This window comes from Streptomyces sp. NPDC051104 (assembly GCF_040682835.1).
Lineage (GTDB): Bacteria > Actinomycetota > Actinomycetes > Streptomycetales > Streptomycetaceae > Streptomyces > Streptomyces cynarae.
The window spans coordinates 1-57,671 of sequence record NZ_JBFBBS010000040.1 but is presented as its reverse complement, the minus strand read 5'-3'; the positions used below and the strand labels follow the sequence as shown (position 1 = coordinate 57,671).

Here is a 57,671-nt window from a genome sequence, read left to right as displayed (position 1 = left end):
CCGCGTGATCAAGAAGGTGGTGGACGCCTACACAACCTTGAGGGCGAACGTCAGGGCCGGAAACCTGGGCCCGGAGGGCTCCAGACGCCGCACGCGGGCCGTGTCCAAGTCGATCTCCTTTCGCGAGGATGCGGCGCAGCCGTACGACGACCGCATCCTGACGTGGAACCTCGACGCCCGGACCGTGTCCATCTGGACTGTGGCGGGGCGGTTGAAGGGCGTCCCGTTCGTGTGCTCCCCGGCGGCGTTGAAGCTGCTGGCGTCCCGCAAGGGTGAGTCGGACCTGGTGATGCGGGATGGGATGTTCTTCCTGATCGCCACCATCGACGTCCCCGAACCCGAGGTGTTCGAGCCGGACGGGTTCCTCGGCGTGGATCTGGGCATCGTCAACATCGCCACGACATCCGACGGGCAGGTCATGTCCGGCCGTCGGGTCAATAGGTACCGCACGCGGATGCTGAAACTGCGGCGCAAGCTCCAGGCCAAGCGGACCAAGTCCGCGAAGCGGGCCCTGAAGCGCAACCGGCGCCGGGAGTCCCGCTACACCACCCAGCGCAACCACATCATCGCGAAGAAGATCGTCCATACCGCTGAACGCACCTTGCGGGGTGTCGGACTGGAAGACCTGTCCGGCATCCGGCAGAGGGCCACGGCCAGGAAACACCAGCGGTCCCGGCTGCACTCGTGGGCCTTCGCCCAGCTCGGCGCCTTCGTCGAGTACAAAGCCCGGCGGGCGGGTGTGCCCGTGGTCTACGTCGACCCGCGCAACACCTCCCGCCAGTGCTCCGAGTGCCGGCACACCTACCGAACCAACCGGGTGTCCCAGGCACGGTTCGCCTGCCGATCCTGCGGGATCGTCCTGCACGCGGACCACAACGGCTCCCGCAACATCGCCCACCGGGCCGATGCCGCGTGGCAGCGGGGCGCAGTCAAACGCCCCAGTACGGCATAGCCGTACCGGACGCAGGGGACCACGCGGCAGCCAGCCGCGCTCCACTTGCAATCACGGCCCTTCGCGGATCGGGTGACAAGCTCGGTCCCTTCAGGGCCGAGAATTTGACGCGTGGGTCAGGGCAGGCGGACCGACTGGGCGTGGCGGAAGAAGTTCGTCGGGTCGTACTTCTTCTTCACCTGCTGCAGCCGCGGGTAGTTGCCCTTGTAGTAGAGGGCGTGCCAGGGCGTCGACGACGTGTTGTACTTCGGGTCGTTCAGGTCGTTGTCCGGGTAGTTGACGTAGCAGCCGTCGGTGACGTCGTTGGGCACGGGAACACCGCCGGTGTCGGCGTAGACCTCCGCGTAGCACTGCCGGTTCCAGTCGATGTAGGCGGCGTCCTCGGCGGGGTCGTTCCACAGGGACATCCACATCATCTTGAAGAATGACTCGCGGTGCGGATAGCCGGTGGCCGACGGGGCGAGCCGGTTGACCTCACCGCCGTAGGAGCTGAGGGTGATGGAGGCGCCGGGCAGGGTGACGTCCGTGCGCGTCAGGTGCTTGTACAGCACCGCGAGCTGCCGGTCGGGGAACGCCGCGCGCATGTACGCGGACTTGTACTCCTGCCGGTAGGTCGGGTTGGTGAGGTTGGTGTTGGTGGTGCCGAGGTAGCGGGTGGCCTCCAGCCAGGGCAGCTTGCGAGGCTCGGCGTAGCTCGCCATCGGGCCGAATTCGGCGAACTGGCGGGTGACGGCGACGGTCGGCACGTCGACGCCGTCGCCGATCGCGGCGAGGTAACCGTCGAGGAGCTGACGGGCGTTGGGAACGGTCGCGTCGACCTGGGTGACCATGGCGATCTGGCCGGCGGACTTGTGGGTCAGCACGAGGAAGCTGGCCAGGGCCAGTTCGGGGGCGCCCGGGGCGCTGTGCGCGGTGAACCAGCGCGCGTAGTTCTGCGCCAGCCGGGAGAACTTCGCCTCCGTCATGGTCTCCCACGGCCAGGCCTGCGCCACCAGATACACCTCGCGGGGCGGCTTGGGCAGCAGCTTCTTCGGGTCGGTGCCGGTGGCGCCGGGCGTGCGGAACCAGTAGCGCGTGACGACACCGAAGTTACCGCCGCCGCCGCCCGCGTGGGCCCACCACAGTTCGAAGTTGGGATCGCCGGGATCGTTGGTCGCCACGACGGTGCGCACCTTGCCGTCGGCGCCGACCACGACCACCTCGACGGCGCACAGGTAGTCGATGATCAGACCGAGCTGGCGGCACAGCAGGCCCCAGCCGCCGCCGCTGACGTGGCCGCCGGCCGCCACGGAGTAGCAGATGCCGCCGGGCACGGTGACGCCGTACACCTGGTAGAGCAGGGTGTAGACGTCGAGGAGCTGGGCGCCCGTCTCGACGGCGAACGCGCGCCGCCCGGCGTCGTAGTACACCTTGTTGAGCTGGGACAGATCCAGCACCACCTGAACCTCAGGGTTGAAGACGAAGTCCTCCAAGCAGTGGCCGCCGGAGCGCACGGTCAGTCGTTTGCCGGCGGTGACGGCGGCCTGCACCACGCCCGCCACCTGGGAGACGTCGTCCACGATCTGGACGGACTCGGGGCTGCCGACGTAACGGTTGTTCATGCCGTGCACAAGCTCGCCGTACTGGGCGTCCGCCGACGTCACCGTCACGGGGGCGAAGGTGACGGTCGCGGCCTCCTGCTCCGCTGCCGCCGCCCGCCCGGCGAGCGCTCCGCCCACGGCGGCCGTGCCGCCCAGCGCCGCGGCGGTAGTGAAGAACCGCCTGCGGCCTATCCCGCTGTTGTCGCGCACTCTACGTCTCCCGTTCTCGCCATTTTCGGCGCACTGCTTCACGCGTTGACCTGCGCCGCGACAGTACGAATCAGCCATCGTGGAAAACACCCCGGATCTTGCGGTCGAATCCCTGAACGGCGGATTCCGGGATACGACCGCAAGATCGGGGGTGTCGGACGGCCCACCGGTCGCCACCATCGGAGTCCAGGCTGAATTCGCCACGGTGGAAGGAGGCGGGGCCGGTGACGGTCAGCGTCGGTGAGGTGTACGAGAACCCGCGGTGCAGGGAGCGGGTCGTGATCAGAACGCCGTCCTCGCACACGGGCGGGGCGCGCACCGTGATGGACGTGTACTCCGAGCCCGGCGGCGCCGTGTCGGGGGAGCACCTGCACCCGGTGAGCGAGGAACGCTTCACGCTGGTACGGGGCAAGGTCGCCTTCCTGATCGGCGGGCGCCAGGTGACCCTCGACAAGCCCGGGCAGAGCGTGCTCATCCAGCCCGGCATCAAGCACCGCTGGTGGAACTGCAGCGGTGAGCAGGCCTTCCACATCTGCGAGATCCGCACGAACAGCGACCGCTTCGAGCAGTTGGTGCTGCGCCAGCTCTTCGGGCTCGCGCAGGACGGCAAGACCACGCCCGAGGGCATGCCCCGGCTGCTGCAGCAGGCGGTGACCACGCTGGAGTTCGGTGACGTGGTGCGGTTCACCTCGCCCCCCTGGGCGCTGCAGCGCGCCCTGTTCACCGTGCTGGCCCCGATCGCCCGGCTGCTGGGGCACCAGGGGTGCGACCCGCGGTACATGGACCGCAAGCCGTCCGAGACCGCGGAGCTGGAGGAGCTTCCGGAGGAGGTCATGCGCTGGCACCGCTGATCCCGCGGGCCCGGTGGACATCGCCTGCAACACCTTCGGGCACGGCGGTGTTTCCCATGACGAGAGCACACCGCACCGCGCTCCTCCCCCACCTCAGGGCGGGGCCGACCATCGAGAAGGAACCTTATGGATCTGCAGCTTTCCGGCCGGGTCGCCGTCGTCACCGGCGCCTCCAAGGGCATCGGCCTGGCCATCGTCCGCACGCTCCTCGAAGAGGGCGCCAAGGTCGTGGCCACGTCCCGCAAGAGCACCCCGGAGCTGGATGCGCTGGCCGGCCCGAACCTCGTGCACGTCCCGGCCGACTTCATGGACGAGGACGCGCCGGCGCAGGTCGTGGACCGCGCCGTGGAGCGGTTCGGCGGGCTCGACATCCTGGTGAACAACGCGGGCGGCCCGCCGCCCGGCGTGACCCTGCCCCGCGGCTCGTTCCTGCACGCCTCCGACGAGGAGTGGCGTGCCATGTTCGAGTTCAACCTGTTCTCGGCCGTGCGTGCCATCCGTGCCGCCATCCCGCACCTGCAGCAGCGCGGCGGCGGCGCGATCGTGAACATCTCCTCCGGCAACGCCCGGCAGCCCTCGCCGATCAACGTCGACTACGGTGCCGCGAAGGCCGCCCTGAGCAACATCACCAAGGTGCTCTCGGGCGAGTTCGCCCCCCAGGGCATCCGCGTGAACACGGTGTCCCCCGGTGTGGTGCGCACGCCGTGGTGGACCGACGAGGGCGGCGTCGCCGACATGATCGCCTCCCAGGCCGGCACCGACAAGGACAACGTCATCAACAGCGTCGTCCCGGAGATGCTGAACCTGGCCACGGGCCGCTTCGTCGAGCCGCAGGAGGTGGCCGACGCCGTCGTGCTGCTGGCGTCGCCGCGCTCCGGCAGCACCACGGGTGCCGAGTTCGTCGTGGACGGCGGGCTCCTCAAGGAGCTCTGAGCACCACCGAGCGGGAGGGCCGGCGAAGCCCAGCCCCTCCGCCCGTGCCCGGCCGCCGCACTGCGGCCGGGCGTACGACGCACGACGGCCGTCGGCGGCGTGCGGTGACCTGATCCGCGCGGGCCGCCGACGGTACTGTGCGCGGCGGTCGCCCCCTGGGGCCACCTGCCGCCGGCCCGCCGGTGCCCCCGGAGGACCGCAGGAGTTGCGTCCACTCCCGGACCCGGCTCCGCGACGGCACCGCCGGAAGGCGACCGTGCCTTCGCCGCGTCCCGCTCGCTCCCGCGTGCCGCCGCAGCACCCGGCCTCCGCGAGCGCCCTGTCGCGGGTGCCTGCTCCGCGCCCCACCCGCCTCGCCCTTTTCCCTGTCCTGCCCGCCGTGACGTCTCGCGGCCCCAGGGCCGCCACTCGTTCGATCGCCGGGCTCGCACGCCCCTGCCGTGTCACCGCCGGCCGCCACCACGTCGTGTGGCCCTTCGCCGGGCCCGCCCGCACCAGCCCCCGCCGCCTGATCCGCGCCGATCCGAACGGCAGGCCACGGGCTGCTTCTTCCCGTCCGCCCCGCTCCGGGGCCGGCGCGGCGGCATCGATGCCAACTCCCTGGAGCCGTCATGGCCTTGGCCGCCCCTGCACGCCCACGCGACCGTGCAGCGCCCCCGCTGGACCGCCGGCTGCTCGCGCTGACCGTCCTCGCTCCACTGCTCGCCAACGCCGACTCCGGCATCGTGACGCTCGCCCTCAACGACATCCGGCGCGACCTGTCGATGTCGCTGGCCGCCGTGCAATGGGTGACCAACGTCTACGTGCTGCTGGTGGGCGGGCTCCAGCTGCTGGGCGGCCGGCTGGCGGACCTGGCAGGGTCCCGGCGTCTCTTCCTGCACGGCATGGGAGCCTTCGCCGTGGCCTCGGCCCTGTGCGGTGCCGCCCCCAGCGGACCGCTGCTCGTCACTGCCCGCGCCGGGCAGGCGCTGGCGGCGGCCGTGCTCGTGCCCGGCGCGATGTCGCTCCTGGTGACGGCGGCGGCACCGCAGCAGCGTGCCCGGGTGCTGGCGCTGTGGGCGGGCGCGGGCGGTGTCGGCTCGGTGGCCGGCGTGGTGTGCGGCGGTCTCGTTATCAGCGGCCTCGACTGGCGCTGGGCCTTCTGGCTCAACGTCCCTGTGATCGCCGTCGCCCTCATGGTGTCCCGCCGCACCCCGCTGCCCGATCCGCCCCGCACCCGCGGTGTCCGCCTCGATCTGGCCGGGGCCGCCGCGCTCACCGGCGCTCTGCTCGCGGCCGTGTACGCCCTGGTCCGGTCGGCCGCTCATGGCGTGGACCGGTACACGGCGTACGCCGTGCTCGCCGCGTCGGCGCTGGCAGTTCTCTTCGCGCACCGGCAACGCCGATGTCCCCACCCGCTGCTGCCCCCGTCCCTGCTCCGCGACCGGAACCTGGTGTGCGGTGCGGCCGGTGTCCTGCTCGTGTCGACGGCCGCCGCGCCCGTCGCCTTCCTCGGCGGCATGCGGCTGCGCGACACGTACGGGTTCGGTGCGCTAGCCGCCGGAGTCGCCCTGCTCCCGATGGTCGGGGGCATCTTCGTCGTGGGCCGGGGCTGCAGCGCGCTGCTCACCCGCTACGGTGCCCGCCTGCCGTGCGCGCTCGGCTGTCTGCTCCTGGGGGCGGCCCTGTGGACGCTGGCCGCACGCTCGCACGCCCCGGGGTACGTCTCGGGCATGCTGCCGGGGCTGGTCCTGGCCGGCGCGGGGCTTCCGTTGATCTGGATGTCGTGCGAGGTCGTGGCGCTGGCCCGGTTCAGGGGCAGCGGCGCGGGGCTGGCGTCGGGCCTGGTGCAGTGCGCGGGACAGTTCGGGACCGCGCTGGGCACGGTGCTCGCGGTGGCGGTGTGCGGCCGTGGCACCGGGGTGGCCGCTGGGGCGGGGCAGGCGTTCGGGGCGGCGGCCCTGCTGATGGGGCCAGCGCTGGTGGGCGCCCTGATCTGCCTGCCCGGCCGCCGCCCGCCCGGCCGGGTCCGCACGGCCCGCACCGCGCCGTCCGCCTGGGCACAGAACCGGGACCACCGCCCGGACCGACGGCAGCACGGGCCCGTCGGCCGCTCACAGGCCCCGGCCGACCTCGGGCCGTCCCCGTGGATGACGCGAGCGGCGCGCGAACCTGTCCGGGCTCAGCCGTGGCGTGTGCGCACCGGCGGCTGAACGATTCCGCGGCAGCCGTCAGCCGACCGCCTCGGCCGGTCCGACGACGATGCCATCGGGGGAGCGCGGAAGTGACGGAGCCGCATACGTCCTCGAAGCGCACCGCGCCGAGACGAGGTGCGCTTCGCGCCGCTCACGGTCACCTCTGTGGAGTGCTTCAGCACCGGCTCGGCGACCTGCCGGCGGCCGGGCCGAGGCCGAGAACCGTGCGCGCGGAGGGTGTGCCGAAGGGAGCACGGCGGCCCGGACCGAGCCGTCCGCGCCCGCCGTCGGCTCCCCCGCCGGGCCGTCAGACCTTCAGACCCGGACCAGCCCGTCGTCCCCCACCGGGTCACGGGGGGCGGAGACAGTGCGCTCGGCCAGCAGGTTGAGCGACTGCCTGGAGCACGAGCTCGAGGGGGGCTCCAGGCGTTGGTCCCCGGAGAGCATGCGCGTGTGCAGGCGTTGCAGCCGCGCCGACGGGTTGGTGCCGAGTTCCTCACGCAGCCGGGCCCGCAGCCGGTGGTAGGCCAGCAACGCGTCGGCCTGCCGGCCCGACCGGTACAGGGCGAGCATGAGGTGCCCGACGAGGTCCTCGTGGGTGCCGTACTGATGGACCAGCGCGGTCAGTTCGCCGAGGCTCTCATGATGCCTCCCGAGCCGCAGTTCGGCGCCCAGCCGCTGCGGAACAGCGTCGAGCCGGTCACGCTCGACGACCTCGATGGCGGCCTTGAGCAGCGGACCCGTGGGGACGTCGACGAGCATCGGCCCCGTCCACATCATCTCGGCGGCGCGCAACTGCTCGGCGGCCTCGGCGTATTCGCCGGCGTCCAGGGTGGCGCGGGCGGCCCGCACCTGCTGCTCGTAGCGATCGAGATCCAGTTCACCGGCGTTCAGCTTCAGCAGGTACCCCTGGTCGCGGGTCTGCAGCCGGCCGGGTGTGCGTCCCGGGCCGCGCCGGGCCCCGTCCAGGAAGCGGCGCAGCTGCATGACGTAGGTGTGCACCGCCGCGACCGCGCTCGACGGCGGACGGTACTCCCATATCTCCTCGACTATCTGCGCCACGGACACGACGTGGTTCGCATTGAGCGCGAGGAGCGACAGCAGTTGCCGTTGTTTCGGCGCGGTCGGGGTTCTGTGGCGGCCTTCGTCATCGCACACGTGCAGAGGGCCGAGAACGCGAAACTCCATGTGACTCCCCCATCGACGCCGGGCGGGCCCGCGGAAGATCGTCCCGCTGGAATACCCGGTCAAATGTCGCGATCAGTGCGGATTCTACCGTCGCTCAAGCCGTGCCGGCCCCGTTATGGGGACCTGTTCAGCGCTCGTTCACCACCGCCCGCGGGCCGGGACCGGTGAGCTCGCCGCCGTCTCACGCAGCCAGCCGGTGACCTGTGCCAGGAGCGCCCCGGGGTCACCGGGCTCCCGGTCGGCCCGCCAGGCGACGTGCTGGTCGGGACGGATCAGCGCCAGGTCACGTTCGTACAGTTCCCGCGCGAGCGGATCGTCGAGCGTCAGGGTCCGCAGCGGCACGCCCCGGGCACGCGCCGCCGCCTCGGTCCGTTCCGTCCGCGGCGGACGCGGGCCGAGCCGCAGCAACGTGAAGCCGGGGCCGAACCGGTCGAACAGCGAACTGCCGTCCGTGCGACGGTCGTCGAGCCACAGGTGAGGTGCACGGCCGCCCGGCACGGCACAGGGCGTGTACGCGGCGAAGGAGTCGGGCACCGGCTCGGAACCGTCCCCGGCGATGATCGGGGAACCGTCGTAGCGGGCGCCCAGCTGCACCCCGAGGGTGTCCAGGGTGCGCATTCCGTACTCGGCCAGTTCCGCTCCGGTCTTGACGCGGGCGGCCTCGCCGGATGCGGAGTCCGCTTCCAGCCAGGCGGGCCGGTCGACGGCGCCGAGTCCCTGGCCGAGGGCGCGGGCCGCCGAGGTGTTGCGCAGGGCGACGGGCCGGCGCTCGACGCCGTAGGTGTCGAGGAGATCCGGGCCCGCCCAGCCCTGCACGGCCGCCGCGAGTTTCCAGGCGAGGTTGGCAGCGTCGTCCACACCGGTGTTCATGCCGAAGCCGCCGTTGGGTGTGAAGAGGTGCGCGGCGTCACCGGCGAGGCGGATGCGACCCGTGCCGAACGACTCGGCGACGAGCGCCGCGCCCGCGGTCCAGGGCCGGTGGCTGAGCACCTCGACCGGCAGGGGCTCGCCCGCCGCCCGCTGTACGAGGCGCACCAGTTCGGCGTCGGTCGCCGTGTCCGGGTCGACGGAGCTGGTGAGCAGGAAGAACTCGTCCACGCCGTTGAGCGCGATCAGGTTCAGCGCGAGGTCGGCGTTGACGACCCAGTTGCTCCATGCGCCGCGATCGCGCAGGAAGTCCCGGTACAGCGTGGGCACGCGCAGGTGGGCGGCGGTGGAGCGGCGTCCGAGGATGTCCTGGTCAAGGGTGCCCTCTCCCTCGTAGCGGATGCCGAGGTGGCGTCGGACCAGGCTGTGGCCGCCGTCGCAGCCCGCGACGAACGCGGCCCGGAACAGGCGCCGGGCGCCGTCGCGTTCGGCCACGACGTCGACGTGCTCCGCGCTCTCGTGCAGGGCGGTGGCCGTCCAGCCGTAGCGCAGGGTGATGCGGGGCCGGGTGCGGGCGTGGTCGAGCAGGAGGCGCTCGACGTACATCTGGTTGGCCCGGTGCATCGGTTCCGGGGACGGGTCCGTGCGGTCGGCGGCCATCCGCCGGCGCAGCACCTCGCCGCTGCCCGGCCAGGGCAGCAGGGCCAGTTCGTGCGCGTTGTAGCGGGTGAAGAAGGAGATGCCGGCCGAGTGCCCGACGGGAAGACCCAGTCCGCGGATCCGCTCGGCCAGTCCCAGGGTGCGGTAGTGCTCCATCGTTCGCGCGTTGTGGGTGCTGCCGCGCGGCTGATCAGGCACGCCCGGCTGGGAGTTGACGACCACGCAGGGAACTCCCTGCCGGTCCAGCAACAGCGCGAGCATCAATCCGACCGGACCGCCGCCGATCACGGCGACCGGGGTTGTCAGCGGGTCGTCCATCCTGACGCGGCCTCCAGCCTTCGCTCGATCGAACCGGTGCGATCGTTGCAACCCGCTCTGAAGAACGAAGCGAGATCGGCGACCGGGACGGCTTTTCCATCAGCTCTTTAGCAGCCGGTTGGAGACTCCGCCACGAACCTTTATCGAACCGCTGGGGTATCACGGGCCGCGATGTCTCACCGGTGACCGAAGAATTCGGCGCATCACTGCGGAGTGTGAGGTATTCCTATGTTCCTGTTCGGCACCCACAGGTCCGTCGCGCAACGCCTGCGCCTTCATGCCGACCGGGATCTGGGGGCGGGAAATTTCTTCTGGCACGCGTGGCGCATCGCCCGCGACCGGGACCGTCCGCTGCTGTTCCACCCCGACGTGTCCTCCCCCCGCTGGGCGACGGGCGCGCCGGAGGCGATGTCCCTGGACGACGTGCGCGTCGCCGTGATCCGTTACGCCCACTGGTACCGGGGGCGGGGGGTGCGGCCCGGAGCGCACGTGGGCCTGCACACCCGTGACGGGCTGCTCGGTCTGATCCACCACATCGCCATCACGTCGCTCGGTGCCGCCGCCGTGCACTGCAACCCCAGGATGGCGCCGGCGACGGCGGCCGAGTACTTCCTGCGCACCCGGACCACGGTGCTGGTGGGTGACGGCGACCTGCTCAAGGGCCTCGCCGACGCCTGGGAGGCGGACGCGCCGGGGAAGGCCACGCCCGAGGTCGCGGACATCGCCTCGCTCGCCGTCACCGCTCCGCTGCCGCCCCGGCCGATGCCTGGTTTCCCGTACCGGCACGCCGCCGAGGACCTGATCATGATCTCACACTCGTCGGGCACCACCGGCCGGCCCAAGGCCCCCGTGTTCCACCACGGTTCGTTCTTCGCGGGCAAGCGGGAGCGGCTGTGGTCCTTTCCCTCGCTGCGCTCCGACCGGCTGCTGACGGCGCTGCCGCACAGCCACTCGGCGGGCATCAGCTACCTCAGCCTGGCGATCCTGCTCGGCATCCCGACACTGATCCTGGACGAGCCGAGCGGCGAGGCCGTGGCGCGGGCGGTCGACCTGTTCCACCCCACCACCGTGCTGGCCTTCCCGCTCACCCTGGCCGAGATACCCACCGAGAAGATCAGCCCGGAGGCCGCACGGCACCTCCACACCTGGCACGGCATGGGTGACGCGTCTCACGAGCGGCACATCCGACCGCTGATCGCGCTGGGCCGGCGCACCGAGGACGGCAAGGTGCTGAACGGCTCCCGCTACCTCGACGGACTCGGGTCGTCGGAGATGGGCATGGTGCTGTTCAAGCAGGCGTACACGCCCGAGACGACCCGGTACGCGCGCCACATCGGTTCGCCCGCCAAGGTGGTGCGCAAGGCGGCCGTGCTCGACGAGCAGGGCCGTGAACTGCCCGACGGCCAGGCCGGCCGGCTCGGTGTGCAGACGCCCAGCATCACCGCCGGCTACCTGGACGAGCCCGACCTGACCGCGGAGGCGACGGTCAACGGGTACTTCCTCACCGGTGACATCATGCGCCGCGACAGCGATGGCACCTGGTACCACCTGGACCGCACCCCCGATGTGATCCACACCGTCGGCGGCCCCGTGTACAGCCTTCCCGTCGAGGAGGTCGTCCTGCTCGCGACGCAGGCGCTGGACACGGCGGTCGTGGCGGTCGACGATCCCCACTCCCCCGGGCACTCCCGTCCCCTGGCGGTCGTCCTGTTCGCCGACGGCGAGGAGCACGACGCGGCCCGGCTGCTCGCCTCGTGCAACGCGGCCCTGGCCCACGAGGGCCTGGCACCGCTCGGCGGGCTGCTGCTGGCCGCCGACCGCTCCGAACTCCCCGTGGGGGTGACGGGCAAGGTCCTCAAGCGCCTGCTGCGCGAACGTCTGCGCACCGTCCTGTCCCGCACCGGCGACCCCGCGCTCGCCGTGTCCTCCTCCGTACGGAAGGTCTGATCATGCCCGGTACCGAGACGACGGCGGCACGTCAGGTGGTCGATCTGATCACCGGCACCTGGCGGGCCCAGGCCCTGCACGCGGCGGCCGCGCTGTCCCTGCCCGACCACATCGCCGCCGGACACCGCACCGTACAGGCGCTGGCCGAACACACCGGCGCCAGCGAGGACGGCCTCGCGCGGCTGCTGCGGCTGCTCGCCGCGCTCGGCGTGTTCAGCGGCGACGAGGAGGGCGGCTACGGGCTCACCGACGTCGGCGCGCTCCTCGTCGCCGACAACGAGCAGTCCATGCGCGACATGGTGCTGCTGTACGGGGAGGAGTTCCACCGCGCCTGGGGTGCGGTGGTCCCCGCGATCCGCACGGGGACCTCGGGCTTCCAGCACGCCTTCGGCACCTCGCTGCACGCCTATCTGCGCGACGTGCCCGACGCCGGGCCGCGGTTCCTGCGCGCCATGAACGCCGGCAACGTGTTCTTCCCCGAGGCCGCCGCGGCCTTCGACTTCACGCGGGCGCACACCGTGGTCGACGTGGCGGGCGGCAGCGGCCTGCTGCTGTCGGCCGTGCTCCAGGCCCACCCACACCTGACGGGGGCCGTCTTCGACCTGCCGCACATGCTGCCGGTGGCCGAGCGGCACCTGAGCGCCACCGTCGACGCCCACCGCTACGAGACCGTCGCGGGCGACGTCTTCGACAAGGTCCCCGCGGGCCATGACGTGTACCTGTTGTCCCGGGTGCTCCAGGACTGGGACGACGAACGATGCGTGACGCTCCTCGCCAACATCCGCGAGGCCATGGCGGACACGGGACGGCTGCTGGTGCTGGAGAGGGTCGTCGCCACCGACGGCTCGGCGCCCGTGCTACCGCTGCTGTGGGACCTGCACCTGCTGATGGCCGCGGGCGGCCGCGAGCGCTCCCTCGACGGGTACCGCTCCGTCCTGGGCGCCGCGGGCCTGCGCCTGGAGAGCGTGCACTCCCTCGCCCTCGAGACGAGTCTGCTGATCGCCGCACCGGTATGAGGCAGTCCCCGTCTCCCGGCTCTCCCTCGACACCCATGGAGTACCCCTATGCCCAGCGGTGACCTCGACCTGTGCCTCGTCGGTGCGGGACCGCGCGGTCTGTCGGTCCTGGAGCGGCTGTGTGCCAACGAACGCTCGGCGCCCGCTCACCGGGCGGTCACCGTGCACGTCGTCGACCCCTACCGTCCTGGAGCCGGACGAGTGTGGCGTACCGGACAGCCTCGTGTGCTGCTGATGAACACCGTGGCCTCACAGGTGACCGTGTTCACCGATGCCAGCGTGGAGATGGACGGCCCGGTCGAGCCGGGCCCCAGCCTGTACGAGTGGGCGCGCACGCTCGGCGACGGGCCCCGCGAGGCGCCGCTGTACGACGAGGCCGTGCTCGCCGAGGCGCGCCGTCTCGGCCCGGACGACTACCCGACCCGCGCCTTCTACGGCCGCTATCTGGAGGACGTCTTCGCCCGGGTGGTGTCCCACGCCCTTCCGCACGTGCGGGTGCGGGTGCACCAGGCCCGGGCCGTGGCCCTGCGGGAACGGCCCGAGGACGGTGCGCAGCAGGTCGTCCTGTCCGACGGGGAGGTCCTCGACGGCCTCGATGCGGTCGTGCTCTCCCAGGGACACGTGCCGACCTCCGTCTCCCCGTCCCAGCGCCTGTTCTCGCAACGCGCGCGGGCCCACGGGCTGCTGCACGTGCTGCCGGCCAACCCGGCGGACCTGGACCTGTCGGACGTGCGGTCCGGTGAGACCGTGCTGCTGCGCGGGCTGGGCCTGAACTTCTTCGACCACATGGCCCTGCTCACCGTGGGGCGCGGCGGCCGCTTCGACCGCGTCGGCGGACATCTCGTCTACCGCCCTTCCGGCCGCGAGCCGCGGATCGTCGCGGGCTCGCGGCGCGGCATCCCGTACCACGCCCGCGGCGCCAATGAGAAGGGCGCGCACGGCCGTCACGAGCCGCGCGTGCTGACCGAGGAGGTGGTGGCGGCGCTGCGGGAGCGCGCGGTGGACGGTGAGCGTGTGTACTTCGGCACCGACCTGTGGCCGCTGATCGCCCGGGAGGTGGAGAGCGTCTTCTACGGGGCGCTGCTGAGCGCCCGGGGCCGGGAGGCCGAACGGGAGGAGTTCGTGGAGCGGTTCGTCTCGCTGCCCGAGGGCGCCGTCCACACCGAGAGGCTGCTCGACACGTACCGCATCCCGCACGGTGAGCGGTGGGACTGGGAGCGGATCTTCCGTCCGCACGGTGACGGGGAGTTCGCCGACCGGGCGGAGTTCCGCCGCTGGATGCTGGAGCATCTGCGCTCCGACGTGCGCGAGGCCCGGGCGGGCAACGTGAGCGGGCCTCTCAAGGCGGCGCTGGACGTGCTGCGCGACCTGCGCAACGAGGTGCGGCTCGCCCTCGACCACGGCGGGCTGGACGGCACCTCCTACCGGGACGAGGTGGAGAGCTGGTACACCCCGCTGAACGCCTTCCTGTCGATCGGGCCGCCCTCGTCACGCGTCGAGGAGCTGATCGCGTTGCTCGAGGCGGGCGTCCTGGACCTGATCGGTCCGGGCATGCGGGTGCGCATCGACGGCACGGCGGGAGTGTTCCTCGCCGAGTCGGACGGCGTGGGGGGTGCCCCGGTGCACGCCCGGGTGCTGGTGGAGGCGCGCCTGCCGGAGCCCGACCTGCGCCGGACCGCCGATCCGCTGCTGCGCGGGCTGCTGTCCAGCGGGCAGTGCCGTCCGTTCCGCATTCCCAGTGCGTGCGGCACGAGTTACGAGACGGGCGGGCTCGAGGTCACCGAGCGCCCGTACCACCTGGTCGACGCCTACGGCCGCAGCCATCCGCGGCGCTTCGCGTACGGGGTGCCGACGGAGGCGGTGCACTGGGTGACCGCGGCCGGCATCAGGCCCGGCGTGAACTCGGTGACGCTGGGCGACTCCGACGCCATCGCGCGGGCGGTCCTAGCCCTCGACCCCGCCGCCGCGGACGCCTCCGCGGGCCGGACGCTGACGGAGGCACCCGCATGACGGGCAATCCAGCGGGACTGGACTCCGGGCTGCTCTCCCCGGTGCGGGCGGGCACCCCGGTGGAGCGGGCGGTCGGTGACGAGGCCTGGCTCCAGGCGATGCTGGACGCGGAAGCGGCGCTGGCACGCGCCCAGGCCGCGCTCGGCACCCTGCCGGCGTGGGCCGCCGCGGCGATCACCCGGGCCGCCCGCGCCGAGCGGATCGACCTGCGCCGGCTCGCCGTCGCCTCCCGGGAGAGCGCCAACCCGGTGGTGGGCCTGGTCCGCGCCTTCACTGCGGTCGTCGCCGAGGAGAACCCGGAGGCGGCGGACTACGTGCACCGTGGTTCGACCAGTCAGGACATCTTCGACACCGGCGCCATGCTGGTCTGCGACCGGGCGCTGCGCCTGGTTCACGCCGACCTGCTGCGCACCGCGGCGGCACTGGACGGGCTGGCGCAGCGGCATCGGGACACCCTGATGGCGGGGCGGACGCTGACCCTGCACGCCGTTCCGATCACCTTCGGGCTGAAGGCGGCTGGCTGGGGGCTGCTGGTGCGCGAGGCGGCCGACCGCGTGGGCCGGCTGCTCGACGGCCGGCTGCCCGTCTCGCTCGGCGGTGCGGCGGGCACCCTGGCCGGCTATCTGGAGTACTCGGCGGTGGACGGCGCCCCGGCCGCGGACGCGGCGGCGCTGTCGAAGGCGTTCGCGGCGGAGACCGGGCTGGCCGAGGCCCCGTTGCCCTGGCACGCGTTGCGCTCCCCCGTCGCGGACGCGGCCGCGGCCCTGGCCTTCGTGACCGGGGCGCTGGGAAAGATCGCCGTGGACGTGCAGTCGATGGGGCGGACCGAGGTCGGTGAGGTGGCCGAGCCGCCCGTGGCCGGGCGCGGCGCCTCCTCGGCCATGCCGCACAAACGCAATCCGGTGCTGACCACCCTGATCCGCTCGGCCGCGCTCCAGGTGCCGGCGCTGGCGGGCGCGCTGATGCAGTGCCTGGTCACCGAGGATGAACGCTCGGGCGGTGTCTGGCACGCCGAATGGCTCTTGCTGCGGGAGTGTCTGCGGCTGGCGGGCGGCGCTTCGCACACCGCCGTCGAGCTGTGCGAGGGGCTGGTCGTCCACGAGGAGCGGATGCGTGCCAACGCGGCCGCGACCGGCGCCCTGATGTCGTCCGAGCGGATCGTCGCGGCGCTGGCGCCCGCGTTCGGCAAGGCCACGGCGAAGCGGCTGCTGTCCGAGTCGGCCGACACCGCCGCGCGCACCGGACGGCCACTGGCCGACGTCCTGTCCGAACACCCGCTTGTCGGGCCCTCCCTGGGCTCCGTGGAACTGGCGGGTCTGCTCGATCCCGCCACGTACACGGGCGCGGCCGCCTCCCTGGTGGACCACGCCCTGGAACGTCACCGCACGCCCTGATCCACGCCCCGTCGTCCCGACCTTCAGGAGTTCTCATGTCTGCTCGGCTCTTCACCTCGGAATCGGTCACCGAAGGCCATCCCGACAAGATCGCCGACCGTATCAGCGACACGATCCTCGACGCCCTCCTCGCCCAGGACCCCGCGGCCCGCGTCGCGGTGGAGACCCTGATCACCACCGGTCAGGTCCATGTCGCGGGTGAGGTCACCACCAGCGCGTACGCCGACATCCCCGCCCTCGTGCGGGAAGCCGTCCTGGAGATCGGCTACGACTCCTCCGCCAAGGGTTTCGACGGCGCCTCCTGCGGGGTGTCCGTCTCCATCGGGGCGCAGTCCCCGGACATCGCGCAGGGCGTCGACACCGCCTACGAGCAGCGGGTGGACGGCTCTGCGCCGGCGGAGGAGGACCGGCTGGCCCTGCAGGGCGCCGGCGACCAGGGTCTGATGTTCGGGTACGCCTGCGACGAGACGCCCAGCCTGATGCCGCTGCCCATCCACCTGGCCCACCGGTTGTCGCGGCGGCTGTCGGAGGTGCGGCGCGACGGGACGGTGCCCTACCTGCGCCCGGACGGCAAGACCCAGGTCACCGTCGAGTACCTGGGCAACAAGCCCAAGCGCCTGGACACCGTCGTCGTCTCCTCGCAGCACGCCAATGACATCGACCTGGACGCCCTGCTCACCCCCGACGTGCGCGAACACGTCGTCGAGCACGTCCTGGACGAACTGGCCCAGGAAGGCCTCAAGTTGGAGACGGAGGACTACCGGCTGCTGGTCAACCCGACCGGCCGCTTCGAGATCGGCGGCCCGATGGGCGACGCCGGCCTGACCGGCCGCAAGATCATCATCGACACCTACGGCGGCATGGCCCGCCACGGCGGCGGCGCGTTCTCCGGCAAGGACCCGTCCAAGGTGGACCGTTCGGCGGCGTACGCGATGCGCTGGGTCGCCAAGAACGTCGTCGCCGCGGGACTGGCCTCCCGCTGCGAGGTGCAGGTCGCCTACGCCATCGGCAAGGCCGAACCCGTCGGTCTCTTCGTCGAGACCTTCGGTACCGCCACCGTCCCGCAGGCCGCCATCGAGAAGGCCGTGAAGGAGGTCTTCGACCTGCGCCCGGCCGCGATCATCCGCGACCTGGACCTGCTGCGCCCCATCTACGCCCGGACCGCCGCTTACGGGCACTTCGGCCGTGAACTGCCCGACTTCACGTGGGAGCGGACCGACCGCGTCGACGCGCTGCGCCGGGCCGCCCGGCGGTAACCGTCCGGCCGAACGCGGCCCCGGACCCCCGTGGTCCGGGGCCGCGTCGTCGCCTCCTGACGGGCCTGGCTGCCTAGGGGTTGATCACATGCGTATAGCCGTGAGCGGTGCCATCTCGACCGACCAGGTGCTGACCGTCACGGGCCGGCTCGCCGACGGGGCGGCGATGGGCCGCGGCGTGGCCGCGGTGCGGGCCGAGACCCTGCGGGTGCGCCGCGGCGGAGCGGGCGCCAACATCGCCGTGGGACTGGGCCGTCTCGCCCTGCGCCCGCTCCTGGCCGGGGCGGTCGGCAAGGACTTCGCCGACTACGGCCGCTCCCTGCTGTCGTACGGCGTCGATCTCGAACTCGTGCGCGTCAGCGAGGTCCTGGACACGGCGCGGGCGGTGGAGATCAGGGACGCGGAGGACGGCCGGCTCAGGCTGTCGTACGACGGCGCGCAGACGGAGTCCCGGCACATCACCCTGCTGCCGGCCGCACGCCGCATCGGCGGGCTGGGTCTGGTGGTGGTGGCGGCGGGGGACGTCGAGGCGATGGTGCGGCACACCGAGGAGTGCAGACGACTCAACATCCCTTTCGCCGCCGACCCCGGCGACCGGCTGTTCCGCCTCACCGGCCGGCAGGCACGCCGACTCGTCGACGGGGCCCGTTACGCGTTCACGGACGAGTTCGACGTGCCGCTGCTGTGCGAACTCACCGGGTGGAGCGAGACGGAACTGCTCGGCCGGGTGGGCACCTGGGTCGTCACATGCGGGCTGCGCGGGGTGGCGATCGCGCGGCGCGGGCGGCCCGCGGCCAGTGTGGAGGGGGTGCGCGCGGCGCAGGAAGGCGATCCGTCGGGGACCGCCGAGGCGTTCCGCGCCGGCTTTCTGGCGGGTGCCGTCTGGGGCTGGGGCGCCGAGCGCGCGGCGCAGCTCGGGTGCGCCCTGGCGGCGGCCGCTCTCGAGTCGCCCGACGCCCAGGGTTACCCGCTGGCCCGGGACCGGCTGGCGGCCCGCCTGCGGTGCGCCTACGGCCCGGACGCGGCGGATCAGATATCCGCCAGATTACCGTCCTGAGCGGCGACGGAAAAAAGAACCGGCCGACTGACCGAATTAATTATCAGTCATCATTCCGTTTGACGTCCAAAACGTTACCTGCCTATCCTCGAGGCGAAAAAATAGGATGCCTGTTTGAAGCATTACGACACCACGGGGATAGGGATTCCTTATGAAGTCGGGCGTTCTCGGCCCCCTCTTACTGTCCGATTCCGACGTGAATCTGGTGCCGAGCGCACCGAAGCCGCGCCAGCTCCTCGCATTCCTGATCCTGAACGCACCGCGAATGGTGCGGGCCAGCGACTGCATCACCGAGCTGTGGGGATCGACTCCCCCGAAGAGCGCGATGTCCACGCTCCAGACCTACGTGCTCCACATACGGCAGGCGCTGCGCGGCCCCCGCGACGACCACAGCCGCCTGCTGCTGACCAGGAACCAGGGCTACCAGCTGGACCTGGAGACGACCGACTTCGACCGGAGCCGGTTCACGGACCTGACGCGGCGCGGGCGCCTGTCCGCCGCCGCCGGGGACCACCACACCGCGTCGGAGATGTTCGCCCTGGCCCTCGCCCAGTGGCGCGGGACCGCCCTGGCGGACGTCCGCACCGGCCCCCTCAGCTCACCGCACCTGGCGGAGCTGGCGGAGACCCGGCAGGGGGTCCTGGAACAGCGCATCGAGGCCGATCTGGCCCTCGGCAAGCACCGGGAGCTGGTCGACGAGCTGAGCGACCTGACCGCGCGCCACCCCACCCACGAGAATGTGCACGCTCAGCTGATGGTGGCGCTGTACCGCTCCGGCGACCGCAAACGCGCCGGGGACGTCTTCCACGGCCTGCGCCAGGCGCTGGGTGACACCCTGGGGATCGAGCCCGTCCCCCGGATGCGGCGCCTGTACCAGGCGGTCCTGGCCGGCAGCTCGGCACTGGACGCCCCGGTCGTCCGCCCATGACCTGTTCCCGTCCCTCCCGGACGACCGCTTCCCGACGCCGGCGGACGACGACGTCCCGACGTCTGCAACCCCCTGGCCCTGGACGGTGTTTCTCTCAGTGATGGACGACAAGGCCGAGCAGCTGACCGATCTCCTGGCGGCGCACCTCGAATCCGGCTTCACGGAGCTGGTCCGGGTGCACGCCGGGGCGGTGCACGCGTTCCTGTACCGGGTCTCCGGCTCGTTCGCCGAGGCGGACGACCTGGGCCAGGACACGTTTCTGCGCGCCTACACGGCCCTGCAGGAATACAGCCCCGCACGGCGCCGTGAGCTGCGTCCCCGGGCTTGGCTGATGACCATCGCAGCGAACGTGTGGCGCAATCACGTCCGCACCCGCACACGGCGTCCGGCCACGGCCGGACTGCCCGTGGAGGAGACCACGGACGTCTGGCCCGACCACAGCCCGGGCCCGGAGGAACGCGCGGCGGCCGCGGAGGACCGCTCCCGCCTGGTCACAGCGCTGTCGGCCTTACCCGAGCACCATCGCATACCGGTCGTGCTTCACCATGTGATCGGGATGAGCTACACAGAGGTGGCCGAGGTACAGGGCTGCGCGGTGGGCACCGCGAAGGCGCAGGTCTCGCGTGGGCTGGCCGGCCTGCGACGACTGCTCGAACCGGAGCCGACGGCCCTGAAGGAGGTGACGATGTGAACAAAAGCAACGGCGACGCGGCCATGCGGCGTCTGCCGGATCTCGCAACCGGGGCACCGGAGGACTTCGTGCTGCGCGTGCTGCGCCGTGCGGGCATCTCCGAGGAGCGCTACGACACGTACGTGCGCCTCGACACGGCCGCGGGCGGTCTGTTCGTGGCCTCCGGCCCACGCGCCGTAACCGGCGCCTGCCTGGACTCGGCGGGCCTGACCCCGTCCGGCTTCGAGGAACTGCACCGCGCGCGCACCGGCCGCTCGGCGATCCCCGGGGGCCGTCCGCTCCCCGGGCTCATCCCCGCACTGCGCACCGGCCGGGCCCGCCGGCTGGCGATCGACCTGTCCGGGCTGCCCGCACAGCAGCGCGCGGTCCTGGAGGCCGTGCGGAACATCCCCGCGGGGCAGCTCCGGCCGCTGAGCTGGATCGCCCGCGAGGCCGGCCCGGAGGCCCCGCCCTCCGTCTCCGGGATCCTGCGCGCGCTGGCGGCCAACCCCGTCGCCGTGCTCATACCGTGCCACCGGGTCACGCACGACAACGGATCGCCGTGCGACGCCGCGTACCTGCCGAAGGCGGGTGAGGCCCTGCGCCGGGCCGAACACATCGACATGCGCCGGGTGGCGGAGCTGTCCCGGGCCGGCGCGGTGTTCCTCGGCAGCGACACCACCTTCATCTACTGCCACCCCACCTGCGCTCATGCCCGCCGCATCACCCCCGGGCACCGGGTGCACTTCCGCACCGCGCAGGACGCCCGCGAGGCGGGTTACCGGGCCTGCAAGAGCTGCCGGCCCCTCACCGTCTGACCCGGCGCACCACAGAGAGGTCCCCATGCCCACCCCACCCACCGCCGCACTCGCCTCGCACCGCACCCCGCTGGGTCCGCTGACCCTCGCGGCCACCGACGACGCGCTGGTGCTGTGCGCCTTCGACGACCGGGAGCAGGCGGTGAACCGGATCACCCGCGGTGGCCTCACCGCCGTGGAGGCCGACGCCGCCACCCCGGACCAGCTCCGCATTCTGCGGGAGGCGGCCCGCGAGCTCGACGCCTACCTCGAAGGCCGCAGCCGCGCGTTCACCGTACGGCTGGACCTGCGCCTGGCCACGCCGTTCAGCCGCACCACCGTGGAGCGGCTGGACGGGATACTGCCGTACGGGATGACGGGCACCTACGCCGAGCTGGCCGCCGCGCTCGGACGGCCGCGGGCCGCGCGGGCCGTGGGCACCGCGCTCGGCGCGAACCCGCTGTGCGTGGTGCTGCCCTGCCACCGGGTGGTCGGCTCGGGCGGCCGGCTGACCGGCTACGCGGGCGGTGTCGCGGCCAAGCAGTTCCTGCTCGACCTGGAGTCCGACCGCACGGCCGCGCCCTCCCTCTGAACGGGCGGGCGCCGGAGCACATCCCCCGCCTCCGGCGCCCGTCTTCGACCACGACCGCGGAGCACATCCTGACCAGCTACGACACCCCTCACCTGCCGGGCATGGAACACGGTCGCATCCCCACCGCGCCCGACGCCGGCACCGGCGACACCCTCGACCTGCCCGCCGTGGACGCGCTGGACTGGACGTCGCTGGGCGCGGAGCTGGACGCCGAGGGCGTCGCCGTCACCCCGCCCCTGCTGTCGCCGGAGGCCTGCGGCGAGATCCGCGCGCTCTTCGACCGGGACGATGTGTTCCGGAGCACCGTCGACATGAACCGCCACCGCTTCGGAAGCGGCCGCTACCGCTACTTCGCCGCGCCGTTGCCGCCGGTGGTGTCCGCGCTGCGCACGCGGCTGTACCCGCCGCTGGCCCGGATCGCCAACCAGTGGGTGGAACGCCTGGACCGGCCCCGTTTCCCGCAGAACCACGCCGAGCTGACGGCGGCGTGCGCCGCGGCCGGACAGCTCCGGCCCACGCCCCTGCTGCTGCGCTACGGCCCGGGCGACTACAACTGCCTGCACCAGGACGTCTACGGCGAGCTGACGTTCCCGCTGCAGGTGGCGGTGATGCTGGACCGTCCCGATGTCGACTTCACCGGTGGGGAGAGCGTCTTCATCGAGCAGCGTCCGCGCGCCCAGTCCCGTCCGGTGGTGAAGCGGCCCGGCCAGGGGCAGGGGCTGATCTTCACGGTGCACGACCGGCCGGTGCGGTCGGCGCGGGGCTGGAGCCGCTACATGCTGCGCCACGGGGTGAGCGCGGTGCACGACGGCCGGCGGCACGTCCTCGGTGTGATCTTCCACGACGCGCCGTGACGTCGGCGCCGTGGCCGGTGCCCGGAGGGGGGACCGGCCACGGTGTCATGCGGGCTGCCGCGCGTACCAGTCCCGGCACGCGGCGAACTGCTCTTCGAACACGGGCCCGGGCCGCTGCCCGGACCGCTCCCACAGCTTGCGCGCGTCGTACCAGTGGTCCTGGGTGACCAGGGCGTACTGATGGTCGGTGAGCGCGGGCATCACCCGGGCGATGCGGGCGCGGTGTTCGGCCGGGGAGATGTCGCCGGGCGGCAGCGGCAGCCCGAGGACCCGGTGCAGGGCGAGCAGCAGCCTGCCGAACGGCAGCGGACGCGGATCGGCCGCGTGGTAGACCGCGGGCCCCCGCGCCGCCTCGTGGTCACGGACGAGCGCCGCGACGCAGCGCGCCAGGTCTCGGAGCGAGATCAGCGAGGTGAGCGGCCTGCTGCGGGCCGGCCAGTCCGGTACGGCCGTCAGCATCCGAACCAGGCTCGGGACCACCCAGCGGTCGCCCTCGCCGTAGATCAGGTGCGGCCGCAGCACGATGCCGCCGGCGTCCAGGACGGCGGCCTCCCCGCGCAGCCTGGACGCGCTCGCCGGGGACTGGGGGCGGGGCGTGATCTCCTCTTCGCGGGCTCCGCGGTGCGGGCCGGTCCCGTACACGGAGGCGGTGCTCAGGCAGATGATGCGCGCGACCCCGGCGCGCCGGGCCTCGTCGAGCAGGGCGTGCACGCCGAAGTGGTTGACCGCCCCGCAACGGTCGGGATCGCGCCCCACGTAGGAGGCGGCGTGCACCAGCGTCGTCACTCCTTCGCACACCCCGCGCAGCGTCTGCGGACGCGTGAGATCGGCGCCGATGTGCCGCACCCCGTCGGCGTGGGACCCGACGGCTGCGCCGCGGGACGACAGGACCCTCAGGTCCGGGGCGCCGGAATCGGCGTCCGACACAAGCGCCCGCACCAGGGCGCCCCCGATGAAACCGGTGCCACCGGCCACCAGGACGGTGCCTGTCCCGTGCTCGGCGTGTGTCGTGGGTCCGGCCACGTGCCGCTCACTCCCCGACCGCGACGAGGATCGCCACCCGGCAGGTGCCGGCCTCGAAGCCGTCCTGAAGGAAGCGGACGGTGAGGGTGTGGCGTCCTCTGCCGTCGTGCTCCGGCTCGTCGGCGGACACCAGACACGGCAGGTCGAACTCCACGTAGCGCCGGAACCGCGCCTCGCACGCGACCAAGAGACCGCGGGGCGCTTGCAGGGCCAGCAGGCCCGCCTGCCGGGCCGCCTCCATGAGGACCATGCCGGGCACGTGGTCCAGCGGGTGGTCGAAGAGCACCGGGTGCTCGCCGACGATCCGCAACGGGTGGGCGCCGGCGCCGGCGCAGGCGCCGAGCACGACGTCGGACTCGCAGTCGCGGCCCACGAGCCGCGGGTCGACCGGGTCTGTCGTGGTGTGCGGCGGGCGGGCGTCGATCCGGTCGCCCCGCAGCCGCCGGTAGACGGTCTGCGAGGTGCACTTGCCCTTCAGCCATCCGCTGCCGAGCCGCTCACCGTCGCGGTGGGCGACGACGTCGTAGCCGTAGCGGCTGACCATCCCGGCGCGCCGCTGTATGTGGTTCAGGCGCATCTCGAGCACGACATGAGCGGGGCGAGCCGGACGGGACAGGCGTACCCGCTCCTCGTCGACCTCGAAGGCGGTGGACTCGGTGAGGAAGCCAGAGCCCATGGGCACGTCGAGCGCTTCGTGGGCTAACAGCAGGCAGGCCTGTCGGATCGTTTCCGCAAAGAGCATCGGGTCGTGCCAGCGGCCGTCGACCGCTCCGTAGTAGCTGTGGGCGCGGGACCACTGCGCACCGAGGCGGTGATCGTCGTGAACGCTCTCCCACCCGGTCAGCAGCACCTCGGACACTGCGGTGCGGTGGACGAGACTGCGCGGGACGGTCTGCTCGAACAGCCCGGGGTCGCGCCTCTCCCCGAAATGCGGACGGTCGGCTTGCACAAGGGAATTCATTGAGCCCCCCGAGCTCTGGAAACTGATGTGGATACACCGTCTGGCCAGTACCGATACAGCCTTGAAGACTCTGTGAGCATCCGAGACTCCGCGCCGAGAATACTAGCCGAATGGTATTCTTCAGCTAAATCGAAGAGGAAGTTTGGGCGCGCGCGGGATCACGGTGATCGACGGAGAGGTGGAATGCCGTCCTCCGCACCGCAAGGGGAGGAGAACCGACTGTGGCGACGGGAACGAGGACACGGCAGGAGCGTGCGGAGGCCACGCGGCAGGCGATCCTGGACGGCGCCGCGGCCGCGTTCGACGCGGCCGGGTTCGGCAGCACCAGCCTCAGTGACATCGCCATGCACTCAGGTGTCACCAAGGGGGCGATGTACTTCCACTTCCATTCCAAGGAGGCCCTGGCCAGGGAACTGGTGGCGGAGCAGTTCGAACTCCTCCCCGGGGCCGCCGATCCCGACGTCCGCGCCCTGCAGCGAGCCATTGACCTGACGCACAGCATGGCCCACGGCCTGCGCTCCAACACCCGGTTGCGGGCGGGCATCCGGCTCGTCATAGAGCTCGGCTCGTTCGCAGAACCCGATCCGACGCCCTACAACCAGTGGATCGACTCCGTCCGCGACCTGCTGGCGAACGCCCAGGGCGCCGGCGACCTCAAGCCCGAGGTGAACACCGGCGACCTGTCGACCTACATCGTGGGGGCGTTCGCCGGAGTGCAGATCACCTCACAGGTGCGTACCGCCCGGCAGGACCTGCACGACCGGGTCACGGACATGTGGACGTGGCTGCTGCCCGGAGTCGTCCCGGCCCGCCGCCTCGGCCGCTTCGCGCCGGCGGGGTCCGGCGGACTGCGGGCCGCGATCGGCGAGGGCACGAAGGCCGACTGAGGCACCGGCCGAGCTGCCTGCACGGGCCGGCCCGGTGACGGCACCGCACGTCACGCCGCGGGAGCCGTCACAGCCGGGAGCCGCCCGAGGCGTCGATGTACTGACCCGTGATCCACCTCGACGACTCGGAGGCCAGAAAGGCGACGACATCGGCCACGTCGGCCGGCTGCCCCAGCCGCTGGAACACCGACCACGCGGCCAGTTCCGCCGCGGCTCGACCGGTACGGCGTTTCTGCGCGTTCATGTCCGTCTCGATGAACCCGGGCCGGACGGAGTTCACCGTGATGTGGCGCGCCCCCACCTCCTTGGCCAGCGCCAGGGTGAAGGTGTCGACGGCCCCCTTGCTCATGGAGTAGACGAGGGACTCCGGGTAGGCGATGCGGGCGGCCGCCGAGGAGATGTTGACGATGCGGCCCCCGTCCGGCATCCGCAGGAGCGCCTGCTGGGCCGTGAACACCAGGGATTTGGCGTTCACCGCGAAGATGCGGTCGAACAGCTCGGGCGTCACCTCGTGGATGCGGGCGGAACCGCTGACCCCGGCGTTGTTGACGAGGACGTCCAGTCCGGGGCCCGTGCCGTGGCGTGCGGCTTCGGCATCGAACTGGGCGAACAGGCTCTCCACTCCGCCCGGCGCACCCAGGTCGGCCCGTACCGCGAACGCCCGCCCGCCGCCGCCCCGGATCGCCCCGACGGTCGCGGCGGCGGCGCTCTCGTCGTCGCGGAAGTGCACCGCCACCACGGCGCCGTCCTGCGCCAGCCGCTGCGCGATGCCCCGCCCTATCCCCCTGCTCGCACCGGTCACCAGTGCCGTCTTGCCCGCCAACGCGCGCATGCCTCTCCCCCTTCGAGACCTGCCCCGGATCGCAGCCGTGGCAAGTTGTAGCACCGGTCAGTGACGTACGGCGCGCTCTCGGGCCACGGATGCGCCGGTGGGCGCCGTGGTCCTCACGCGCGGGAGGGCGTCCGGGGAGGCGACGACGGGAAGCACCAGTTCCCACAGGCACCCGAGCCACTGCCTGCTCTCGTCCTCGGACACGCCCATCCACGCCAGCGTCTCGACTCCGCAGACCACCGCGGTGACGAGGGTGCGCGCGGACAGGTCGGGAACGTCGGCGGCCAACTCGCCTTCCTTGCGCGCGGTTTCGAGCAACTTCCCCAGTCGGCCCAGCCACAGCGGGTAGAAGTCCGTGGGGGCCGGGCTCCCGGCCGTCCGCTCCCGCGCGATCCGCACGCCGGCCTTGATGAAGGGGTCCGAGCGCAGCATGGCGCCCAGTGTGTGGACGGCGTCCACAAGGACCTGGAGACAGGGCTTCTCCGCGGAGGCCAAGTCCGTGAGCATTGCCTCAAGGACGTCCTGGCCGCGTTTCTGCACGGCGTCCGCGAGGTCGTCCTTGGTCGGGAAGTGGAAGAACAGCGCCCCCTTGGTGACACCGGCGGCCCGGCTCACACCGCCGAGCGTCGCCTTGACGAAGCCGTGGAGTGCGAACTGCTCGGCCGCCGCGACGATCAGCTTCTCCAGCGTACGTTCCGATCGCTCTTGCTTCGCCATCGGTTGGTCCCCCCTACGTCGGAGCGGCAGGACACATCCCCCAGAGTCCACCGCCTGCACCGCCGGGCCCGTCCCCGCCCTCGCGGTACTCGACAGACGGGCACGGCTCTCCCGCCTGCGGCACCAGATTAGAAACCGGCCGAACAACTTGTCAACGAAAGCCGGTCGACTGGCTTGTGAAACGAAAGAGCGACCGCAACGGCAGCCGGGTGCGCTTGAGCGCCGCATCGGGGTTGCATGTCCCTCGGGCCGAAGTGCCTTCATGGCCGGGTAGTTGTAGACGTACTGCCGGTCGGTTCCCCGCTTTCGGTGGCGCTGGATGCGCCACCGAGGAAGTCGAGGCCCTCGTCGATGTGCGTGATCAGTGTTTTCTCCTCCGACAGCCGCATGCCGACGGTGGAGAGGACCTCCGACACTTCGGGAAGCAGTGCTTCCGTGTGAGCGCGGGTGCCCGAGACCAGGATGACGAGGTGAGTCGGCGGCGGGAATCGCACCCGCCGCCGCTCGCAGAGTGAAGTAGGCCGCCGACGAGGTGCCCGTGGTTCGGGTCCTTTTTCCGACGGCCCCTTCCCGAACGGTACGGGCCAGTTTCCCGGCATACCGCTCTCCAGTGATCATTTCCGAGTAGTGGCTGTTCCCCGTCCCGCGTGGATTTCCTGATGGCAGTGTTCGCAGACCACGAGGGTCTTGCGTTTACGCATGGCCATCAGGCGTACCCATTGTGGCCGTTCCGGCCGTCCCGGTTTGTTGAGATCGGCGAGTTTGCGGACGTGGTGGACTTGCAGTCCGTCCCGTCCCTCGCACATCTCACATTGCCCTGCCAGGAGCCGGTGAATCAGCTCGTTGCGCTTGGCAGTGGCCATGACGGGCTGGCGGTCGGTGAGGACGGCTTTGCGCTGTCGCTTGAGCGGGATCCCGCCGAAGCGGGCGACCAGTGGTTTCTTCCCCTTCTCACGTTGCACCGTGACCTGGAAGCACGTCCGCCGGCCGTCAGGAGTATCGACGGTCGCTTTGTACTTGCGGGCCATCTTCGTGACGGTCGACTTGTGCTTGCTGGCCAGGGTCTTGAGCATCGAGGTCTCCATGACCCAGCGCAACGGTCCCAGGCGTGAAACGTCCTGGGCGAGAAGGTAGTACTGGACGAACCCGCGATACTCGGAGCCGTACTTCGCGACGATCGTGAAGTCCTCGTCGTGAAGCAGCGGGCCGCGCAACGCGGGCTTTCCTCCACTCATGTAGCGGGCGCATCTGTCCCGGATGACGTCCCTGGGCACGAACAGGCCGATGGCGCCGTTGACCGCCCGGCGATTCCGGGTGATCTTCGTGTCGGCATGCTGTGCCCTGATCTCGTAGCCGAGGAAGCGCGCCGCCTGGCTGGTGGCGTGCGTGATCAGGGTTTTGGGCTCGGACAGTTCCAGCTTGAGCTCGTCACGCAGGAACGTTCTGATCCTTGTCTTGATCTCGACGGCCTCGCTTTTGGGACCGGCGAACCCGAGCAGGAAGTCGTCGCAATACCGAACGTATCGGAGACGCCGATACCCGGGATCGTGGGGGTCTTGACTCGGCAGGGAACGGCGCTCGCGTCGCAGCGCCCGCACCGCTTCCCGGTCACCGTGTCGCCTGGCCCTCGCGATCCGGTTTTCGACGATCTCATACGCACGGTGGGTGCGTCGTCGTCTGCCTCGGTTGTAATCCGGAAAGAGTTGCTGTTCAACGAACTGATCGAACTGGTCCAGATAGATATTGGACAAGATCGGTGAAGCAACACCGCCTTGCGGTGCTCCGCTGAGCGTGTCGTTCCACTGCCAGTCCTCCAAATACCCGGCCTTGAGCATCCGGTCGATCAGTTGCAGGAACCGGCCGTCGTGGATCCTCTCCGCCAACGTTGAAAGCATGACACTGTGGTCAAGGCTCCCGAAGCAGTCGGAGATGTCCCCCTCGATCATCCAGTGTGTTCCCTTCCATACCGACACCACCTCATCAAGCGCGGTGTGGCAGCCCCGTTTGGGGCGGAAACCGTGTGAGCGGTCGGAGAACTGGACGTCGTAGTACGCCTCAAGGAGCATGCGCACTACTTCCGCGACCAATTTATCCGACCACGGGGGCATCCCCAAAGGGCGCTTCCCGTTCTTCTTCGGGATATACACCCTTCTGGCCGGGGACCATCGATAGGACTCCGCACGCAGAGCCGTGATGATCCTGTCAATCTTGGCCAGGGACATACCGTCCACGGTCTCCTGGGTGACCCCGGGCGTCATCGCGCCCTTGTTGGCGTAGATGCGACCGTAGGCCAGCAGGAATAACTCCCTGTTGAACAGCTGCCGATACAGCCTTTCCAGCGGCAGGCCACGCCTGCCGCGCTCCCGGATGACGCCCAGGACGGTTTCAGCACTCTGCATTTTCGCATCCCTCCCCGTCTGAACATCCTGACTACCTGTGCCCCTTCGCCCTCATTCCGGCTTTCCCGGACTTCGCGGCCGGTCGTTACTCCGGCGACTACTATGGGCACTCCGTCGCCATAGGGCTCGCGCCCCGTAGGCGATCCCGTGGTACGTCTTCGATGTACGTATCGAGCACGACGTAGGCCGCCCACTCATCCCCTTGACCGCCCTCGTTGGGCGGCGCCCTGCGCCATGGAGGTTGCCCGGTCTCACGGTTCACGCCCGGACATGGCGCAAGCGTCGATTACAGGCGTTGTTTCGACGGTGCGTCACTTTCACTCTGGGAATTGGGCTTCAAGCAATCCAGCTTTGACCGTATCGTGCGAGTCTTGCGGCACGACGTCCTGAACGCCTCCGGCACGTCCATCGCTTTCCCGGCATGCTATGGTCCCCTCTCGCTTTCGCGTTCAGGTAAGCCGGGTGACCCAAGAACCTCCCTCCAAGTTCGTCCCGACTGCGTCGGGGATACATCGAAGCGCCTCACGGCGCACACCGTGCGGGAGCCTCTCGGCTCACACGGCTCCCATCGCCCAGCCGTCAGGCTTGAGACCGAACCGCCAGTGGGCGAAGAGGTTCGGGTACCGGCGGGCGGTGCCCGCCAGCAGTTCCTTCGCTTTTCGCTCCCGGCGGTGGAGCCGTTTGTACTTCCGGCAAGCCCAGCGCACCAGATACTCGTTGAGGCGCCGGAGGAGGGGATACAACATGGACTTGTAGAAGCGCCCGTAATAGTTGACCCACCCTTGCACGACGCTGTTGAACATCCGTGCAAGGTCGTTGAGGGACTTGTCACTGCGGGCGGCAATGTGCCAGGAGCGGATCTCCTTGCCCATCGCCTTGATCGCGTCCTTGCTGACCGCGGGCAGGAAGTTCACGAAGTGCTTCCCGTACCGGTTCTTGGCCAGCCTCGGCCGGAAGGTGTACCCGAGGAACGTGAACGACGTGTGCTCATACGAGCCGCGCCGGTCCGCGTCTTTGCAGTACACCACACGCGTCTTGTCCGGATGCAATTCCAGGCCGACCTGCGCCAATCTCGCAGCAAGCGCGTCCCGTACTCTGCGGGCCTGATACTCGCTGCGGCAGTGAATCACCGCATCATCGCAGTACCGCTCGAACGTGACCTGCGGGAATTCCCGCACCAGCCACATGTCGAACGCATAGTGGAGATACAGATTCGCCAGCACAGGCGAGATCGCCGACCCCTGGGGAGTCCCGCGTTCCCGTTGCTGCACCGTGCCGTCCGGCTTCGCCAGCGGGGCCACCAGCCACCGCCTGACGTAGAGCAGGACCCACTTCCCATCGGCGTCGACGTGCCGTTCGACGGCCCTGAGCATCAGCTCGTGGTCCACGCTGTCGAAGAACGCCCGGATGTCGAGATCGACCACCCAGTTGCTCCTCCAGCAGCGCCGCCGGCATGTCTCCACCGCATCCAGCGCGGACCGCCTGGGCCGGTAGCCGTAGGAGTCCGGATGGAACACAGGCTCCACCCGTCGCTCCAGATACATCGCGGCCACCGTCTGGGCGATCCGGTCAGCCACCGTGGGCACCCCGAGAACGCGGACACCTTTCCCGCCCGCTTTCGGGATCTCCACGGCCTTCACCGCCGGAGGGAAGTACGAGCCAGACGAGAGCCGATTCCACAGCTTGTACAGATTCCCCTTGAGATTCTGTTCGAACTGCTCGATCGAAACACCGTCCACCCCGGGTGCACCCTGATTGGCTTTGACCCTCAGATACGCCTCCCACACCATCGACTTTGGAATGTAGAACGACTTGGTCTCGGCCTGCGGCCTTGATCCGTTCACCTGGCTCCTCCCGGACACACCGGTTGACCACCAAACAAGATCAGGACGACCCGCCCCCTTCGCTCCGTCCCCATTACAGGGACTTCATCACTACTACGAGACGGTCCGTCCCCCTGCCACGCATCGGTACTCAGCCCCTTGCAGTTTCAGCTGCTTGGAGTTCTCCCTTGACACCAACTAGACTCCAGCAAAGCCCAGTCAGCAGCATCGCGGCGAGGGGTTCCCACGTTCCGCACTGGCGCCTGTCGCCGAGCTCGCGCCACCTTCATGCCGGGCCGCCACCTGGCCAGGAATACAGGAACCCGCCAGACTCATCCCGGGGCAACAACTGGACCCCGATTTCGGCAACCACTCATACGCTTACGACACTTCAGCAGTGGTTCACTCGCGTTCGCCTTCTCGGCACCCACCTGACGCATCTCGTGCGCCTTTTCCGCAGTGCTCATCACCCCGGCTCATTCACCGGAGCAACCTGCGGTGGTTTGGGACCTCCCCCTGCGTGGGCGATCCCGGAGGGCCTACCTCCATCACCAGTGCAGCACCACGTCAAGAGCTTCCGTCTACATCAGAACCTCCTGTTGTGTTCGTGGCGCACAGTCGTCCGCGTACCGGATCAGCCGGTAGTTGGCCAACCCCTTCTGGCGCCGGGTGAACCGTCGCTTCGGGCTGGTCTGCGGTCCGCCCTCGATCTTGGTGAAGTGCTCGTCCAGGACCGAGAGGGCCACGTTGGCCAGCATTGGCGAGGCCACGCCCCCAACGCAATGGGCAACTTCTGCTTCGAGGTGACGCTCGGTTATCGGCGGTTGGAACTGCTTCCTCGCGCTGAGAGTAGGGATCGTCACGGTGGGTAGTATTTTTGTGACATGGTGCGTCGTGATCGCGTTGATGGCGTCGAGTACGCACGGCGGGTCAATGCCGCCGCTGACCTGGTCGAGGCAGGTGTGCCCATCGCCGCTGCCGCTCACACGATGGCCAGCAGGTATGGCGTGTCGGTACGCCAGGCACGCCGGTATGTGGAGCAGGCCATGGCCACTGGGCGGATTCAAGTTCCCGAAACGAGCGTGGTGTTCACCGTCAAGCTGCCGGGATCACTGGCAGGGCAGGTACGCGCCCATGCGCGCGAGATGGACGCCACGATCTCGGCGGTGGTGGCCCGAGCACTGGTCGAGTTCCTCGACCGGGGCGCCCCTGAGGGGCGCGCGGGCCGATGAAGGCCCGGCTGCTGGAGTCGGAGTACGTCTTCGACCGGCACGTGGATGCGGATTTGTCCGCGGCCTACGCGGTGCTGGTGCCCCAGCGCCGGGCCCGGGTGCGCGGCGGCAGGGACGAGGGAGGGCCGAGTGGTGACCAGTGCAGCGATCTACGCCCGGGTGTCGTCGGCCCGGCAGAAGAAGGACCAGACGATCGGCTCGCAGACCGCCGCGCTGCGCGCGCACGCCGCCGGGCTGCATCTTGAACTGCCCGAGGAGTGGGTCTTCGAGGACGAGGGACACTCCGGCGCCACCCTGGTGCGCCCTGCCCTGGAACGGCTGCGGGACCTGATCGCCACCGGATGCGTGGATGTGGTGCTGTGCTACAGCCCGGACCGGCTGGCCCGCAAGTTCGCCTACCAGGCCCTGCTGATCGAGGAGTTCGCCCGTTCCGGCTGCCGGGTGGAGTTCGTCAAGGGCCCGCGCGGCGACAGCCCCGAGGACCAGCTACTGATCCAGTTTCAGGGCATGTTCGCCGAGTACGAGAAGGCCCAGCTGATGGAACGCTACCGACGCGGCAAGACCTACCGGGCCCGCACCGGCTCGGTCAACGTGCTCGGTGGCGCCCCGTTCGGCTACCGCTATCTGCGCAAAACCCCTGACCACGGCGCGACTTACGAGATCGTCGAGCACGAGGCGGCGCTGGTGGCCGAGCTGTTTCGCCGGTACGTCGACGAGGGCGCCTCGATCGCCGAGTTGACCCGCTGGCTCACCAGTACCGGCACCCCGACCCGCACCGGCAAGGCCCGGTGGGACCGCAGCGTCGTGTGGGGCATGCTCCGCAACCCTGCCTACATGGGGTCGGCCGTCTTCGGCAAGACGATGATCGTCCACGAGTCACCCGGTCTGAACCGCGTCGCCCGTCTCGGGGGCCGCTCGACCCCACGCGCCGTCAAGGCCGTCGACCGTCCCCGCGAGGAGTGGATCGAAATCCCAGTCCCCGCGATCATCAGCCGTGCCACGTTCGAACGCGCAGCTCAGCGCCTGGCCGACAACAAGAAGTACGCCTCCCGCAACAGCAAGGTCCCCTCCCTGCTCCAGGGCCTGGCCGCCTGCGCCGGCTGCGGATACGGCTACTACCGCACCTCGACCCGCACCAAGCACCGGAAGATCTACTACTACCGGTGCCTGGGCTCCGACGACTACCGCTACGAAGGCGGCCGCATCTGCCCCAACAAGCCCGTCCGCGCCGACTACCTCGACGCTGTCGTCTGGGAGCACATCACCACTCTCCTCTCCGACCCGCACCTGATCCGCACCGAGATCGACAAGCGCCTGGAGCGGGCCCGCACCTCCGACCCCGCCCTACGCCAACGCGCCCGCCTCGAGCTGGCCCTGGCCAAGGCCACCACCGCCATCACCCGCATGATCGAGGCCTTCCAGGAACAGCTGATCACCATCGACGAACTGCGCACCCGGATGCCCGACCTGCGCTCCCGCGAGTCCAACCTCCGCGGCCAACTCGATGCTCTTGAAGGCCAGCTCGCCGACCGCGACGCCTACCTCAAACTCGCCGACGACCTGGAAGGCTTCCTCGCCCAGCTCCGCACCAGCGCCGCCACAGCCGAGGTCCCCGAGCGCCAGCGCGTCCTGCGGCTTCTGGTCAAAGACGTCCTCATCGGCCCGGAAAAGATCACGATCCGACACCGCATCCCCGTCCGCGAACGGGCCACAGAGGGTGATCGACACCACGACTCCACCGATACAGAGGGTGACACGCGCCTGAGTTATCCATTGCGTTGGGGGCGTGAGGATGCCGCCTTGGGGTGTGCCGGTGTTCGTGTCCCTGGTCTCGCCATCGGTGGACATGATGCCCGCCTTCAGAAACGCCTTGATCAGGGCGAGAACCCGCTTGTCTCCGACTCGTCGGCATAGGGTGTAGATCGGCTTGAGGGCGGCGTGACCAGGCGCGCTCGGGTGGCCGAGCGATCGAGATCAGGGTCCGGGGTGCCGGCGCATGTCCAGGAAGCGGCGCAGCCGCACGCCGGAGTCGACGGCCTGGGCGACGAAGACGCGCTCGGAGCAGGCCCGGGTCATCGCTGTCGCGACCGTGGTGTCTCAGATGTCGCCCATGACGAGACCCTCGATGGTGTGCTTCTGCGTCACGGGCACCAGTTCGTTCACTATGGGGCAGTCGAGGTGCTCCCGCACGCGCTCCGGCAGCGAGTCCCAGAAGGCCCGGGTGACGGCGGTGTCGTGCCGGTCACCGTTGTTCGCCTCCGGGCCGTCGACGCCCAGGACCAGGACGGGCCGGGGCTTCGAGGATTCGTTCTTGGTGCCACGGTGGATGGTCAGCGCGGTGCGGCAGGAGATGTCCCCGCGCTTGGGGTACTTGCGCACCGCGAGCTCCCCGTAGCGGCCGTGGTGCGACTTGGGCGGGAACATGCCGTGCTCGAACTCAGGGCTGTCGTCCCACTGAGTGCCCGGTGCGATCTCGAAGGGGCCCATGTCCTCGGCGGTGTCCACACCGGTCACGTTGAAGGCGAGCGAGGTGAGGCGACGCTCGCGCCGGGTCTCCTCGGGCATGGGGAAGTCACGGTGCCACGGCTGGTTGACCGCGCCCTCCAGTGGAACGTCGAAGCCGAGTTCCACGATGCGGTAGTCCGGTCCGAGCACTGCGGTGCACAGCGACCGCACCCAGGGATGGTCGACCAGTTCCACGAAGCCCCGAAGCTGCTCGGGGTGGATCTCGACGTAGTAGCGGTTCGGTCCGCGCCCCACGGCGCCGTCCGGCCGGCTCAGCGCCTCGGCGAAGGCCCTGTCGATGTCCTCGCGAAGCCGGTCCGCCCACTCCGGAGTGAACGCGCCCCTCCGTGCGGTGATGCCGTCGGTGTGGAGAGCCGCCACGTCGGCCGACACGTCGATGTCCAACTCGGCCGGGGAAACACCGGGATATGACTGCATGGCTATGTATTCCTCCATGGGCTGCGAAAGCTCTGCCACGGCTTTGCGGCGGTTTCTTCGCGTTCAGCGGCGAACTCGCGCTCGGCGCGTTCCACATGACACACCAATACCGGCTGCACGTCCCCGAGGACCTGGGGCCTCTCGTTCGGACCATGCCGGGCTCGCGGGGCCCGGTGCCGCACCTCGCGGTGTTGTCGTCGGTTGCCATGGCGCCCTCCTCCGCCTTGCGATGCACGGCACCGGGCCCCGCTCCCTGATCCGGCCTGATCCAAACGAAAGACCCTAGCCGTCGTCGGTTCCGACGGCATCGAGGACGCCCGGTACGCGCATTCGCTGCTGACCACCGTGGCGCCCGACAGGAAGCAGATCGCCGAGCGCGCCCTGCACTGCCTGGCGCTGCCGGGTCGCCGCGATGATGCTGAGCGCCTGAGAGCTTTGCCGTCCGCCGTGGCGCCACGCAGGTGCCGGGGGTGGAAGGACCCCCACCGGCACCGTACGAGGTGACCTGTCAGGAGCCCAGGCTCAGCAGGGCGAAGACGCCACCGACCACCGGGCGGGCCTGGAAGCCGTTCTGGGTTTTCGTCATGGTGTCGTACCAGTCGGTGAACGGCGCGCGGGAAGGCGAGGTGTGCGCGAACTGGTAAAGGGAGGAGACCAACAGGTCGCTGACCGGGTGGTCGTGCAGCCACGCGGCCGTCCACATCTCCCAGTCGCCCTTGGTGTAGCTGTGCCGCACGTCCATGGGGATGCCGAACTGGTTGGCCTGCGACAGGTACCAGTCGCCCTCCTTCTGGGCCACCTCGCGTGGCACAAGGTTCAGACCGAGCAGCACGTCGGGGTAGCCGTTGTACTTCAGGCTCCAGGTGCCGGGCTGGTCGTAGGCGAGCTTGAGATGGTCCTTGCCGGTGTCCTGAGCCTTGTCCACCCACTGGCCGATGTAGTCGCGGGCGATGCCGGCGTAGTGGTCGGCGTCGGAGGAGTTGCCTGCCGCGGTCGCGATCTTCCCCATGGCGCCGATGGCCAGGATGCCCTTCAGGGCGAGGTTCGCGCTGTGGGCGATGAAGCCGGTGAAGTCGTCGGTCTGGTTCTGGTAGCCCGGGTCGAGTGCGTTGTCGACCAGGTAGTCGGCCCACTGCTTGAGGATCGTGTAGTGGGCGGTGGCGAAAGCACGGGCCGTGGCGGAGCTGCTGCGCGCCAGGTAGGCGGCGGTCATCAGTAGCATGTTGGCCGACTCCTCGACCGGCATGTCCTCCTCGTTGCCGTCGTTGTGCCCGGTCGCGTTGGGGTAGCTGGAGCCGAGGTCGTGCTCGGCGAACTTCTTGGGCCAGCCGCCGTTCTCCGGGTAGTCGAAGAGCGGTTCCAGGATCAGGCCGAGGTACTGCGGGTCCAGGTAGAGGAACACCGGCATCGCGGGGTAGGTCACGTCGATGGTCGAGACGTTGCCGTCGGAGGAGATCTCCTTCAGGAACGCCCAGGGCTTGCCCTTCCGGCTGACCAGTTCGGTACCCGCGTACGCCTGCCGCAGCGAAAGCGCGCACAGCGCGGCGTACTTGGCGCCGCCCGCGGCCGTCGCCTCCTTGCGCACCTTGTGGTCCAGGGCCGCGGTGCGCTTCTGCGCCGCGGTCGCGTCGGAGTGGAAGAACGCGGCCATGTCCTGCCAGCTCGACCAGTACGACTTCCACAGCGGCGGCAGCTGCTCGCCGAGGTAGCTGACGGCGGGCTCGCGGACGTGGCCTACCGACAGGAGTGCGCTGGCGGAGTCGTGGACGCTGCCGAGGTCGAAGCGGAAGGCGAAGACCGGCCAGCCGTCGTTGATGGGGCGCGGCTGGCGGGTGTCGGCGGAGTTGGCCAGCGCCTTACCCTCCAGGGCGGTGGCGCGCACGGCGGAGTCCGAGCCGATCTGCCAGCTCAGCCCGGAGCGGTTGGTGGCGCTCCACACGAGGGTGCCCCAGGCTGCCATGTCGCCGTTCTCCTTGAGCACTCCGGGGCTGTCGGGAGTGAAGGAAAGGGAGGTCGCCGTCGTGCCGCCTGAGCCGGACAGCTGCTCCTGGGACCAGCGGATCTTCGTCCCGGAGTCGCCGGAGGCCCATTCGCCGGAGATGTCGAAGTACAGCGCGACGTCGTGTGCCTTGTCGTCCAGGCTGCGCACGTCCGCGGCGATGTACGACAGCGGCATCGACTGGCGGCGCAGGTCGCCGGGCTCGACCGGGGAGAGGAAGGTCAGGGTCAGCTCCGCGCCGCCGGCCTCGAAGACGAACTGCGAGCGGGTCGCGGTGAGCGTCAGCGAGCGCTGCACCGCGCCGCGGTTGAGCGGGTGGTCGGGCACGCTCGGCGCGCCCAGGAACAGGTAGTTGGTGCCGTCGACCCGGATGACGCCGGTCATGGCGGTGGTGTGGCCCGTCCAGAACGACGCCCAGTGGCCGGCCGGCAGGTCGGCGTTCAGCCACGTGCTCAGGTAGGGCGAGCGGACGGCCAGCGGGACGGCCGGGGGCCGGATCGGGTCGAAGGCCGGAGCCGCCGGGCTGAGGGAGCGGCCGCCGGAGGATGCCGGGGCGGCCGTCTCCTGCGCTGGCAGGGAAGCGGCCTGCGCGCTCTGCGCGAAGCCCGGCAGCAGACCGGCGCCGGCCATGCCGAGGCCGGCCACGCCGGTCCACCGCATCAGGCCGCGGCGGCTGAGCCCTCCGGCGGGGGCGCCGGAGCCGACCGGCGAATCGGGGGTGTTCGACTCGTTGGCGGGCTGGCCGGCGTTGTCGTTTCTCGGGGTCATTCGGTTCTCCTGAGGAGCCGCTCGGGGCAAGCGGTGAAGGGCGGGAAGTCGCGCGAGGGCTGACAGGCGCGTCGATCTGCCGGAAGGAGCCATGGGGGGACGCGCGGAGGCCCGGCATCGACCACCACACGGCACACATCGAAGGCTGTTCCTACAACGATGGAAAACTGAAGCAGGACGATGACAGCACAGCCGTGATGTCATGTCCACCCTTCGGATTCAACGTGTTTCCCAAAGGTTTCAGACCCCTCCCAAGTCGGTTCGATCCTTCGAACAGACCCTCCTGGCCTGTGTATTTGTGAAGGGCAAGGCGCCTTACTGACGGACTGGGGGCGGCGTGAGAGTCGCAATCCGCACAGCTCCCCACGGACTTACGCGTCCGCTGCGCAAGCCGGTTGCGATGAAGGCCGTCTGATGTCTTGACAGCTTTCGGGGCTGTCGTCCACTGTGCCTCTACATCGTTGTACGAACCCGTCAGGCCAGGTCGCCCACGAGCCCGCCCGGCCGGTTTCCTCTTCGCTCTTCAGCCAGAGCTCCGCATGCCCAGACTTTTTCGACGAGGATGTGATCGGCGCATGTACGCCTCCCTCCGGTCCAAGGCCGTTTCCACCGCCGTACTGACCGCCAGCCTGTGCCTGGCCGCGACCGCCTGCACGAAGTCCGGCAACGACTCGCCCACGTCCGGCGCCGGCGCGAGTGCCGCCAACAACACCGCGGCCGCCCAGCAGCTCGCGACCCCGACCGACTCCGCCGGCGGCCCGGGCTGCACGTACCAGAGGTACGGCGGCCGTGTCCCCAAGCTCGACATCACCGACGGCAAGACCGTGGTCGGCTTCTCGCAGTCGGAGTCGACCAGCAACCCCTTCAGAGCCACCGAGACCAAGAGCATCGAGGCCCAGGCCAAGCAGTTGGGCGTCAAGCTCATCGAGCGCAACGCCAACGCCGACGTCAACGCGCAGAACTCGCAGATCGAGGACATGATCGCCCAGGGCGCCAAGGTCCTCATCGTGGCCCCGGAGAACTCCGACGGCCTTGGCCCGGCGCTGGCCCAGGCCAAGGCCAAGAAGATCCCGGTGCTCACCATCGACCGCTCCGTCTCCGGCACCGCCTGCACCGACTTCATCGCCTTCGCCGGCTCGAACTTCTACGGCCAGGCGCAGATAGCCGCCGACGACCTGGCGAAGGCCACCGGCAGCAGCGCGCACGTGGCGATCCTGACCGGCAGCCCCGGCAACAACGTCACCACCGACCGGACCAAGGGCTTCGAGGACCAGGTCAAGGCCAAGTACCCGAAGATGAGGATCGTGGCCTCCCAGACCGGCAACTTCGCCCAGACCGACGGCCAGAAGGTAATGGAGCAGCTGCTCCAGGCGCACTCCGACATCAACGCCGTCTACGCCGAGAACGACGAGATGGCCCTCGGCGCAATCCAGGCGATCAAGTCCGCCGGGAAGACCCCCGGCAAGGACGTGAAGATCGTCACCATCGACGGCATCTCGCAGATGGTCCAGAACGTCGCCGCCGGCCAGGCCGTCGCCGACATCGAGACCAACCCGCGGTTCGGTCCCCTCGCCTTCAAGTCGCTGCAGGACTTCTACGGCACCACCGGCGTGCAGCCCAAGGTGATCATCAAGGACGGCCACTTCACGCCCGACAACGCCAAGCAGGCACTCTCCCAGGGCCTGGTGTACTGACCGAGCCGCCGGCTCCGGTGGCCGCGGAGGTTCTCCCCCTGCGGCCACCGGACCCGCCGCAACGGCTGCCGCGCCGCTCCGGCGCACCCGGCAGTCCCGTATGAGGAGGAAGACGTGGTCCAGCAGGACCTCGATACCCCCGGCGACTCCGTCCTGGAAGTCGCCGGGGTGAACAAGAGCTTCGCCGGCGTGCACGCGCTGCGCGACGTGGACTTCGCCCTGCGTCCCGCCGAGGTGCACGCGCTCATCGGCGAGAACGGCGCGGGCAAGTCCACCCTGATCAAAGTGATGACCGGAGTCTACCGACCCGACTCCGGCACGGTACGGCTGGCCGGCCGCTCACGCGACTTCCGCAACCCGCTGGAGGCCCAGGCGGTCGGGATCTCCACCATCTACCAGGAGGTCAACCTCGTCCCCCTGATGTCGGTCGCGCGCAACCTGTACCTCGGCCGTGAACCGCGCCGCTTCGGGCTCGTCGACGTCGCCCGGATGAACCGCGAGGCCACCGAGGTGCTCGGCCGCTACGGCGTGCACGTCGACGTCACCCGCCCGCTGCGCAGCCTGGGCCTGGGTGCGCAGCAGATGGTGGCGCTGGCCCGTGCGGTGCAGATCGACGCACGGGTGGTCATCATGGACGAGCCCACCTCCTCACTGGAACCGCGCGAGGTGGACACCCTCTTCTCGGTCATCCGCGACCTGAAGGAGCAGGGCATCGCGGTGGTCTACGTGAGCCACCGGCTCGACGAGCTCTACGCGATCTGCGACCGGGTCACCGTGATGCGCGACGGCGCGGTCGTGCACACCGGCGCGATCGCCGAACTCCAGCGGCTGCGGCTGGTCTCCCTGATGCTCGGCCGGGAGATGTCCACCGTCCGGGAGAAGGGCACCACGGCCTTCGACGCCGAGCGCCACGACCGCCGGGAAGGCCAACCAGCCCTTCGGGCAACCAATCTGTCGGCCCGTCACCGGCTCCACGATGTCTCGCTCGACATCCACCCCGGCGAGGTCGTGGGCCTCGGCGGCCTGCTCGGGGCCGGTCGCAGCGAGACCGCGAAGGCGATCGTCGGCGCGCTCGCCACCGACGGCGGCACCGTCGAGATCGAGGGGCGGGCGATGCACCGGCGCAGCCCCGCCGCCGCGATCCGGGCCGGCGTGGTGATGCTTGCCGAGGACCGCAAGACCGAGGGCATCATCCCCAACCTGTCGGTGCGCGAGAACATCTCGCTCGCCGCGCTGCCGCGCCTGTCGCGTGCGGGACTCGTCTCGCAGGCCAAGCAGGACGAGATCGTCACGTTCTTCATGAAGCGGCTGCGGATCAAGGCCTCCAGCCCCGATCAGAAGGTCAGCGACCTGTCCGGCGGCAACCAGCAGAAGGTGCTGCTCGCCCGCTGGCTGTGCCTGAACCCCAAGGTGCTGCTGCTCGACGAGCCGACCCGGGGCATCGACGTCGGCGCCAAGGCCGAGGTGCAGGCGCTGATCGACGAACTCGCCGGCGACGGCCTCGGTGTGCTGTTGATCTCCTCCGACCTGGAGGAGCTGGTCGAGGGTTCCGACCGTGTGGTGATCCTCAAGGACGGACACGTCGTCGGACACCTCGCCGACGAGGAGGTCACCGAGGGGGGCCTGCTCGACGCGCTCGCCACCGCGCCCGAGGAGGCGGCCGGCGAAGCCGCCGTGCCTATCTCCGGCGGCGAGGACCCCGTGGCACCGGCTGCCGCAGAACCGGCCGCGCCGTCCGAGCCCGCCCCCGTCAAGGAGAACCAGCGATGACCTCGCTCACGTGGACCGGCCCGGTGGCCGACCGCGCCCGCCTGTTGCGCCTGTTGCAGGAGTACGGCGTCTACGCCGCCCTCGTCGTGCTGTTCTTCGTGGCCGTCGGCATGGACGCGTCGTTCGTCGAGATGAGCAACCTCCGCGTCCAGCTCTTCCAGCTCGCGCCCACGCTCCTCGTGGCGCTCGGGATGGCCCTGGTCATCGGCACCGAGGGCATCGACCTGTCGGTCGGCGCCGTCATCGCACTGGCCGCCTCCGTCATACCGCTGTACGCCGGTTACGGACTGGGCGGAGCACTGCTCGTCGCCCTGCTCCTCGGCGCGGTCTCGGGCGCGGTCGGCGGCGCGATGGTCGCCTTCGCCCGCATCCAGCCCATCGTGGCCACCCTGTCACTGATGATCGGCGTGCGGGGCCTGGCCGAGATCATCAACGGCAACTCCGCCAAGCCCGTCCTTCAGCCCGGCATTCTCGACCTCGGCTCGCGCAACATCGCCGGGCTGCCGGAGATGGCGTGGATCGCCGCGGTGTGCGCGCTGCTCACGGGTCTGCTGGTGCGCCGTACGACCTTCGGCAGGCAGCTGGTGGCCGTAGGGGACAACCGGCAGGCCAGCCGGCTGTCCGGGCTGCCCGTTCGTCGCGTACTGATCACCGTGTACGTGATCTCCGGGGTGCTGGCCGCCCTCGCCGGCGTGCTCATCGTCAGCCACGGCGCCGAGGCCGACCCCGCCAACCAGGGCCTGAACATGGAGCTGAACGCCATCACCGCGGTCGTCGTCGGCGGCACCCCGCTGTCCGGCGGCCGGGTGCGGGTGCTCGGCACCGTCGCCGGAGCCCTGTTCATGCAGCTGATCACCGCGGTGCTCACCCAGCACAACGTGCACACGTCGTACACCCAGATCGTCGAGGCGGCCATCATCTGCTTCGCCGTGTACGCCTCCCTGGAGCGTGGTACCCGATGACCTCCACCGTCCTTACGACCGCACAGCCGGGGGCGGACGCCCCGAGCCCCACCCTCGGCGAGCGGATCGCCCCGCAGATCCAGCGGCGCGGCGCGCTGGCCGTGCTAGTGCTGGTGGTCGCCATCGCCTCCGCGACCTCCGACACCTTCCCGACCTGGTCCAACATCAGCAGCATCCTCGGCAACAACGCGTTCGTGTGGCTGCTGGCCCTCGGCATGACCTTCGTCATCATCACCGGCGGCATCGACCTGTCCGTCGGCTCCATGTACGCGCTCGGCGGAGTGCTCGGGGCCTACGGCTCCACCCACGGCACCTGGCTGGCCGTCCTGGTGCCCCTTGCCGTCGGCGCCGCCTGGGGCACCGTACAGGGACTGCTCGTCGCCCGGGCCCGCATGGCGCCGTTCATCGTCACCCTCGTGGGACTCCTCGGACTGCGCGGCCTGATGCAGGCCATCACTGACGAGGGCGCGACCACCTACCTCGTGCCGCAGCACTCCGCCTTCCGCTCCCTCGGCGCGGGCACCTGGACCCCGGTGCTGATCGTGGCCGTGTTCTTCGCCCTGGGCGCGCTGCTGCTGACCCGCACCCGCTTCGGCGCCACCCTCACCGCGACCGGCGGCAACGAGAACGCGGCACTGCTGCTCGGCCTGCCGGTGGCCCGCGCCAAGGTGCTGGTCTACCTGCTGTCGGGCACCCTGGCCGCGGCGGCCGGCGCACTGGGCGGCGCGCGCCTGGGCTCCGGCGTGACCACCATCGGCATCGGTTACGAGCTGACCGCCATCGCCTCGGTCGTCATCGGCGGCACCCTGCTCACCGGAGGCAGCGGCTCGGTCAGCGGCACCGTCAGCGGCGTGCTGCTGCTCGCGGTCATCCACAACCTCATCGACCACTACTTCTCGCAGTACGGCTCCGCCTTCACCGACACCGTCAACGGTGCCTTCCTCGCCGTGGTAGTTCTGATGCAGACCCTTCTCAGCCGCACCCAGCAGCTCGAATGAGCACCCGCCGCCGTGCCTGACGCACCTGCACGGCCGCCCAGCAGACGGCCGAGACCCCTCCACCCCTGAGAAAGGATCGCCGTGGGTGCCAGCCTCAAGGATGTCGCGCAGCGCGCCGGCGTGTCGGTCAAGACCGTGTCGAACGTGGTCAACGACTACCCGCACGTGACCCCTCAGACCCGTGAACGAGTCCAGCGAGCCATCGACGAGTTGGGCTACCGGCCCAACCTGACCGCGCGCCACCTGCGCAAGGGCCGCACCGGCCTGATCACACTGGCCATTCCGGAGCTGGGCAACCCCTACTTCGCGGAGGTCGCGGGCGCGGTGATCGACGCCGCCGCCCGGCACGACCTGACGGTGCTGCTCGACCACACCGCAGGGCTGCGGGAGAAGGAGCTGCTGGTCTCGCAGGGCTTCCGCTCGCACGTCATCGACGGGCTGATCCTCAGCCCGATCGGACTGGAGCGCGAGGACCTGCTGGCCCGGCCCGAGGGCCCGCCCATGGTGCTGCTGGGCGAGCGCGAGTACGACGCCCCCTACGACCACATCATGATCGACAACGTGGGCGCGGCCCGGATCGCGGTGCGCCATCTGCTCGACCTCGGACGGCGCCGGGTGGCCTTCCTCGGCGCGCGCCGCGAGAGCGCCCGCCAGCCCGCCCACCTGCGGTTGCGCGGCTGGCGGGAGGCGATCAGCGCGGCCGGCCTGGTCCCCGACGAGTCCATGGTGGTGGCCACCGAGGGCTACGACCGGGCCGACGGCGCCGCCGCGATGGCCTCGCTGCTCGACCGGGACGAGCGCCCCGACGCCGTCTTCGCCTACAACGACCTGGTCGCTCTCGGCGCCATGCGCACCCTGGTCGAACGAGGCCTGCGGGTACCCGAGGACATCGCAGTGGTCGGCTTCGACGACATCGAGGAGGCACGCTACGGAGCGGTGTCGCTCAGCACCGTCGCCCCCGACAAGTCCGACCTCGCCCGCCTCGCCGTGGAGTGCCTGGTGGAGCGGATCGCCGATCGGGGGCAGGACCCGCCGCTTCCGCCCCGCCGGATCCTGCCCGGCTACCGGCTGATCGTGCGCGAGTCCACCGCGATCCGCAGAGCCTGACCGGCACCACCCTCCGCGCCGCCACCCCCATCGCACCGACGACGACCGAGGAATACGACCTTGACATCCCATCCCACCCTGACCGGCTCACCGTTCGGCACCGCGCCTGACGGCACACCGGTGCACTGCTGGCGGCTGGACTCCGGCAGCGGGGTCAGCGCGGACGTGCTCACCTTCGGCGGCATCGTGTCCAGCCTGCGGGTACCGGCACCCTCCGGGTGCGTCGGCGACATCGTGCTCGGCCTCCCCGGCATGGCGGAGTACTCCGCGCCCAATCCCTACTTCGGCGCACTCATCGGTCGCTACGGCAACCGCATCGCCCACGGCGAGTTCACCCTCGGCGAAGAGACCCACCGCGTACCCGCCACCGACCGCGGCCACGCGCTGCACGGCGGCCCCGAGGGCTTCCACCGGCGGCTCTGGAAGGCCAGTCCGGCACCCGGCAACTGCTCCGACCTGGCCGCGCTGCGCCTGGAACTGCGCAGCCCGGACGGTGAGATGGGATTCCCCGGCACCCTGGACGTTGAGGTCACCTACAGCCTCGACCGCAGCGGCACCCTCGCCATCGACTACCGGGCCCGCACCGACCGTGCCACCGTGGTCAACCTCACCAACCACTCCTACTTCAACCTCGCCGGAGCCGGCCACGGGAACGTGCTCGGCCACACTCTCGAACTGGACTCCGACGCGTACCTGCCGGTGACCGCCGAGGCGATCCCGCTCGGCCCTCCCGCGCCCACCGCGGGCACCCCCTTCGACTTTCGCACCGCCCGCCCGATCGGCGACCGGATCGACGAGGAGGACGACCAACTGACCGCCGCCGGGGGATACGACCACTGCTGGGTGCTCACCCCGGCGGGCACCCCTGGCACGCTGCGCCGTGCCGCCCGCCTGGCCGACCCCGAAAGCGGCCGACGGATGGAGGTGTGGACCACCGAGCCCGGCATTCAGGTCTACACCGGCAACGCCCTGGACGGATCGCTCAGGGGGCCCGGAGGCAAGCCCTACGAGCGCCATGGCGCCGTGTGTCTGGAGACCCAGCACTTTCCCGACTCGCCGAACCGGCCGGAGTACCCGAGCACGGTCCTGCGACCGGGTGAGGAGTACCGCAGCCGCACCGAGTTCCGCTTTCCGCAGCTGAGTGCCTGAGCACCGGCCTGCTGTCGGGGCGGTGCGTGAAGACCGTCGACGACGACCGCGCCAGCGGCTCCTGCGAGACCGGCGAGGCGCTGCGCTCGATGGGCCAGGTGCCGACGTCCACGGGTGCGACGCCTGCGGGCAGCGCCGCAGCCACCCGTCATCCGGCCGACGAGTAAACGGAGTTGACATGACAGTCGCATCGAAGAAGCGACGGCGCAGAACTGCGCGGCGGCAGATGGGCGCCGCCGCGGCCCTGGCCGTCGCCGCCGCCATGACGCTGGCGGGCACCGGTCCCGCCTCGGCCGGCGAGGCGCGGCCGGGCCACCGCATCCCGACCGTCACCTCCGGCGATGCCCGCTTCGAGGTTCTCTCGCCGACGCTGATCCGCACCGAGTACGCGGGCGACCACGAGTTCACCGACGAGCCCACGTTCAACGCGATCGGCCGCGACGGCTTCGCCCCGGCCTCCTACACCGCCGAGACCTCCGACGGCTGGCTGACCATCAGAACGAGCGCGCTGACCCTGCGCTACCGGGTCGGCTCCAGACCGTTCGACGCCGAGAACCTCTCGGTGCACCTGACGGCGGGCGACGCCCCCGTGACCGCCACCCCCTGGAAGCGGCTGACCTGCAAGCCGGGCGATCTGTGCGAGGCGGAGAACCTCCGGCTCGACGGCGTGTCGGTGGCTTACGACCACGCCGGCCACACAGGCACCGGCTTCGCCGCGGGATTCACGGGCACCGGCAGTTCGGCGTCGGCCGACATCGATGTCAGCAGCGCCGGCACCTACCAGTTCGACCTGCGGTACGCCAACTCCCTCGGCGGCGACGGCAAGGACGAGACCCGGACACTGGCCCTGTCGGTCGACGGCGGCGCCCGGCAGACGGTGACTCTGCCGTCCACGGGGAGCTGGGACACCTGGAAGGTCGCGACCGCGAGCGTGGCGCTCGGCGCGGGCCACCACACGGTCGCGCTGACCCGTACCGCCTCGGACAGCGGGAACGTCAACGTCGACAGCGTCGCGCTGGTACGCCCCGGCGATCCGTACCCGCCGGTGTCCACCACGGCGATCACCGACTGCCTGCTCGGGGTGAGCTGCGAGGCGGAGGCCGGCCGGATCGCCGGCACCGCGACCAGTGCCACCGACCACCAGGGCTACGCGGGAGGCGGCTTCGTCGCCGAACTGAACCAGGGATCGGGCCTGACCACCCATCTGGTCGGAGTGCCCGCCGACGGCACCTACACCCTGCGGGTGCGCTACGCCAACGGCACCGGCAGCGACGGCCTGCACCAGACCCGCACCGCTTCGGTGTCCGCGGGCGCCACCACCGGCACACTGACGCTGCCGGCGACGAAGGACTGGGACGACTGGCGGACCGCCTCCGTACCGGTGATCCTCAAGGCGGGCGAGGACGACATCACCCTGGGCTGCCCCGACACGGCGAGCTGCCACGTCAACCTGGACACCGTCTCCGTGGCCCCGACCGGCGCCGCGGCTCCGCAGCCGCACCTCGCGCTCGGCGGCTACCGCCGCGGCCTGGACGGCGTGACCGGCAACGGCCCCGCCCCGACGACCACCCCCGGCCTGCTCGACAAGGACGGCTGGTACCTGCTGGACGACACCCCGTCGGCGCTCTACGACACCGCGACGCAGAAGGTGACACCGCGTCCCCCGCACGGCGGCGAGCCCTACCAGGACGGCTACGTCTTCGGGTTCGGCCACGACTACAAGCAGGGCCTCACCGACCTCGCCACCCTGACCGGGCCGCCCGCACTCCTGCCCTCATGGGCGTACGGCGTGTGGTACTCCGAGTACATCGACCGCACCGCGGCCGACTACGAGAACACCATCCTCCCCGCCTTCCGGTCCGAAGGCGTCCCGCTGGACGTGCTGGTGACCGACACGGACTTCAAGGCCGTGAACAACTGGAGCGGTTGGGAGATGGACTCGGGCAGGTTTCCGGACCCGAAGGGGTTCTTCGACTGGTCGGCCGCGCAGGGGCTGCACAACACCCTCAACGTGCACCCGAGCATCCTCGCCTCCGACCCTCAGTTCGCCCAGGCGCAGGCCACGGCCAAGGGCAAGCTGACGAAGGGTGGTTGCGCCCCGGGCGCCTCGGTCGAGAGCAACTGCTACACCTTCGACTTCGGCGACCCCGAGCAGCTCAAGGCCTACCTGGACCTGCACCGGACCATGGACGAGCAGGGCAACGACTTCTGGTGGCTCGACTGGTGCTGCGACTCCTCGCAGTCGTCGCTGCGGGGTGTCACGCCGGACGCCTGGATCAACCAGCAGTACGCCACCCTCACCGGCAAGACCCTCGGCCGCGGCTTCGTCCTCTCGCGCGCCTACGGCTCCCTGCTGGCCGGCGGATACAGCGGCCAGCAGGCGCTGCCCACCGGCCCCTGGGCGGACAAGCGCACCACCGTGCACTTCACCGGAGACACCTCCTCCACCTGGGGCGCTCTGAAGCTGGAGGTCGGCTACACCCCGGGGGAGTCGGCGGCGACCGGCATGGCCGCCATCACCCATGACATCGGCGGTCACAACGACACGACGGGACTGACCGGTTCGGAGACCTACACCGACGGCGGCCAGACCCGCACCACGCACAAGCTGCCCGACGACCTGTACGCCCGCTGGGTCCAGTTCGGCGCCTTCCAGCCGGTCGACCGCCTGCACAGCAACCACAGCGACCGGCTGCCCTGGCAGTACGGCACCGAGGCCCGCACGTCCGCCGACAGGTTCCTCAACCTCCGCGAGAACCTGGTGCCGTACACCTACTCGCTGGCCGAGGAGGCGAACCGCACCGGCGTGCCGATCGTCCGCCCCACCTACCTGGAGTATCCGGAGGAGGCCCAGGCGTACGCCACCGCGGGCAGCGAGTACTTCTACGGCTCGGACGTCCTGGTGGCCCCGGTGACGGCGCCGGGGACGACCGCGACCACCTCGGTGTGGTTCCCGCCCGGCCAGTGGACCGACTACTTCACCGGCAGGACCTACCAGGGCGGCACCACCCAGGACGTCTCCACCGGCCTGGACACCATGCCCGTGTTCATCAAGGCCGGCGGCATCCTGCCGACCCGCACCCACGACGTCACCAGCGACGACAAGGCACCGCTGACCGATGTCACGCTGACCGTCGCCACCGGCGCGCCGGGGTCGTACCGCCTGTACGAGGACGACGGGACGACCACGCTGAAGGGGCACAGCGCCACGACGACCATCCGATACGACCTCAGCGGCTCGCGGCACACGGTGACGATCGGTCCGGCGCGGGGCTCCTTCCCCGGCCAGGTGGGCAACCGTCGGTGGACGCTGTCCCTGCTGGGAACGACCCACGCGCCCACGAAGGTCACCGCCACCGGCGCCCGCCTGACCGCGTCCGACTACCGCTGGAACAGCTCCACCGGAACTCTCACGATCACCCTGCCCCGGCACACCGTCCGCGGCCCGATCACCATCACCTACCAGTAGGAAGCGGGCTGAACGCCTCGGACCGATCACGGTCCGGGGGCTCTCGCCGGGTGCTGCGCCGCCGGTCGGTCGCGAGCCGGCGGTAGCGCCCCACATTTCGGGCCGACGGAACGCCGCGAACCGTGAAGCCACACCGACGCAACTGTGCCGGCCCCGTGCCGGCCCCCGCGCACCACCCCGCACACATGCCGCTGCACTGTTCCGCACGGCCGCTGCACGCGGTCCTTGACCAGGAGGGACACCTCATGGAACGCCGCACGTTCCTGACCAGATCCATGTGTGCCGCCGGTGCCGTCGCACTGACCGGCACCGCCGCACCTGCGCAGGCCTCGTCGTCCCCGAGTCCGGTCGCCCCGGCCGCCGGCTCCCAGCCCCACTACACCGCCAACCGCGCCCCCCTGCAGCAGGAGCCGTTCCTGCGGCTGCCGCCCGGCAGCATCACCCCGAAGGGCTGGCTGCGCACCCAGTTGGACCTCCAGCTCGACGGTCTGAACGGGCGCATGCCCGAGGTGTCCGACTACCTGGACGACAAGACCAGCGGGTGGGCCGTTCCGGAGCGGGACGGCTGGGAGGAACTCCCTTACTGGCTGAGGGGGTTCGGCGACCTGGGCTACGTCACCCAGGACAGCCGTACCCTCGAACTCACCCGCACCTGGATCGACCGCATCCTCGCCACCCGGCAGCCCGACGGCTTCTTCGGCCCCTCCGGCCTGCGCACCTCGCTCAACGGCGGACCGGACTTCTGGCCCCACATGCCGGTCCTGGACGCGCTGCGCACCTGGCACGAGTTCAGCGGCGACGACCGCGTCGTACCGGCTCTGACCGGCTGGCTGAAGTACCTCCACGCCCAGCCCGGCACGCTCTTCGGGCAGGGCTGGGGCTCGGCCCGTGTCGGAGACACCATCGACACCGCCTACTGGCTCTACAACCGCACGGGCGACGACTGGCTGCTGGACCTGGTCCGCACGATGCACACCCACAGCGCCGACTACACCCACGTGATCCCGACCTGGCACAACGTCAACCTCGCCCAGGGTTTCCGGGAACCCGCCCAGTACGGCGTCCTCGCAGGCGATCCCTCCTTCCTCGCGGCCACCCACCGCGTCTACGACACCGTCATGGGCGGCTACGGGCAGTTCCCCGGCGGTGGCTTCGCCGCGGACGAGAACGCACGCCCCGGCTACCACGACCCACGCCAGGGCTTCGAGACGTGCGGCATTGTCGAGTACATGCACAGCCACCAGATACTCACCCGTATCACCGGTGACACCCTGTGGGCCGACCGCTGCGAGGACCTGGCCCTCAACATGCTGCCCGCCGCCTTCGACCCACGGCAGAAGGGCACCCACTACGTGACGGCGGCCAACAGCATCCAGCTGGACAACGTTGCGAAGTCGCATGGCCAGTTCAACAACTCCTTCGCCATGCAGGCGTACATGCCCGGCATCCACCAGTACCGCTGCTGTCCCCACAACTACGGGATGGGCTGGCCCTACTACGCCGAGGAGATGTGGCTCGCGAGCATCGACGGCGGCCTGTGCGCCTCCCTGTACGCCGAGTCCTCCGTACGTGCCAAGGTGGGTGACGGCACCACGGTCACCGTCACCGAGCACACGGACTACCCCTTCGACGACACCGTCACCCTGACCGTGTCCACTCCGCGTGCCGTCGACTTCCCGCTCTACCTGCGGGTTCCGGGATGGTGCGAGGAGCCCTCGGTCCGGATGGGCGGGCGCCCCGTGCCCGTCCGGCGCAGCGGCGGCCACCTCGTCCTCGACCGCCGGTGGCACGACCGCGATCAGATCGTCCTGCGGTTGCCGATGCGCACGACGGTGCGCACCTGGAGCAGCAACAAGGACTCCGTCTCCGTCTACCACGGCCCTGTCAACTACTCCCTGCGCATTGAGGAGGAGTGGCAGCAGTCCGGCGGCAGCGGCGCATGGCCGGAGTACGAGGTGCGCCCCGCCTCACCGTGGAACTACGCACTGGAGCTGGGCCAGCAAGATCCTGCCCGATCTTTCGCCATCGAACGCACCCGCGCCCGCGCCGCCAACCCCTTCACCCATTCCGGCACTCCGGTGCTCATGCGGGCCAAGGGCCGGCGCCTGACCGGCTGGGTGAGCGACGACCAGGACGTCGTGGCTCCGCTGCAGCAGAGCCCGGCCCGCACCGCGGAGCCGGTCGAACGCCTCACGCTGATCCCGGCGGCCGCCGCGCGGCTGCGCATCACGTCCTTCCCGACCGCCTCCGCCTCCGCGTCCGGCAAGGCACTCGAGTGGGCGGCGGTCACCGCCTCCTTCAGCGGCGTCGACAGTCCTCAGGCGCTGCTCATGAACGCCGTCGTCGAGCCGTCGAGTTCCTACGACCAGACGATTCCGCGCTTCACATGGTGGAACCACACCGGGACCGAGGAGTGGATCCAGTACAGCTACGCCGAGCCCGTCCGCGTCAACGCGGCATCGGTGTACTGGTACGACGACACCGGCCACGGTGCCTGTCGCGTCCCCGGGTCCTGGCGGCTGGAGTACCTCTCCACAGACGGCCAGTGGCACCCCGTGCACGGCGCACCCGACTACGGCGTCGCCACCGACCGGTTCAACCAGCTCTCCTTCCCCACCGTCACGACCACCGCTCTGCGCATCACAGCGCAGCTCCGCACCGGGTTCTCCGGCGGCGTGCTGGCCTGGCGCACCCAGCCGGACCGCCCGCGCGCCTGACAGCCGCGGAACCCACAGGGCCTGCCACCGAGGCCGTCAACCGACGGCGGGCAGGCCGGCGCATCACTCCAACGAAAGGTGAGAACCCCTTGAGTCCCGGAAGACACCGCATGACACTCCTGCGCAGACTGGCGGCCGCAGCCCCGCTGCTGCTCGGCGGCGCACTCCTCGCGCCGACCTCCCTCGCCCACGCCGAACCGGCGGGCGGGGCAGCCTCCACCGTCACCCCGCAGGGACTGCGCAGCGACTGCTATCTCAGCTCCGACAGCACCTCGCTGGACTTTGCCACCTACGGCAGCACCGGGGTGCAGCCCTCCCTCAACGTCAAGGACCTCCTCCCGACGCTGCGCGACTGCGCCGGGTCCACCCTGAACGACGCCGTGCACTGGACGGGCATGCTGGACGTGCCCACCGGTGGTTCGTACACGTTCTACATCAAGGGCGACAACGGCTTCCGCATGTCGCTCGACGGTACGAGCGTCATCGACCACTGGACGACCGACTGGGACGTCCAGACCACGTCGCAGCCGATCACCTTGACGGCCGGTATGCACCAACTGTCCTTCGACTACAACCAGGGCAACGGCGGCGCCTACATCCAGACCGAGTGGTCGGGCCCGGGCATCGACCGGCAGGCCATCCCCGACTCCGCCCTGCACCAGCCGGCCGACTTCGCGCCCCTGGATCTGCACAGCACCGTGGACTCCACCGGCCGGCAGGCGGTCGTACAGCTGCCCGCCGCGGTGAACTCCGTGCCCGCGGACGTGACGAAGCACGTCTCGGTGATCGCCGGCGGCCACCGCTGGAACCCGACCGTGACCACGGACCCCGCCGATCACTCCAAGCTGGTCTTCACCGCGGCGGCCACGGACACCCCGGCAGCCATGAAGTCCCGGGTACGCATCAGCTACGACGGGCAGGGCGGGCTGAACACCGCCACCGGCCCGCTGGCCGTGTTCTCAAGCATCGCGCAGAACAACTCCACCTGGTACTTCGCCACCAAGTGGGCCAAGGACGTCTCGCCGGCCAACGCCCTGCCCGACTACCCGCGTCCGCAGCAGACCCGCAAGCAGTGGGCCAACCTCAACGGCACCTGGCAGTTCCAGGGAACTACGCAGGACGCCCCGCTGCCCACGAGCAAACTGAGCGGGAAGATCCTCGTCCCCTACCCGATGGAGGCGCCGCTGTCCGGCGTCGCCGAGCACCACGACTGGTCGCTGTACCAGCGCACGTTCAAGGTTCCGGCCGGCTGGCGGGTCGGCTCGGGCAACCGTCTCCACCTGAACTTCGGCGCGGTGGACTACGAGGCCTGGGTCTACGTCAACGGCAAGCAGGTGGCCCACCACACCGGCGGCTACCAGGCCTTCACGGCGGACATCACGGACGCCCTCACGGGCGGCGGCGACCAGACCGTCATGCTGAAGGTCAAGGACACCACCGACCCCTCGCAGCAGGCGACCGGCAAGCAGTCGCTCGACCCTAGCGGCATCTGGTACACCCCCACCTCGGGTATCTGGCAGACGGTCTGGATGGAGCCGGTTCCCGAGGAGAGCGTCGACTCCCTGGTCCTCACGCCTGACCTCAAGGACGACTTTCTGTCGGTCACGGTGCGCCCCAGCGCCGGGACGAAGGCCTCGGCCCGCGTGACCGCCACCGCGTTCGACGGCGACGAGCGCGTCGGTTCCGTCACCGGCGCCGCGGGCGTCCCCCTGCGGCTGCACATTCCGCACCCCAAGCTGTGGAGCCCGGACCACCCGTTCCTCTACGACCTGAAGGTCACCCTGGCCGACGGCCGCTCGCACGACAGCGTGGGCTCCTACTTCGGCATGCGATCGATATCGGTCGCCAAGGTCGGCGGGGTCAACAAGATCGAACTCAACGGCAAGCCCACCTTCCTCCTCGCCACTCTCGACCAGGGCTTCTGGCCCGACGGCATCTACACGGCCCCGACGGACGCCGCGCTGAAGTCGGACCTGCAACTGCACAAGCAGCTGGGCTTCAACGCCGTGCGCAAGCACATCAAGGTGGAGCCGGCCCGCTGGTACTACTGGGCCGACAAGCTCGGGCTGATGGTCTGGCAGGACATGCCCAGCCGCCTCACCGACTCCGCCAGTGCCGCGAGCAACGCGGAGTTCGACAAGGAGGTCCACGAGATCGTGGACCAGCACATCAGCAGCCCCTCCGTGATCATGTGGACCATGATGAACGAGGGCTGGGGCGAGCAGAGCAAGCAGTCCACCGGTGAGCTGGCCGACTCGGTGAAGATGCAGGACCCCTCGCGTCTGGTCGACGCGCACTCGGGTGTCAACTGCTGCGCGTCCAAGGGCGACTCCGGCCGCGGTGACGTCATCGACTACCACGTCTACCACGGCCCGGCGAACCCCGCGCCCGACGCCACTCGCGCGGCCGTCGACGGAGAGCACGGCGGCTACTCTCTGACGATCCCCGGGCACATCGCCGGTGTCGCGGGCGGTCAGGACTATGGTGGCGGCCCCGCCGACATCGCCGAGATGACCAAGACGTACGTGGACAACACGAGCCAACTCCTTGCCGGTGCGTCCACCACTCTTTCCGGCTCGGTCTTCACCCAGATCAGCGACGTCGAGGGTGAACTGAACGGTCTGGTGACCTACGACCGGGCGGTCCTGAAGGTCGACCCCGACCAGGTCAGGAAGATCAACCGCAGGGTCATCGCGGCCGGCGCCGCAGCCGGCGGCACCGCTCGCTGACGGCAGTCGCGGTACCGCTCGGCCTCGGCCCTCTCAGACCCGGTCAGCCCGGTCCTGAGAGGGCCGTCGCCTACGCTGCGATCACCCGAAGAGAGCAACGGGCGACGGGTTCTCCTCAGCGGGTTGTGGGCGATGTTCAGCGGGATGTCCGATCGGAGGGGGCGATGCGGCGACTGAAGTTCCCCCAAGGCCGGGTAGTTAGCGTTTTTGCAGGTCACGCAAGGGAGTTGTGGAAGTCCTGACATGCAGCAACGGAGCTCGTTGGTACAGGCAGTCGTCCAAGACAGCTTGTTCCCGAAGGAGCTCCGTTGCCCGGTCATTGTGTCCTGCCGTCGCCGCTGGCGACCATCACCCGTACGGTCACCGTGGCCGCGAGTCGGTTCGCGCCGGGCCATCTGGGAGAGCTGACGCCGGTCGTGCCGTTCGAGCTGGTCGATGCCGTCTTGTCGGAGACGCGGACCGTGCAGCGGCGGCTGCGGGATCTTCCCTCACGGGTCGGGGTCTACTTTCTGCTGGCGACGTGCATGTTCCCCGAGGTCGCCTATCGGCTCGTGTGGGCCAAGCTGACGGCCGGCCTGTCGGGGATGCCGGTTGTCCGCCCGAGCACGAAGGCACTCCGTGATCTGCGCCGCCGACTCGGCAGCGCGCCGGTGCGTGCGTTGTTCGAGGTGTTGGCCGGGCCGTTGGCTCGGCCAACCATGCCGGGGGTGCGGTTCGGCCCGTATCGGACGGTGTCGTTCGACGGCTGCAGCTCGATCAAGGTGCCTGACAGCGAACGCAACCGGGGCTGGCTGGGGCGGTGCCCGCACGGCGGGTATCCCCAGGTCGAGCTGATGACGCTGGTCGAGACCGGCACCCGGGCCGTCATCGCGGCGGTCTTCGGCCCCACCCGGGAGGGCGAAACCTCCTACGCCACCAAGCTGTTGCACCATCTGGGCCCCGAGATGCTTGTGCTGTGGGACCGGGGCTTCGACAGTAACGACTTCCTCATCGCCGCGCACGCCACCGGCGCACAGGTCCTGGGCCGCATCCGCCAGCGCCGCCGCCCACCAGTCCTTCAAACTCTCGCCGACTCCTCCTATCTCTCGGTCATCGGCGGCGATCGAAGCCCAGGTGAGTATCACCTGCACCGATGGCAGCAACTTCGAGGGCTCTTACCGTCTGGTGACCACGCTCCTGGACGCCCGCCGCTACCCCGCCGACCGCCTCGTGCACCTGTATCACGAGCGTTGGGAGCACGAGAGCGCCTACTACGCCTTGCGCCACACCATCCTGCACGGACGTGTCCTGCGCTCGCACGACCCGGCCGGCGTCGAGCAGGAGGTGTGGGCTCTGCTCACCCTCTACCAGGTTCTGCGCCGCACCATGGTCCAGGCGGCGGAGTCCCAGCCAGGCAACGATCCCGACCGTTGCGGCTTCACCGTCGCCCTCCAGACCGCCCGTGACCTGCTGGTAGGTGCAGAAGGAGTCTTCGAGCAGGGCATCGGGGAGATCGGCCGACGCGTGCTGTCGGCGCTATCACCCGCACGCCGGGCCGCGTCAGTACCCGCAAGGTGAAGTCCCCCATCTCCCGCTACGCGGAAGGGAAACAGGACGGCCGCCCCGACGCCAGCAAGGCCGTGACCTCGACGGTGATCACTCTCCTGCCGCCGCCAGCGCCGGAGCCCGCACTGCCCACGACCACGGTCCCCCAGTACGTCGGCCCCGGCCAGAACAGCAACCGCATGACGCGTGTCCTGGCCATCCTGCAGGCAGAACCAGAACGACTCTGGCGCTCAAGGGAGATCGCCGAACTCCTCGGCGACGTCACCCTCGTCGCCACCTACCGACAACTCGCCCGCTGGACCAAGAAGGGAATGATCAAGAGGGTCCGCACGGGACGCTACGCGGCAGTCGCACCGGAAACGCCCCCCTTGCGTGACCTGCAAAGAAGCTAACTACCCGGCCTTGGAAGTTCCCCCCTGATCTTGGACAGCGGATGCTTACGCTGCGGGGGTGAAGTCGTGCTGCAGCCTGGCTCGGGTTTCGAGTGGGGTGAGGTACCCGAACTCAGGGTGTTTGCGGAGCCTGGTGCGTTTGTACTCGACTTCGATGAAGCGGAAGACGTCGGCGCGGGCCGCCTCGCGGCTCTCCCAGACGGTCGTGCCGATCTCCGCTTTAAGCAAAGCGAAAAAGCTCTCGGCTGCGGCGTTATCGTAGCATATGCCGGTTCTCCCCATGCTTTGCCTCAGAGGGCGTTAAGTCCCGTTCCAGATGATCTGGTGTCACCCGTTCGTGGGTGACTGGACGGTTCCGCCCTTGTGTCATGTCGTGTGCATGATGGGGTGGCTGGCATGGAACGGATGCCGTACGCAACCGACTTGACCGACGAGCAGTGGGCGTTGATCGAACCGCTGGTCACCGGGTGGAAGCAGGAGCGGGTGGCGCGGTCGGCGACCGGGGACCCCGGGACCTGTGATCTCCGGGAGGTCGTGAACGCGATCTTCTACCAGAACCGGACGGGCTGTCAGTGGCGGCTCCTGCCGCACGATTTCCCGTCCTGGTCGGCGGTGTTCTACTACTTCACCCTGTGGCGTGAGGACGGCCTCGACCAGCGGATCCAGGAGATTCTGCGCTGCCAGGTGCGGGAGCGGTCCAGACGATTAGAGGACCCGTCCCTGGTGATCATCGACACCCAGTCCGTCCGCGTGGCGGCCGGGGTGCCGAAGAAGACGACGGGACTGGATGCGAACAAGAAGACGCCTGGCCGCAAGCGTGGGCTCGCCGTGGACGTCATGGGCCTGATCATCGGCGTGGTGGTCCTGGCCGCGAACGCACACGACAACGAGGCCGGCATCGCCCTGCTGGACCAAGCGGCCGAACGATGCGGGATGCGCCTGGAGAAAGCCCTGGTCGACCAGGGCTTCAAGGACGCCGTGATCATCCACGGAGCGGTGAAGGACATCACCGTCGAGGTGGTCCGGCGCAACCCCGACGACCAGGGCAAAGGCTTCGTCCCGCAACCGAAACGGTGGGTGGTCGAGCAGGTCAACGGCACCCTCATGCTCCACCGCCGCCTCGCCCGCGACTATGACCACCGGCCCGACAACGCGGCCTCCCGCGTCTACTGGGCCTCCACCGCCGGCATGCTCCGCCGCCTCACCACCCCCACCCCCGCCTGGCGTGACGACGTGGAGCTGGCCGCGTGAACGTCTCCGAACTCCTGCGGCTGCTGCAGGCCGAACACGACGAGACCACC

Annotated in this window: 43 protein-coding genes and 3 pseudogenes (1 of these 46 running past the window's edge); 33 read left to right on the top strand and 13 right to left on the bottom strand. The window is 70.2% G+C overall.

Annotated elements, in window-relative coordinates; translation table 11 throughout:
* Window positions 1-952 carry the 3' portion of a transposase gene (locus tag AB0N14_RS33185; RefSeq protein WP_366029409.1) on the top strand. Its footprint begins 206 nt before the window's first position, so the window shows 952 of its 1,158 coding nt (coding positions 207-1,158); its start codon lies beyond the left edge, outside the window; it ends in the stop codon at window positions 950-952.
* A 116-nt stretch (window positions 953-1,068) separates the two neighbouring features.
* On the opposite strand, the gene AB0N14_RS33180 is transcribed toward AB0N14_RS33185, so the two are convergent.
* The gene (locus tag AB0N14_RS33180) at window positions 1,069-2,742 is read right to left on the bottom strand and encodes an FAD-binding oxidoreductase (RefSeq protein ID WP_366029408.1); all 1,674 of its coding nucleotides are present in this window, start codon (window positions 2,740-2,742) and stop codon (window positions 1,069-1,071) included.
* A gap of 224 nt (window positions 2,743-2,966) precedes the next feature.
* Here AB0N14_RS33180 and AB0N14_RS33175 point away from each other — a divergent pair, with 224 nt between their 5' ends.
* The 3 genes from AB0N14_RS33175 (at window position 2,967) to AB0N14_RS33165 (ending at window position 6,718) form a co-directional block, all read left to right on the top strand.
* Window positions 2,967-3,593, top strand: a complete 627-nt coding sequence (locus tag AB0N14_RS33175) for a cupin domain-containing protein (protein WP_366029407.1) — start codon at window positions 2,967-2,969, stop codon at window positions 3,591-3,593.
* A gap of 126 nt (window positions 3,594-3,719) precedes the next feature.
* A complete protein-coding gene (locus tag AB0N14_RS33170) occupies window positions 3,720-4,526 on the top strand; it encodes an SDR family oxidoreductase (protein ID WP_366029406.1) in 807 nt (268 codons plus the stop codon).
* Window positions 4,527-5,137: 611 nt separating this feature from the next.
* The gene (locus tag AB0N14_RS33165; RefSeq protein WP_366029405.1) at window positions 5,138-6,718 is read left to right on the top strand and encodes an MFS transporter; all 1,581 of its coding nucleotides are present in this window, start codon (window positions 5,138-5,140) and stop codon (window positions 6,716-6,718) included.
* A 297-nt stretch (window positions 6,719-7,015) separates the two neighbouring features.
* Here AB0N14_RS33165 and AB0N14_RS33160 read toward each other — a convergent pair whose 3' ends face one another.
* A complete protein-coding gene (locus tag AB0N14_RS33160; RefSeq protein ID WP_366029404.1) occupies window positions 7,016-7,888 on the bottom strand; it encodes an AfsR/SARP family transcriptional regulator in 873 nt (290 codons plus the stop codon).
* 138 nt (window positions 7,889-8,026) lie between these two features.
* Complete coding sequence (locus AB0N14_RS33155; protein ID WP_366029403.1) at window positions 8,027-9,733, bottom strand: FAD-dependent monooxygenase; 1,707 nt, start codon at window positions 9,731-9,733, stop codon at window positions 8,027-8,029.
* Window positions 9,734-9,961: 228 nt separating this feature from the next.
* On the opposite strand from AB0N14_RS33155, the gene AB0N14_RS33150 reads away from it, so the two are divergent.
* The 11 genes from AB0N14_RS33150 to AB0N14_RS33100 all read left to right on the top strand — a co-directional run bounded on the left by AB0N14_RS33150 (window position 9,962) and on the right by AB0N14_RS33100 (window position 22,254).
* The gene (locus AB0N14_RS33150) at window positions 9,962-11,680 is read left to right on the top strand and encodes a class I adenylate-forming enzyme family protein (RefSeq protein ID WP_366029402.1); all 1,719 of its coding nucleotides are present in this window, start codon (window positions 9,962-9,964) and stop codon (window positions 11,678-11,680) included.
* Between the two features lie 2 nt (window positions 11,681-11,682).
* Window positions 11,683-12,696, top strand: a complete 1,014-nt coding sequence (locus tag AB0N14_RS33145; RefSeq protein ID WP_366029401.1) for a methyltransferase — start codon at window positions 11,683-11,685, stop codon at window positions 12,694-12,696.
* 48 nt (window positions 12,697-12,744) lie between these two features.
* Window positions 12,745-14,706, top strand: a complete 1,962-nt coding sequence (locus AB0N14_RS33140) for an FAD/NAD(P)-binding protein (protein WP_366029400.1) — start codon at window positions 12,745-12,747, stop codon at window positions 14,704-14,706.
* A complete protein-coding gene (locus tag AB0N14_RS33135; RefSeq protein WP_366029399.1) occupies window positions 14,703-16,100 on the top strand; it encodes a lyase family protein in 1,398 nt (465 codons plus the stop codon). The genes AB0N14_RS33140 and AB0N14_RS33135 overlap by 4 nt, the downstream gene beginning before the upstream one ends.
* Window positions 16,101-16,135: 35 nt before the next feature.
* Window positions 16,136-17,356, top strand: coding sequence for a methionine adenosyltransferase (metK, locus tag AB0N14_RS33130; protein ID WP_366029398.1), 1,221 nt, complete (start codon window positions 16,136-16,138; stop codon window positions 17,354-17,356).
* An 88-nt stretch (window positions 17,357-17,444) separates the two neighbouring features.
* On the top strand, window positions 17,445-18,413 hold the full coding sequence (locus AB0N14_RS33125) for a PfkB family carbohydrate kinase (protein WP_366029397.1): 969 nt from the start codon (window positions 17,445-17,447) through the stop codon (window positions 18,411-18,413).
* A gap of 196 nt (window positions 18,414-18,609) precedes the next feature.
* On the top strand, window positions 18,610-19,341 hold the full coding sequence (locus tag AB0N14_RS33120; protein WP_366029396.1) for an AfsR/SARP family transcriptional regulator: 732 nt from the start codon (window positions 18,610-18,612) through the stop codon (window positions 19,339-19,341).
* A 100-nt stretch (window positions 19,342-19,441) separates the two neighbouring features.
* Window positions 19,442-20,032, top strand: a complete 591-nt coding sequence (locus tag AB0N14_RS33115; protein WP_366029395.1) for an RNA polymerase sigma factor — start codon at window positions 19,442-19,444, stop codon at window positions 20,030-20,032.
* Window positions 20,029-20,829, top strand: coding sequence for an MGMT family protein (locus AB0N14_RS33110; RefSeq protein WP_366029394.1), 801 nt, complete (start codon window positions 20,029-20,031; stop codon window positions 20,827-20,829). Before AB0N14_RS33115 ends, AB0N14_RS33110 begins: the two co-directional genes overlap by 4 nt.
* Window positions 20,830-20,854: 25 nt before the next feature.
* Window positions 20,855-21,400 (top strand): methylated-DNA--[protein]-cysteine S-methyltransferase, encoded by a 546-nt coding sequence (locus tag AB0N14_RS33105; RefSeq protein ID WP_366029393.1) that lies wholly within the window; start codon window positions 20,855-20,857, stop codon window positions 21,398-21,400.
* A gap of 101 nt (window positions 21,401-21,501) precedes the next feature.
* Entirely contained in the window at window positions 21,502-22,254 is a 753-nt protein-coding gene (locus AB0N14_RS33100) for a 2OG-Fe(II) oxygenase (RefSeq protein ID WP_366029392.1), read from the top strand.
* A 45-nt stretch (window positions 22,255-22,299) separates the two neighbouring features.
* Here the strand turns inward: AB0N14_RS33100 and AB0N14_RS33095 are convergent, their stop codons facing one another.
* Window positions 22,300-23,277 carry an NAD(P)-dependent oxidoreductase gene (locus AB0N14_RS33095; protein WP_366029391.1) on the bottom strand — a complete coding sequence of 326 codons (978 nt, stop codon included), beginning with the start codon at window positions 23,275-23,277 and terminating at the stop codon, window positions 22,300-22,302.
* A 7-nt stretch (window positions 23,278-23,284) separates the two neighbouring features.
* Entirely contained in the window at window positions 23,285-24,238 is a 954-nt protein-coding gene (locus AB0N14_RS33090) for a ScbA/BarX family gamma-butyrolactone biosynthesis protein (protein WP_366029390.1), read from the bottom strand.
* A gap of 221 nt (window positions 24,239-24,459) precedes the next feature.
* Between AB0N14_RS33090 and AB0N14_RS33085 the strand changes: the two genes are divergently transcribed.
* Complete coding sequence (locus AB0N14_RS33085) at window positions 24,460-25,125, top strand: ScbR family autoregulator-binding transcription factor (protein WP_366029389.1); 666 nt, start codon at window positions 24,460-24,462, stop codon at window positions 25,123-25,125.
* Between the two features lie 67 nt (window positions 25,126-25,192).
* Here the strand turns inward: AB0N14_RS33085 and AB0N14_RS33080 are convergent, their stop codons facing one another.
* From AB0N14_RS33080 to AB0N14_RS33060, 5 genes are all read right to left on the bottom strand, one after another.
* A complete protein-coding gene (locus tag AB0N14_RS33080) occupies window positions 25,193-25,957 on the bottom strand; it encodes an SDR family oxidoreductase (RefSeq protein ID WP_366029388.1) in 765 nt (254 codons plus the stop codon).
* Between the two features lie 57 nt (window positions 25,958-26,014).
* On the bottom strand, window positions 26,015-26,674 hold the full coding sequence (locus tag AB0N14_RS33075) for a ScbR family autoregulator-binding transcription factor (RefSeq protein WP_366029387.1): 660 nt from the start codon (window positions 26,672-26,674) through the stop codon (window positions 26,015-26,017).
* A 614-nt stretch (window positions 26,675-27,288) separates the two neighbouring features.
* Window positions 27,289-29,073 (bottom strand): reverse transcriptase domain-containing protein, encoded by a 1,785-nt coding sequence (locus tag AB0N14_RS33070; protein WP_366029386.1) that lies wholly within the window; start codon window positions 29,071-29,073, stop codon window positions 27,289-27,291.
* A 554-nt stretch (window positions 29,074-29,627) separates the two neighbouring features.
* Window positions 29,628-30,917 (bottom strand): group II intron reverse transcriptase/maturase, encoded by a 1,290-nt coding sequence (gene ltrA / locus AB0N14_RS33065; RefSeq protein ID WP_366029385.1) that lies wholly within the window; start codon window positions 30,915-30,917, stop codon window positions 29,628-29,630.
* 560 nt (window positions 30,918-31,477) lie between these two features.
* Window positions 31,478-31,666, bottom strand: coding sequence for a hypothetical protein (locus AB0N14_RS33060; protein ID WP_366029384.1), 189 nt, complete (start codon window positions 31,664-31,666; stop codon window positions 31,478-31,480).
* 114 nt (window positions 31,667-31,780) lie between these two features.
* On the opposite strand from AB0N14_RS33060, the gene AB0N14_RS33055 reads away from it, so the two are divergent.
* Both AB0N14_RS33055 and AB0N14_RS33050 read left to right on the top strand, forming a co-directional pair.
* Entirely contained in the window at window positions 31,781-32,128 is a 348-nt protein-coding gene (locus AB0N14_RS33055) for a hypothetical protein (RefSeq protein WP_366029383.1), read from the top strand.
* Window positions 32,129-32,260: 132 nt separating this feature from the next.
* Entirely contained in the window at window positions 32,261-34,042 is a 1,782-nt protein-coding gene (locus AB0N14_RS33050) for a recombinase family protein (protein ID WP_366029382.1), read from the top strand.
* A 183-nt stretch (window positions 34,043-34,225) separates the two neighbouring features.
* Here AB0N14_RS33050 and AB0N14_RS33045 read toward each other — a convergent pair whose 3' ends face one another.
* Window positions 34,226-35,071, bottom strand: coding sequence for a phytanoyl-CoA dioxygenase family protein (locus AB0N14_RS33045; RefSeq protein WP_366029381.1), 846 nt, complete (start codon window positions 35,069-35,071; stop codon window positions 34,226-34,228).
* Between the two features lie 276 nt (window positions 35,072-35,347).
* On the opposite strand from AB0N14_RS33045, the pseudogene AB0N14_RS33040 reads away from it, so the two are divergent.
* Window positions 35,348-35,464: pseudogene (locus tag AB0N14_RS33040) on the top strand (LacI family transcriptional regulator); the annotation flags it as partial.
* Between the two features lie 115 nt (window positions 35,465-35,579).
* Here AB0N14_RS33040 and AB0N14_RS33035 read toward each other — a convergent pair.
* Window positions 35,580-37,838 carry a DUF5127 domain-containing protein gene (locus AB0N14_RS33035; protein ID WP_366029380.1) on the bottom strand — a complete coding sequence of 753 codons (2,259 nt, stop codon included), beginning with the start codon at window positions 37,836-37,838 and terminating at the stop codon, window positions 35,580-35,582.
* Between the two features lie 575 nt (window positions 37,839-38,413).
* On the opposite strand from AB0N14_RS33035, the gene AB0N14_RS33030 reads away from it, so the two are divergent.
* The 13 genes and pseudogenes from AB0N14_RS33030 (at window position 38,414) to AB0N14_RS32970 (ending at window position 56,370) form a co-directional block, all read left to right on the top strand.
* A complete protein-coding gene (locus tag AB0N14_RS33030; RefSeq protein WP_366029379.1) occupies window positions 38,414-39,532 on the top strand; it encodes an ABC transporter substrate-binding protein in 1,119 nt (372 codons plus the stop codon).
* A 114-nt stretch (window positions 39,533-39,646) separates the two neighbouring features.
* Window positions 39,647-41,302, top strand: coding sequence for a sugar ABC transporter ATP-binding protein (locus tag AB0N14_RS33025; RefSeq protein WP_366029378.1), 1,656 nt, complete (start codon window positions 39,647-39,649; stop codon window positions 41,300-41,302).
* Window positions 41,299-42,264 carry an ABC transporter permease gene (locus AB0N14_RS33020; RefSeq protein WP_366029377.1) on the top strand — a complete coding sequence of 322 codons (966 nt, stop codon included), beginning with the start codon at window positions 41,299-41,301 and terminating at the stop codon, window positions 42,262-42,264. The genes AB0N14_RS33025 and AB0N14_RS33020 overlap by 4 nt, the downstream gene beginning before the upstream one ends.
* Window positions 42,261-43,262, top strand: coding sequence for an ABC transporter permease (locus AB0N14_RS33015; RefSeq protein ID WP_366029376.1), 1,002 nt, complete (start codon window positions 42,261-42,263; stop codon window positions 43,260-43,262). Before AB0N14_RS33020 ends, AB0N14_RS33015 begins: the two co-directional genes overlap by 4 nt.
* A gap of 81 nt (window positions 43,263-43,343) precedes the next feature.
* Entirely contained in the window at window positions 43,344-44,369 is a 1,026-nt protein-coding gene (locus AB0N14_RS33010; protein ID WP_366029375.1) for a LacI family DNA-binding transcriptional regulator, read from the top strand.
* A gap of 78 nt (window positions 44,370-44,447) precedes the next feature.
* Complete coding sequence (locus AB0N14_RS33005; RefSeq protein ID WP_366029411.1) at window positions 44,448-45,518, top strand: aldose epimerase family protein; 1,071 nt, start codon at window positions 44,448-44,450, stop codon at window positions 45,516-45,518.
* 26 nt (window positions 45,519-45,544) lie between these two features.
* Window positions 45,545-45,685, top strand: a complete 141-nt coding sequence (locus AB0N14_RS33000) for a hypothetical protein (protein WP_366029374.1) — start codon at window positions 45,545-45,547, stop codon at window positions 45,683-45,685.
* Between the two features lie 95 nt (window positions 45,686-45,780).
* Window positions 45,781-48,987, top strand: a complete 3,207-nt coding sequence (locus tag AB0N14_RS32995) for a TIM-barrel domain-containing protein (protein WP_366029410.1) — start codon at window positions 45,781-45,783, stop codon at window positions 48,985-48,987.
* A gap of 245 nt (window positions 48,988-49,232) precedes the next feature.
* Complete coding sequence (locus AB0N14_RS32990) at window positions 49,233-51,704, top strand: beta-L-arabinofuranosidase domain-containing protein (protein WP_366029373.1); 2,472 nt, start codon at window positions 49,233-49,235, stop codon at window positions 51,702-51,704.
* 89 nt (window positions 51,705-51,793) lie between these two features.
* On the top strand, window positions 51,794-54,433 hold the full coding sequence (locus tag AB0N14_RS32985) for a PA14 domain-containing protein (protein ID WP_366029372.1): 2,640 nt from the start codon (window positions 51,794-51,796) through the stop codon (window positions 54,431-54,433).
* 365 nt (window positions 54,434-54,798) lie between these two features.
* Window positions 54,799-55,458: pseudogene (locus AB0N14_RS32980) on the top strand (transposase domain-containing protein); the annotation flags it as partial.
* An 88-nt stretch (window positions 55,459-55,546) separates the two neighbouring features.
* Window positions 55,547-55,990 carry a hypothetical protein gene (locus AB0N14_RS32975; RefSeq protein WP_366029412.1) on the top strand — a complete coding sequence of 148 codons (444 nt, stop codon included), beginning with the start codon at window positions 55,547-55,549 and terminating at the stop codon, window positions 55,988-55,990.
* Window positions 55,987-56,370 (top strand): hypothetical protein, encoded by a 384-nt coding sequence (locus AB0N14_RS32970; RefSeq protein WP_366029371.1) that lies wholly within the window; start codon window positions 55,987-55,989, stop codon window positions 56,368-56,370. The genes AB0N14_RS32975 and AB0N14_RS32970 overlap by 4 nt, the downstream gene beginning before the upstream one ends.
* Before the next feature lie 141 nt (window positions 56,371-56,511).
* Here the strand turns inward: AB0N14_RS32970 and AB0N14_RS32965 are convergent.
* Window positions 56,512-56,655 (bottom strand): annotated as a pseudogene (locus tag AB0N14_RS32965) (IS3 family transposase); the annotation flags it as partial.
* Window positions 56,656-56,766: 111 nt separating this feature from the next.
* Between AB0N14_RS32965 and AB0N14_RS32960 the strand changes: the two are divergent.
* Window positions 56,767-57,621 (top strand): IS5 family transposase, encoded by an 855-nt coding sequence (locus tag AB0N14_RS32960; RefSeq protein WP_366029370.1) that lies wholly within the window; start codon window positions 56,767-56,769, stop codon window positions 57,619-57,621.
* The last annotated feature ends 50 nt before the right edge of the window (window positions 57,622-57,671 follow it).

Excerpts from the sequence above, each read along its gene's own strand:
- AB0N14_RS33020 (WP_366029377.1), top strand. The coding sequence starts at position 41,299 with ATGACCTCGCTCACGTGGACCGGCCCGGTGGCCGACCGCGCCCGCCTG.
- AB0N14_RS33035 (WP_366029380.1), bottom strand. The coding sequence starts at position 37,838 with ATGACCCCGAGAAACGACAACGCCGGCCAGCCCGCCAACGAGTCGAAC.
- AB0N14_RS33115 (WP_366029395.1), top strand. The coding sequence starts at position 19,442 with ATGGACGACAAGGCCGAGCAGCTGACCGATCTCCTGGCGGCGCACCTC.
- AB0N14_RS33125 (WP_366029397.1), top strand. The coding sequence starts at position 17,445 with ATGCGTATAGCCGTGAGCGGTGCCATCTCGACCGACCAGGTGCTGACC.
- AB0N14_RS33140 (WP_366029400.1), top strand. The coding sequence starts at position 12,745 with ATGCCCAGCGGTGACCTCGACCTGTGCCTCGTCGGTGCGGGACCGCGC.
- AB0N14_RS33090 (WP_366029390.1), bottom strand. The coding sequence starts at position 24,238 with ATGAATTCCCTTGTGCAAGCCGACCGTCCGCATTTCGGGGAGAGGCGC.
- AB0N14_RS33145 (WP_366029401.1), top strand. The coding sequence starts at position 11,683 with ATGCCCGGTACCGAGACGACGGCGGCACGTCAGGTGGTCGATCTGATC.
- AB0N14_RS33135 (WP_366029399.1), top strand. The coding sequence starts at position 14,703 with ATGACGGGCAATCCAGCGGGACTGGACTCCGGGCTGCTCTCCCCGGTG.
- AB0N14_RS33155 (WP_366029403.1), bottom strand. The coding sequence starts at position 9,733 with ATGGACGACCCGCTGACAACCCCGGTCGCCGTGATCGGCGGCGGTCCG.
- AB0N14_RS33055 (WP_366029383.1), top strand. The coding sequence starts at position 31,781 with ATGGTGCGTCGTGATCGCGTTGATGGCGTCGAGTACGCACGGCGGGTC.
- AB0N14_RS33150 (WP_366029402.1), top strand. The coding sequence starts at position 9,962 with ATGTTCCTGTTCGGCACCCACAGGTCCGTCGCGCAACGCCTGCGCCTT.
- AB0N14_RS33170 (WP_366029406.1), top strand. The coding sequence starts at position 3,720 with ATGGATCTGCAGCTTTCCGGCCGGGTCGCCGTCGTCACCGGCGCCTCC.
- AB0N14_RS33070 (WP_366029386.1), bottom strand. The coding sequence starts at position 29,073 with ATGCAGAGTGCTGAAACCGTCCTGGGCGTCATCCGGGAGCGCGGCAGG.
- AB0N14_RS32990 (WP_366029373.1), top strand. The coding sequence starts at position 49,233 with ATGGAACGCCGCACGTTCCTGACCAGATCCATGTGTGCCGCCGGTGCC.
- AB0N14_RS33015 (WP_366029376.1), top strand. The coding sequence starts at position 42,261 with ATGACCTCCACCGTCCTTACGACCGCACAGCCGGGGGCGGACGCCCCG.
- AB0N14_RS32960 (WP_366029370.1), top strand. The coding sequence starts at position 56,767 with ATGGAACGGATGCCGTACGCAACCGACTTGACCGACGAGCAGTGGGCG.
- AB0N14_RS33030 (WP_366029379.1), top strand. The coding sequence starts at position 38,414 with ATGTACGCCTCCCTCCGGTCCAAGGCCGTTTCCACCGCCGTACTGACC.
- AB0N14_RS32995 (WP_366029410.1), top strand. The coding sequence starts at position 45,781 with ATGACGCTGGCGGGCACCGGTCCCGCCTCGGCCGGCGAGGCGCGGCCG.
- AB0N14_RS33105 (WP_366029393.1), top strand. The coding sequence starts at position 20,855 with ATGCCCACCCCACCCACCGCCGCACTCGCCTCGCACCGCACCCCGCTG.
- AB0N14_RS33100 (WP_366029392.1), top strand. The coding sequence starts at position 21,502 with ATGGAACACGGTCGCATCCCCACCGCGCCCGACGCCGGCACCGGCGAC.
- AB0N14_RS33165 (WP_366029405.1), top strand. The coding sequence starts at position 5,138 with ATGGCCTTGGCCGCCCCTGCACGCCCACGCGACCGTGCAGCGCCCCCG.
- metK (WP_366029398.1), top strand. The coding sequence starts at position 16,136 with ATGTCTGCTCGGCTCTTCACCTCGGAATCGGTCACCGAAGGCCATCCC.
- AB0N14_RS33080 (WP_366029388.1), bottom strand. The coding sequence starts at position 25,957 with ATGCGCGCGTTGGCGGGCAAGACGGCACTGGTGACCGGTGCGAGCAGG.
- AB0N14_RS33075 (WP_366029387.1), bottom strand. The coding sequence starts at position 26,674 with ATGGCGAAGCAAGAGCGATCGGAACGTACGCTGGAGAAGCTGATCGTC.
- AB0N14_RS33160 (WP_366029404.1), bottom strand. The coding sequence starts at position 7,888 with ATGGAGTTTCGCGTTCTCGGCCCTCTGCACGTGTGCGATGACGAAGGC.
- AB0N14_RS33045 (WP_366029381.1), bottom strand. The coding sequence starts at position 35,071 with ATGCAGTCATATCCCGGTGTTTCCCCGGCCGAGTTGGACATCGACGTG.